This is a genomic window from Anthropogastromicrobium sp., from assembly GCF_037349415.1.
GTDB classification, from domain to species: Bacteria; Bacillota; Clostridia; order Lachnospirales; family Lachnospiraceae; genus Anthropogastromicrobium; species Anthropogastromicrobium aceti.
In genome coordinates, this window is record NZ_JAXWCK010000029.1 from 1 (window position 1) to 57,671 (window position 57,671).

A 57,671-nucleotide genomic window follows, 5' to 3' on the forward strand; every position below is an offset into this window, starting at 1 on the left:
CTTTTTCATCTATTTTCCAAATAAAGTATATACTAAAACCAATGGTAGGAAGTAAATCACGAATCAAACACAACCAGAAATTGAATAATACATTTCTTCCTGCTGCTGAACCATTCTCAATCCTTTGAACAAGTTTGCCCGTACCTATTTTCTGATATTCCGTATAATCGATTGTACTTATTTTTCTAAGTGACAAAAGCTTAAAATCCAAATAAATACCATGTTCCAACTTTTTTTCAGGGTAATTATCCAGATAATTCATACAATAATTTACCAGCAAAATAAAGCCATATGTTGCAACTCCTGCAAATGCAAGTGTTCTATCAGCCAATCCATCAATAACCTTTTGGAAATAGTCAACCTTGTAATTAGCCATAAATGAATTAAATATACCTAGTCCAATGTAGACCAATACCCATATGCTGTTTTTCTTTAATATTTCTTTTATATAACGCATAACTGTACTCCTTTACATATTGTATTTCAAGCATCAGAGCAGTACAGTCAACGACTACTGGCAAGTTTCTTTTAACCTCAGCACAATCTGCCAACAGTTTACATCAACTGTACTGAGCAGTTATCTCGGATAATTTTCATATCGTTCTCACCTCTTCCTAAAAATTTTCTATTATTATATCATGCTAAGTTCCAATATTCTATCGTAATTTCGTCAAAAGAATATAAAACAAAGGGCATATTATCTTACCCCTTTGTAGTCTTGCAAGTTTATCCGACATTTCTTCATCCTTATGCGTAGGCGTATCACACCGCATCCTTGTTCATTCCTCATTTCCATGCATTTACACATTTTTAGGACACTTGCAAAATTGGGGTCAGGCAGTGACCTGACCCCAAAACTGCTTAAAATTTATGAGTTATCGCACCTTTTTAAGCAACAATGATATTCTTACTTCTTAAAAATGCCTCTGGCGGTTTGCGGTCTGTGATCACCTGTGCCTTTGCAAATTCCTCGAATGTAACTGAACTGATATTTCCAAACTTCGAATAATCGGCCAGTATGTAGGCCTTTTTTGCCTGCCCGATAGCAGTCTTTTTGACCATTGCTTCCTCGTAATCCGGCGTACTAAATCCAGCCTTTAGGCTGACACCATTTGTTCCGAAAAACGCTTTTGAAAAATGAAGTGTCTCCAGACTAAGAATCGCCTGATTACCTACAACAGCCTCTGTAGTTGGCTTTAACTCACCGCCTATCAGATAAACACGAAAACCTGCTGCTGCCAGCTTTTGTGCATGACTGACCGCATTTGTTACATATGTTGCACTTTTTTCTGTTATAAAATCAATCATGCAACCTGTTGTTGTTCCTGCATCTAGATAGACGAAGTCATCCTGTGTAATCAGTGCTGCCGCATAGCGTGCAATAAGCTGTTTTTCTTCTTTGTTGACACCTTTTTTCTGTGCAACAGATGGCTCTGCTGTTGTAATTCCAGCTTCAATCGCCACTGCACCTCCAAATACCTTATTTAACTTTCCGGCTTTGTCAAGCGCATTTAAATCGCGGCGAATTGTGGATTCAGAAATCTTTAGTTTTTCCTTGATCTCCGCCACTGTAACGCTGTTTTGTTCATCAAGCAGTTTCAAAATTAGTTCATATCGTTTTTCCGTAAGCATTATTTATTTTATGTCCTTCCCGTACTGGCTTAAATCTGTTTCAAGAATAATCTTTCTAATCGGCAAAATGCTTCCTGCTGATACTGAAAGCTCATCTACACCCATTGCCAGAAACTCCTTTGTCAGACTGGTATCAGCACCAAGCTCACCACAGATGCCTGCCCAGATGCCTGCTTTATGCGCATTCTCTACTACCATACGGATCATTGCAAGAATTGCCGGATGATGCGGATCAAAGAAACGATCAAGTTTTGGATTCTGTCTGTCAACAGCTAGTGTATACTGCGTCAGATCATTTGTTCCAATACTGAAGAAATCAACTTCCTTTGCAAGATCTTCACTTACCATAACAGCTGCTGGTGTCTCAATCATAATACCCTGCTTAGGCTCTCCATAGGCAATACCCTGCTCATCAAGTTCTGCCTTTACTTCTTCTACGATTTCCTTAATCTTTCTTACTTCCCAAAGGCTTGTGATCATCGGATACATGATTGAAAGCTTTCCATATGCACTTGCACGAAACAGCGCACGAAGCTGTGTCTTAAATACATCTGTCTGTGTCAGGCAGATACGGATCGCACGATAGCCAAGTGCAGGATTTTCTTCATGCTCCATATTAAAATAAGCACACTGCTTATCAGCACCAATATCAAGAGTTCTGATAATTACATTCTTTCCTGCCATTGTCTCAACGGCTGTCTTGTAAACCTTAAACTGCTCCTCCTCAGTTGGATAATCTTCCTTCTCCAGATATAAGAACTCACTTCTGAAAAGACCGATTCCGCCTGCATCATTCTGAATAACTGCTGCAAGATCCTTGATGTTTCCAATATTAGCATAAAGCATAATCTTCTTGCCGTCAATTGTCTTATTTTCTTTTCCCTTTAACTGCTGCAAAAGCGCCTTCTTCTCCTCATCAGCGCGCTTCTTTTCCTGCATCAGCGCCATGGTTTCTTCGTCTGGATCAACATAAATTGTGCCATCACTTCCATCAACAACAGCCAACACACCATCTGTAGTTTCATCAAGCGGAATATCAGTTCCAATCAATGCTGGAATTGCCATGGTTCTTGCTAAAATTGCAGTGTGGGAATTTGTTGAACCGTGTACAGTAACAAATGAAAGCACCTTATCCTTGTCAAGCTGTACTGTCTCTGATGGTGCCAGATCATCTGCCAAAATGATAACAGGCTCATCTGTTATCACACCTGTCTTTCCTGCACCAGAAAGATTATTTAATACTCGCTCTGAAATATCCTTTACGTCTGCTGCACGGCCTCTCATGTAATCGTCATCCATAGCTGCAAACATCTGAGAGAAATTGTCACCAGTTGCTGCTACTGCATACTCAGCATTTACCTGCTGCGTACGAATAATATTTTCAACTGACTCATTATAATCGTCATCTTCAAGCATCATCTGATGAATCTCAAAAATAGCAGCATTCGTCTCTCCAACTTCTCTGCATGCCTTATCATAAAGCTCGCCAAGCTGCTCAATCGAAGCTTCTCTTGCTGCCTGATAACGTGCCCACTCACCGTCAGAATCTTCTGTTTTCACGCGCTTTACCTGCTGCTCACTCTTTTGATATACGGCTGTTTTTCCGATCGCAATACCGCCAAATACACTTTTTCCGTGATAAACTTTCATAAAATCCACCTTTCTGTGACCATATGCACAGCAGGCGGACTGCCGAATTTCGGTGTCCGCCCTTTTATTTTCTTATTTGATAACGTTACAGAGTTGTCTTAAAGAAATTCTCCATTGCCTGTGCTGCTGCTTCCTCATCGCTTCCCTCTACGGTAACGGTAACAGTCTGTCCCTGCTTTACAGCAAGTCCCATGATACCAAATACACGCTTGCAGTCTGCTGACTTTCCTTCCTTATTCAGCTTAATAGCACTCTCAAATGCCTTTGCTGCCTTTACCAGTTCTCCTGCCGGACGAGCATGGATTCCTTCTGGATCTGTAATAGTGTAAGTAAACTCTTTCATTTTGTTCTCCTTTATCCTCTTTGATTTTATTATAAGGGCAAGCTGCCCCTTTTTTCTTTTCAGGTTTTTAGTTATCAATTTTTTAATTGACGCATTTTATGCTTCTCTTGGCTTCTTTAACACGCCTAATAAAACAGTAGAAATAACCGTTCCAATCACAAGTGCCAGTAAATACATAATTGCATTTCCTACTACAGGAAATACGAAAATACCGCCGTGCGGTGCCATAAGTGTACATTTAAACAACATACTAAGTGCACCTGCAACTCCAGAACCAATCACACATGCCGGAATTACATGAAGCGGATCAGCTGCTGCAAATGGAATTGCACCTTCTGTGATGAATGCCAGACCCATGATAAAGTTTGTCGGACCTGCATCTCTTTCTTCCTTTGTGAAACGATTCTTAAACAAAATCGTTGACAGTGCAATTGCACATGGAGGAACCATACCGCCAATCATAACAGCTGCCATAACATCATAATTTCCAGAAGCGATTGCTGCAGTTCCAAATACATATGCTGCTTTATTGAACGGGCCGCCCATATCGATTGCCATCATACCTGCAAGAACAAATCCTAATAATAGCTTACTCGAACCCCCCATACTTGTCAAGCCATTATTTAACGCAGTATTTACTGCACCCATAACAGGCTCTACTACAAAGTTCATAAGAAGTCCCATTGCTAAAATTCCAACTACTGGATAGATCAAAACTGGTGTGATTTTTTCAAGTGCATCAGGCAGCTTATCACAAATCTTTTTGAGTCCAAGGATGATATAGCCAGCTGCAAAACCTGCGACAAGCGCACCTAAAAATCCTGATTTTCCACTATATGCAATCATTCCTCCAACAAAACCAAGTGCTAGTCCTGGACGGTCTGCAATTGCCATTGCGATAAAACCAGCCAATACTGGAAGCATAAAGGAAAATGCCGTGCTTCCGATACTTTTTAACATTGCTGCAACAGGTGTAATGCTTCCAAATGCAGAACGCTCCTCTGCTGACAGTGATGCCATATCAACGCCAAAACCATCAATCAAAAATGCAAGTGCGATCAAGATTCCTCCGCCTACAACGAAAGGAAGCATATGAGAAACACCGTTCATTAGCTGCATATAAATTTTATGGCCAACGCTTCCACCGCTCTTTGCTGATGTGCTTGAAGAAGACTCGCCTGCACCAGATGCATGATACACCGAAACATCACCAGACATAGCACGGTTTAACAATTCCTCTGCCTTGCTGATTCCATCAGATACCTGACACTCAATCACCTTTTTTCCATTGAAGCGCTCCATCGGAACCTTTGCATCTGCTGCCACGATAATGCAGTCAGCTTCATCAATCTCAGCCTGTGTCAGCACATTTTTTGCACCGCCTGAACCGCGTGTTTCAATTTTGATGCGGCATCCAAGCTTCTTTGCTGCCTTCTCTAAACCTTCTGCTGCCATATAGGTATGAGCAATTCCTGTTGGACATGAGGTAACTGCCAAAATCTTCTTAACTGGCTCAGCCTTATTTTCAGATGGCTCGTCTAAGATGCTTGTCTGCTCAAGACGCTCATTAATGCTTGCTTTTTCTTCATCAGCCTGATCAATAATTCTTAAAAATTCTTCAACACTTGATGCATTTCTAAGATTTTCTGTAAACTCCTCATCCATCAGCATAACAGACAGCTTGCTTAACACATCCAAATGCACATTGTCTTTTGTGTTTGGCGCTGCAATCAAAAACAGAAGTGTAACAGGCTCACCGTCAAGTGAATCAAAATCTACTCCATTTTTGATGACCATTGCTGCCAGACCTGGTCTGCTGACTGCATCACACTTTCCATGTGGAATAGCAATTCCTTCTCCAATTCCTGTGGTGCTTTCTTCTTCTCTCGCATAAACCTGACTGCGATATGCTTCTTCGTCATTGATTTTTCCACTCTTTGTCATCAGTGCTACTGCCTGATCAAGTGCTTCACTCTTTGTCTTTGGTGATGACGTAAGCGATACGCTTCGTGCATCGAGCAAATCTGTGATTCTCATATATCAAACCTTGCCTTTCCTTTTTTATTTGCACTCATTAACCTGAACCTGATTGTAAACCTTTTCAATCATTTCACTATCTGCCAGATATTCTGAAAATGCACTTGCACTTCCGCAGGCAACACCCATACGAAATGCTTCCTTATAATCATGTGATTTCATCCAACCTGCCAAAAAGCCTGCAACCATAGAATCACCTGCACCGACACCATTTATCAGTGTGCCTTTTGGTGCCTCTGCCATGAACACGCTTTTATCTTCACTCACAAGAACAGCACCCTCTCCAGCCATTGAAATCAGTACGTTTCTCGCACCTTTTTCCTGAAGCTTCTTTGCATAAGGAACTACAGATTCCTTCGTTGAAAGATTCACACCGAAAATCTCACCAAGCTCATGATTATTTGGCTTAATAACAAATGGATGATATTCCAGCACATTAACAAGCAAATCCTTTGTTGCATCTACTGCAAGCAAAATTTTCTTTCCTTCCATGCGTGCTGCAATATTTCTGTACATGTCATCTGGCATTGATGCAGGAATGCTTCCGGCAAGCACAAGTACGTCACCTTCCTTTAAGACATCAAGACGCTCAAGAAGCTCTTTTGTCTTCTCCTCGCTGATGGCAGGTCCCATACCGTTGATCTCAGTTCCTTCTACATTCTGAAGCTTCAAATTGATACGCGCACATCCATTTTCCATCTGAATAAAATCTGTATGAATGCCCTGTACCTGAAGCTGACGCTTAATCTCTTCTCCAGTAAAGCCTGCACAAAAACCAAGCGCTGTACTCTCAATACCAATATGATTTAATAAGATCGAGACATTAATTCCCTTTCCGCCAGGAAGCAGCTGTTCTGACTCGGTGCGATTTGTTTTACCAAGCTCAAATCCCGGTACAGAAACGATATAGTCCAATGACGGATTGAATGTTACTGTATAAATCATGACGTTTCCTCCTATTCCAAACGATTGCTTTACACTTCTTATAGTGTGATTATACAATCATTATCGTTCAAAATCAATCAATATAGTGCACGAATATGATTGATTATTTTGGTATATCCTGCACAAGTTTGATTGATTTGTGATTATTTGGTTATTTTTGGCTGATTTTAGTCATTTCCTCTTCATTTTCCTTCGTAACTTTTGTTTTAAAATGCTCAAAAAAATACTGATACAAAAAAGCAATACGCCTCACTGTATCAGTATCTTTTTCTTTTTTATTTTTATTCTTTGTTTTCTTCTAACATAGTCAGACATGCAGTCGTCTTGATAACTCTGACAAAAACGTCTTTCCCTGAAAAATGATTTTTGCAATAAGAAGCAGCACACCAATGCCTGTTGTCACTGTCACAAGCATTGTGTTATGCATAACTCCAACACAGACAAGTATTACAACAAAAACTGTTGCTATAATAGTCAGCAAAAAATAAATTCCATAATCTGTCTGGTGCTTTCTGTCCACAAATCCAAGAATAAAATATAATAAATTCATGCCAACTACTGTAAGTGGAAGAACAATCTGTACGCTCCAGCCCTTCCAGCCAGTATACCAGTCATACGCTATACATAAAATCATGCCTATGATCACTTCATACATGACCATTTTGCGAATATTTTTCCACTTTCGCTGTCCGACAATCAAAAGTGCATAGCCTCCTGCCACACCTATTACGACGAGAAAAAATATCGGCTGCCATGTGCGGTCTGATAATACCATCATTCTGTCGACCATACCTGCCACAATAACTGCTGCGAGTGCTGCAAACGTTACGATTTTCATAAAAATGAAATCTGCCTGTTTTTTTTGTGTCACAGGAAATACATCAAAATCTTCCTTTATAGAGGAATCTTCCGTACCTTCATCTATAATTCGCTTTTTACACAGCGGACAATATACACGCTCTCCAGAAAATGTAAGACCGCATTTCTGACATCGAATCGTTTTTCGCTTTTTATCAGTATCCATCATCAGTCTTCCTTTCCCGAATAATTCGTGTTGATAATCATATCTGAATCAAACTCGGCCAATCTGCGAAAGAATGCACGCTCCGTGTCCTTTGGACTTGAACTTCCTGCGCATGTTACCATCATATGATCTTCATATGAACACATGCAAATTTGTCTTCCGGCACATCCAATAAAAAAGTCAAACTGACAGACATATGGTGCCAATGCCTTTGGCATTGTAATTCGCCCGATATTTGAAAAATACATTGTCTGACGCGCTCCTGCAATCAGACCTGACAATTCCATTCCAATATCCTTAAAAATGAGTGGGATTGCTCTTGCTGCCATATGCTTTTCCAGACTAACCTGACCGGCAATCATTTTTTCAAGCTTTTCTTTTGTCAGTTCTCTTCTGAAATTTTCTGCAACTGCAGCTATAACGTCTTCTAATGTTTCTCCCTGCTTTTTTCGATCATAAGTAACTGCAATCAGTCCAAAGAAATTTCGCACCGTCGCTGATGGAAAATAACTTCTAAGATTAACAGGAACCATAATTCGCACTGCTTTCTTTCTGTCTCTTGGTTCCATTGCATCATAGATGGACAAAATCAAAAGAGACACCAAAAAGACTGTCACTGTCGTATGATACTGTTTTGCTGCCGCAATGATCTGTCTTGTTGAAACCTCTGCCTCTGTTACCTGTTGGAAAAAGTCAGGTGTCGACGGCTCATGGAAATGAAAAATCGGCACTGTCTTTTCACCTAAGAAGGACATACTTGAATTTTTCTCTTCCTTGTTATAATACTGACTGAAGCTGTCTGAATCCTTTTCTCGAAATGTACTGTCTATACCAAGTGACAAATCTTCATGCGCAAGCACTGGATGAACAATCTTCAAATAATTTACTACCAGCGTTTTCAAAAACATAAGCGCGCCTGTCGCATCTGCCATAGCATGGAATACCTCAAAATTGATCCTGCACTTATAATAAGAAATATCGATCAGCAAATGATGCTCGTTCTTATCATAAAGACGGCTGCATACATTTTGATCTTCCTCATGCACAATCGGCATCTCTCCTGATTCCTCAAGATAATACCAAAACATGCCATGACGGATGATGTTTGTAAAAATAGGAAACTCCTCCAACGCCTGCTCTGCTGCCTGCTGCAGCGCTTTCTTTTGAACAGGCTCTGTCAGCTGACAGGCAAAGCGAAATACACGGCTGTCTTTTTTATTCGCCAATGCCGGAAATACCTTTGCCGCATTGTCCAACCGGCTCCATCCCGGCCGTTTTGTATTCTTCACTTATCCCTCGCCTCACTTTTCTCTTTACTTATTTTTGTCAGAAAGCACTTCGTTTTCTGTCAAAGCATCTATTTTGACTGCTTCGTCTTCCGATTGTCCTCGTTTTCCAATGAAGCCTTCAATTGCCTCATAAATTTCCTTTGCACCTGCAAAAATCGGCGGAAGAAGCATCATTCCATGAATGCCGTCTAGCACACGAACGCTCTTTACGCTGCAGCCGGCCTCGCACATTTTTTCACCTAATGCTTCACCTTCGTCACGAAGCGGATCATACTCCATCGTAACCAAAAGCGTATCAGGCAGATTTGAAAAGTCATGATGCTGAAGCGGTGCAAAGTATGGATTTTTCTCATCTTCCTTGCTGCTTCGATAAAGCTCCATGTACTCGCACATCAATGCACGTGTAAGTAAATAGTCATATCCATTTTCTTCAACTGATGGATATGGATTATCGTCACCATATGAACCATAAGCTACAGGATAAATCAGTACCTGTCTTTTTGGCATCAGCCCTCCACGATCTCTTGCCATCATACCAAGTTCCGCACAGATCTCACCGCCAGCGCTGTCGCCCATGATAACAATATCTTCCTGCTTTGCTTGATACCAATCTTCGCAATGCGCAAGAACTGCCTGCATCGCCTCATAGCAATCCTCTAATCCCTGCGGAAAACGGTGCTCTGGCGCCAAACGATAATTAACAGAAACAATCTTATAGCCAGTGCGCTCAGATAGATTTGCGCAGACATTTCCGTAGCTTTCAAAATCACCTGTCACAAAGCCGCCACCATGAAAAAATAAAATAAGCGGTGCCACTTTTCCATCATAGCTGTAGGTACGAAGCAAGATATCACGCCCCTCAAGATGGAGAATGCGATCCATTGTATTGCAGCTTCTTCCCTTGTAATACGGATACATTTTTTCTTTTTTACGGCTCTTCTCGTAGTCTTTTGTCATATCACCCTGATGACGTGACATTGTTCGGATTGCGGCTCTTAAAACTTTATTCATAAATGGCTGTATTCCTTTCTGTGGTATGCAGTCACAAAAAACATTATAACTTGCACAGTGTAAAGTGTGCCTCGCCTTCGCGGTCAATTTCCATCAATATATATGTGTGGGCAAAACCATCCTGACGCGGCAGAGTTAAACTTCCTGGATTTAAGATAGTAACATCCCTTCCCTGATTGATAATCGGCACGTGAGTGTGACCATACATTGCGATATCTGCTCCACGAAGAAGTGCTGCCTCTTTTAGTGTCTGGATTCCGAAATTTACCTGATAACGATGTCCATGTGTCAAAAAGACGCGGTACTTTCCGATTTCTATTAGCTTATCCTGCGCAAGATCAGATGAATAATCACAGTTTCCGCGCACAATATCAACAGGGCAGCCTGCTAAGCGTGCAATCTCATCCTGCTGTCCCTCTGAGTCACCAAGATGAATCAATCTGTCTGGCTTTCCTGTTCTGGCTAACATTTCCTTAAAATAATTAAGTCTTCCATGTGTGTCACTGACAATCAGAATGCGCTCACTCATTATTGCTTTCCTCTTTTTGCAAAATTACCTTCATGGCACGAAGTGCTTTTCCTCTATGGCTGATCTTGTTTTTCTCTTCTGCTGAAATCTCTGCTGTTGTCTTGCCAAGCTCTGGCACATACACAATCGGATCATAGCCAAAGCCACCGCAGCCTGCCGGTGTCTTTGCGATTACACCCTCGATGGTTCCGCGTGTGACAGCGGTATGGCCATCTGGAAAGCTGGCTGCAATCACACACACAAAGCGTGCACTGCGGTCATTCCCTTCCACTCCATCAAGACGGTCAATGATAGACTGATTTTTGATATCATATGATGTGTCCTCACCCATATATCTGGCTGAATGTACACCTGGTTCTTTATTTAAATAATCAACCTCCAGACCAGAATCATCAGCCAGAATGATGCCATCAGTATATGGACGAAGCGCATTTGCCTTAATCAGAGCATTTTCCTCAAATGTGCTGCCATTCTCATCGATATCGACCTTGATGCCAGCATCCTTAAGAGACGTAATCTCATAGCCGCTTCCTTCCATAATCATGCGGATCTCACGCATCTTTCCCTCATTTGTGGTTGCGAATAATATTTTTTTCATGGTGTTTTTTTCCTTATTCTTTCTTACTGTTCTTTTGTGTATGCCTTTAAGCATATGTTGCACTTATATTTGTCCTGCGCAGACTGCCAGCTTGTACCTTTCATGCTGATGTAGCCCTCGTTTCCACTCAGGTTTGCAATGACAGCGCCATCCTTGCTGGTGTACTCGACTGCTACAGGTCGCTCACTGCCTGGCGTGCGCACGTAGACGATCACTGCATATCGATCACCATCTGATAAAAGCACTGGCTTGTCCAATTTGACTGTGTAATACCCGGCATTTGAAAAACTGCCAGATGCCGCCTTTTTCTGGAATGTCAGATCAGCCTCTCCTGTCACCTTATTTACTACATAAACTTCATAGCTAGTGTCTGGTGCTGTGGCATAAAAACCAACAGCTTCAAGCACCTCGTCACCATTTGCAGTATAAAGATTGGCAAAGTAAGCTTCCTCGTTTCCGTAACCAAGCTGTCCAACCCATCCGCACTTATCTGACTGGTAAATTCGATCATAATTATCTGTATTTTCAATTTTTGTGTAGGCTGCATTATAGATGCCGACATTGGAATCATAATAAGACACCCAGAAATATCCGCCGTCACCAAAGCCAGTTCCCCAGCTGTTCATGCAAAGCCATGCACCATTTCCCTCTGGCTGTGTACGAAAATTTGACGCGGCATAACCATCATCCCAACCAACAATCAGCGTATCATGATTTATTTTGTTCGTTCCTATATAACAGTATGCGTTCTGTGCATTGTTATAATATGAAGATTCGCTGTTTTCACCGCTGACCTCACAGTAGATAGATGTCTGGACACTTCCATATAAATAAACAGCCCGCTTAATTGCAGATTGATCTTTTGACGGAATGATTTGAATTTCCTGCACATGCTTGACTGCCCTTAATGATGTATCAGTTTTTCCATCACCATATGGGTCATCTTCTTCACGCACAGGTCCTTTCCATGAGAGCAGATACGCCATTGCCATAGTGTACTCACCGCCCGTATCCTGTCCCCAGGTATATCCATTATTCAGACTCATGTGATCAACTGAAAAATTCCAGCTTTCCTCTGGAAGAAGTGCTGCCTCTAGTGCACCGACTGATGCAAATGCCCAGCATGTACCAAGCTTTCCCTGATTCATAACTGGCGCATCAAGACCATACAGCCTTGGGTCAAATGCTGAAGGAAGCTTAGAGGCTTCTGGACGGATATCAGTAAATCGAATTGTATTGGCTGACGCATCCCACTCGACCTCATAGTCAAGTCCCTTCGCTACTACATCCGCACTTAAATAGTAAGATCCTCCCTGAAAAACAAGTGCATTCGTGATCTTTTCCTTTTCACCATTGATTACGATCTCTTCTTTATTTTCCTCTGCCTCTATGCTTCGGTCATTGCGGTATGCCTTCAGTGTTTTGTGATCATAGATTCCTACATTGCAAAGAAAGACATCGCGAAGCGTATCCACCGGAATCATCAGTTGTCTGTCATCTGCCATATATGGCTGTATATCATTCTTTGCCAAGCGCTTTCCATCCACGCTCAGACTGATTTCCTTTTGGTTTGTCTTTGCTGCAATCAGCTCATTCCACTCATCACAAACGCCTGCCTGCGTATAGCCGCTTCTAACTGTGCTTGTTGTCTGCCTTTGATACAGACAGACAACAGCTAACACTAACAGTGCAAGCGCTGCGGCAATATACCACTGTTTATATTTCACTCGTTCTTTGTTCCCTTCTCGGCGGCTTCGGGCCGATGTACTGATAATAGTAGGTCTTAATCATTCCGTTGTAAATTTTACGGTTCTTGTCCGCTTTCTTGCCAATTGCATTCTGTGCATCCTCATAAGATGTGATTAAATACATAGACCATGTGTCCAGCTTGGCAAAACGATCACCTATTGTACGGTACAGCTCCGGCAGATCTGCCTTCTCCTCAAGACGCTCGCCATATGGAGGATTCGTGATAATAAAGCCGTACTTTCCAGGATGGGACAATGCACTTACAGGACGCTGCTGCAAATGAATCATATGATCAACACCGGCACGCTGTGCATTCTCTCTTGCCATGCGCACAGCAGACGGATCAATATCATATCCCTGAATATCTGTCTTTACAGACAAATCTACAAGATCATTTGCCTCGTCCATAGCATCATACCAGGTTTTCTTTGGAATCAAATTTTTCCAGCTCTCAGACAAGAAGCTTCTATTCATGCCTGGCGCCATATTCGCTGCCATCATAGCTGCTTCGATTGCAAAGGTACCGCTTCCGCAGAATGGATCAACAAGAATACGATCCTTTTTCCATGGGGTCAGCATAATCAATGCACTTGCAAGTGTCTCACTGATTGGTGCCTTTGTTGTACTCTGACGATATCCTCTCTTATGAAGACTCTCTCCTGTTGAATCGATGCCGACAGTAAACTCGTCCTTCATGGCAAATACTCGTACTGGATAAGATGCACCTGTCTCCGGAATCACCTCGGTATGGTACGCACTCTTTAAGCGCTCTACGATTGCTTTTTTCATGATGGACTGGATGTCTGATGATGAATAAAGCTTGCTCTTTACGGTGGATGCCTTTGTTACCCATACCTTGCCGTCCTTTGGAATCCACTCTTCCCATGGCAGTGCCTTTGTGCACTCAAACAGCTCGTCAAATGTGCGCGCTGTAAAGCTGCCTGCCTTTAACAGGATACGCTCTGCGCTGCGAAGAAATACATTAGCGCGGCAGAGCGCTTCCATATCTCCTATAAAGGTTACTCTTCCATCTTCTGTTTTGCTGATATCATAACCAAGATCATCGATCTCTCTTTTTAACACCGCCTCTAATCCAAAGTGACACGGTGCAATTAATTCGTATGTTTTCATTTAGCCTCCAATTTTGTGTTTTTATATTTGTAAGCCAGACGTTTTTCCTGCAGCATTTATCATACAATAGCTACATATTGCTGAAACGACGGTATGCCTGCAGCCCTCCATTTACGGAGAGCACATCATAGCCGTACTGGCTTAACTTTCTGCCTGCGAGAATACTGGTTGTACCCCACTCACAGTATAACACTAGAAGGCGGTTTCGGGGAAGTCTTTTCTTGTAATCTTCTAAAAAATCATAAGGAATATTGACGGCACCCTCGATATGACCCTTCTCATACTCTTCTTTTGTGCGAAGATCGATCAGGTAGGCACCTGATCTTCTATAATCATCAAGTGTACTTGCTGCGATTAGTCTCATGAAAAGCACCTCCAAGGGAAACTTTTCTACTTTTATTTTATGCAGGGAAATGAGGCGGTGTCACTAGTATATAAAAGGAAAAGATTCTGTAAGTTTCAAACAGATACTTACAGAATCCAAAAATTCCAAAAATAAATCAAGCTTATTTCCGTCTTCTCCACGAAACCAGTTTGACATTCAAATATGTAAGCAATACAATTGCTAGCACAATACTTAATCCAATTGCAACATAATGCATACTTTCCCCTAATGGATAATTGATTGCAAGATTCGACAGCATTTGTCTTTTTTCAACTGCACTTAATCCACTCAAATCCACTTGAATTGGGATCATATTTAATTTCAAAATAAAGCTAACACCATACAATCCCACATTAATGAACATAGCGAAAACGTATACTATCTTTAATATTCTTTCTATCACTTAAATTTCCCTCCATGACTTGATTTCATTCTTTGTATAGACAATTCTTTCATCTATATTTTATATCAGCAGTATGAGAAAATCAAGTGAAGGATTCAATTCCGAGAAAGTAATTCGAAATGCCGCTTGCACAGATCTTTTTTGTCGGTGCAGGCGGCATTTCTTCTACATTTAATCAGAATTTTTTGACTCAACCAAAAATTCATACGCGATATAAAAATCGTTTTCATCTGGTTCATTAGTCATCCATTCATCTGGAGCTTCGTGAAAACACATATGAAGCAAAATTCGGTACTCTCCTTCATCTAACTCCGGATAATATTGCTGTAGCCAATCATCTTCCATCAGTTGAGTTCCATCCGGTTCAATCATTTCAGACGATAAAATCCACGGATTTCCACCAAATTCATACCATTCACTGTCATTGCAAATTTCGAGTTTTCGCCAATAAGAACACTCCAAGTACTGATCTGTGTGATTAACAATATAATAACTCATAAATTCGTTGCGGTTTGGCACTAACTCAATTCCCATCTCAGCTGCCTCCTGAACCACATACGGACTTCGATAGCTTTCTGAATGGTCCTTTGGGACAACTGAAATATCATATTTTGTCAGGAATATTTGTAGCAGACTGCATACGAAAACTAGCAAATATTTTGCGCCGATAACGATACACCTCCTATCATGTATTATTTCTCCTCGGCAAGTTACTTCATTATGGTGATTGAAACTGCTGTCTGCAACTACTATTTTGAATATACTGCATCATTTTTTGAGAGAAGATACACGCAATATTGATTCATGCTGATACCTTCCCTCTTGGAATGTTCTGCAAGAGAACGATGCAAGCTGCGAGGTATTCTAAGCTTAAATTGTCCTGAATATTCCTCCAAACTGTCCGGCTCGTGAATTTCGATACCATCTTCAATGGCAGCTTCTAACCATGCCTTCTTAGCATCCAAAGCATTTGCAACAGCGGATTCTACTGTTTCTCCACAGGTGATACATCCCGGAAGCTCTGGAAATGAAACCACGAAACCGCCCTCATCCTTATCCTCTACAATTTCCATACGATAGTTCATTATCAAATAATCATTCAGCGTTTTCATCATTTACCGCCTCACTTTCCACAATCTGTTTTACCATCTCTACATACACTTTTTTAATAGGTTCATGCCTCGGTTTTGAATACCTCCTATCTATATTATATATGGTGTCATATTTGGTGTCAATATTATTTCTGCACGTTTACGAATATGTAAAGGAAACGGGCGCAGGAATCCGAAAGGATTCTCGCTCCCGTTTTCTGAAACTACACTTCGCAATACTCTTACATATTACTGTCTCTTGCAGTTATCGGCTGCATTTCGTGCCTGATAGGATTTTGCGGCATTTCTGGAATTACTGGCATTCTTCCACTCGTCTTTTGAATTTTTCTCTGATGTGTCTTTATCTCTGTGACAGTTAGTTGCAGAATTTTCTTCCTTTGTACTATGGCAGTTTACCGCCTGATTTCGATATGAATCCTGTTCCTTCTTGTTGTAACTGTTTTCTGAATCGCTATAATTTCTCATAATAAAAACCTCCTGATGTGTAACTAGATTGAAAAAGGCTTTCGCCTTCACATCTAGTATGGCACCAGAAGGTTTGTTTATGCATGACATTTTCCTCATGTTTTTTGCATGTTTTCTATCATGCTTTTACGTCACATTTTTTCTGTCACGTTTTTTATTTATTTGATGAATTTTTCACCAAATAATACACGGCTGCCACTGCCAGTACGACAACTGCCGGTTTGAATAGGATTGCTACGAGCTTAAAGATAATGCTTAATACAAGAAAAACAACTGCTACAATTGCTAAAATCGCAATGGTCTTTGTCACCCAGTTTTGGGATGCAGTCTCTTTCATCCAGCTAAAGCTCCAGCCATCACCGCCAGTTGAACTGTCGTCTGAACCTGTGCTGTAGTTGTAGCTTCCGGCACGGCTGTTTTCCTGCGTGCTTGCCTCACCGGAGGTATCAATAATCGTCTTTGCAATAAGACGCGGACTTCCAAGTGAAGCAAAAATCTCTTCCTCAGACTTTCCTGCTGCTCTTTGCTCACTGATATAGTCATTATAGTATCTTACATTTTCCTGAATGATGCGCTCTTCTACATTTCCACGAAGCGCCTGCTCTAACTCTGTGACGAATTCAATTTGTGTCATAAAACACCTACGCCTTTCTGCTTATTGATAGACGATCATCTCAAGCTGATAGCTTTGCTTCTTTCCATCAGCCTCTGCGATCTCCTTTTTGTCACCTGTTACATTATCCTCTGAGCGATAGATGGATACGGCATAATCACCATTTGCCTGTGTCACTTCAAACACCGCTGTATAATATTCACCCGGTGTAGTCGGCACCCCATTTAAGTTCGCCGTAATGATGCGATCCTCAAGCCAGCCTGATGTTTCCCAATCTTGCTCATAAAGAATTTTATCATCACTGTCCTTTACTGTCAGCTTCACGTATCCTTTGTTGACACGATCATTGACACCAGCGACAAAGCGAATCTTATCAATTGAATTGCCTGTTGCACAGAACGTCTGGCTCACCTCATCACCAAGCTCACAAAGCTGTACCTGGCTGTACACATTTTCAACTTTATATCCCGCATATGGTGCTTTGAAATATGCCATCAGACACACAAATGCCGGAACGACAAAAATTGCAACACCGCCAATAAAGCGAGTGCGCATCCAACCCATGCAATTGACTTCCTGTGCAGGATTTTGTGCACAATACTTTGGATGCTTAAATACAGCATATACAAGCATCATCATTGTAAGAATTGACAGGCAAAGACTTTTATCAAGCTTTGCAATCAAATCCTCCATCATGAGCTCAGTACCGATGTTTCCATTTACAAAAGATCGTAAGATGCCGTTATTAAACATCGCCTGATCTACATTGTTAGGAATCATCTGTACATTAAATATGGTATAAACTAACATAAAAATCAAGTCCAAAATCATAAAAATTTTCGTATCTTTATGAAGGAATGAACTGATAACCCAAAATGGTACGGCAAACAGCAGCCACTGCGGATGCCACTTTGACAAACCAAACAGTACAAAGAAGGCAAGACAGCAGATATAAAATACCGTATTAACGAAATTTCTGTCATCTGTCGGCTTATTGAAATAACACCATGCGCACAATGTACCAAATGCCAAAACAGCAAAGCTGACCTCATAATGGAATGTTGATAATTCAAATCCTGTATAGTATCCTGCATTCATGATGTAGCCTGTCGGACTGCTGACTGCATTTCCGCCAAATCCAAACACATATGCCTGAAATACCGGGCTGTTTCTGTAAACAAAAAACTCCAATACAAATGGCACCATAAGCAGCACGCAGGATGCAATAATCTTCCATACATTTTTCTCACGATATAAAAGAAGCGGTGCAAAGATTAACAGCGCTGAATATTTAAATGTCATCGCAATGGCAAACCAGAAAATAAACCAAATGTCCTTCTTCTTTAAATAATAGTAAACGCCAAGAAGTACACAGAATGTCATGATGATGTCATACTGGCCAAAGATAAACTGCGCATAAAAAGCAACTGGCATAGTAAGGCATGCATATGCACAAAGCTTTGATTTCTTGCTGCCCATTCCAGCAAGGATGGCAATATGATAAATCAACACACCGCTTGCCACATAGATCAGACATGGTAAGAGCTTTGCCCATAAAATAGCAAGAACAGGCAGATTTTCCGTTGGAAATGTCACGACGCCAAACAGACGCATCGGAATATTCCAGATGGCAAAGATAAGATAAAAGCTTGGCATATATGCCGGATGAATATCAAATGTTCCGCAATAATCATAAAAATCACGGAAATGACCATTTAAATAACCGTAGCTGCAGCCTGCCGTATGCAAAAGATCGGACTGCTGAAAAACTAAAAAGCAAAAGACTGCTATTGCAGCAAATGCTACATAATCCCAGATAAGAAGCGGCTTTTCAGCAATTGCATTTACTGAAATACTACGTGCCTGACTCTTTTGATGTTTCTGACTCATTTTTTCACACCCTTTCTTTTCGCTCATTTTTTGACAATGCCAAAAAGCCAAGCATTGTAATTAATAAGAACTTAACGACATTGACTGCAAGAAGTCCCCATACAGCACCCCAGATTTTGTAAAGGTACATAGCAGGAACTACTGCTGCAAAGAACAATACTGCATAAATCACACCCATGATCAGCTGATAACGCTCTGGTGCAAATCTAAGCACGACTGTCATCATTGTATTACTCATAAAGAAAAATACCTGTCCGGCATTTGCCAGCAAAAACAGATTTTTTACTACGTTGTAATCCTCTCTGTAAAAGAGATATACGTAAATATGAGAACCAAGTGTTGTTCCGGCAATCAATATAACTGCAAGCGCTGACAATGCAGCAAATACACCAGTTAACATCTTCTTTGTGATTTTTCCCTGATAGCGTGCAAGATGACCTGTGATAACACCATTTAACGGTGTTGAGATCAGAGAACTCATCTTTCCGACAGTACTTGCAATAAAGAAATAATAGGAAGCTGCATCTCCGGCTGTCATAGGAAGCACAACACGGTCTGTGTATGTTACAAAATCTGACAGCAGATATGCCGATGACAGTGACACACATGTTTTTGCATCTTCTCTGAAAAATTGACTCTTTTTAAAAAATGGCTTTTTAAAGATGCTTCCTGTGATTGTGACAAACAGCAGTCCAAACACCTCTCCTAAAATAAAGATGCTTACCCAGGAATGACTAATTCCATACAGCGCCATGCCAATCGCATAACCTACTGCAATAAAAAGATAATAGAAGAAAAAGCCTCTGTAATTTAAGCTCAGTCTATATTCTACATCTGCATAATAGCGAACTGTTGTCACAAAAATAAGTACACCAATGGAAATAGGAAGAGCACCTGCTGTATCTTTTTTCACACAAATTGCCACTACAGTGACAATCGCACACAAAAGTGCTGTGAATACAAGAAAACGATTGTAATCACCATTTTTTGTCTCATGACGTGTAGAAGCTTTCATACGGCCATAATTGATTCCAGAACCAACTGCCGATGCCATAAGACCCATGATTGCTGTAAAGAACAACATTTTTCCGCTTCCTTCAGCACCCATACGGCTTCTTAAAAACGGATATACCCCAAAAGAAAGCGTCATATTCAAAATCATCAGCCCGGCAAGACTGTAAACCATATCCCCCGCAAATCGGCGTAAGCCTGATTTTGCTTTTGGCTGCTTTTCTGTCATGAATTTTTCTCTCCCTTTTCGCTGTATGATAATGTGACAAATTTAGGATCACAATGAACAAGCTCTCTGTCTCCCGGAGGCGGTGGTGTCATGTAATCGCCATAAAGCATTGTAAGCGCTTCATGATACCCACATGGACCAGGAAATTTCTCACCATCAACCTCTAAATCAACTGCATGGTCAAACCACTTCGCCTGATAAATCTTTCCCAGATCTGGAAACAGGCAGTTGCTGTAGTAGCAGCGCTTATGCTTTTTATTTTGACCGCGCTCCATCTTGCTGATTGCATCATACCAATGAACAAGTGTCTTTACAGGGAAGATGCGTCCGATTACAGAAAGAATAGCAACTACTGCCTTAGATGCACCCTTATACTCTGAAAGGTCAAGCTTATAACGGCGTCCCATGCACATGCCATACACAAGAATCAATAAAGCATGACAAAATTTGTGCTTTAACATGTTGTCTGAAACATCATCCACTATAAAAATATCTGTTCGCATATGATTATGAATGCCATTTCCATAATATTTTTGCTCTGCATTATTTTCGCGCATAGTTGAATCAAGCATCACAACACGCGGCACAAAATCATAAAATGCACCATTTAATTCATCTGGCTCCACATAGACAAAGCCATCCTTTAGTTCGGTACGTGCTACCTTGCGAAATACCTCAAAATCTTTTCTTGTCATAGCGATATCCGCGTCATCATCCCACGGAATATCAGATTTCTCACGCACAGCACCTATAAGATTTCCGCTGTCTAAAAAATAATTCAAATGATATTTCTCACAGACGCGCCCTACCTCACGGAAAATTATATGATTTCCCTCATGAATCAGTTTAAGCGCATCTTGTGTTGTCTTGTCAAATTCCAATTTTTATTCCTCTCATTCGGCTTTCTGATTTTTGCAGCCATCTTCTGCTTCCTTGTCATCTGCCTCATTTTCTTTTTCTTTCTCGTCTGAAAAATTCAGACGCTCATCTTCCACAACAAGCGGACGCTTCTTTACACGATCATTGATGCTCATAATATATTCACCAATTAATCCGATAAAGAACAGCTGTATAGAACCAAGCAGACAAGTGACAATTAAAAGCGGTGCCATACCTGCTGGGAAATTGTCCCAAAATAAAAGCTTTAAAATCAGATAAATAATTGCAACTACCAGACTGATACAGCCAACTGTCATACCTATAAAGGTCGCCAGTCTAAGTCCTACTTTTGTATAAGAAGTAATGCTAAGCATTGCAGCATCATATAAACGGTAGAAATTGTTGCTTGTTTTTCCTGCACGCCTCTTTGGCTGCTCGTAAGGGATTTCCTTTCGTTTAAAGCCAAGCTCTGCTACGATTCCTCTTAAAAATGGTGTTGGGTCGTTAAGCTCTCTCATGACATTGATAAACTTCTTATCATAAAGACCAAAACCTGTAAACTGCTCAATCTGCTCAACATCAGAAAGCTTCTTGATTAATTTATAGTAACAGCCGCGAAGCCAGTACATCAATTTATTTTCCTGGCTGGACTTTTTAATTCCAATTACAATTTTATATCCGTTTTCCCATTCTTTTACATACCTTGGGATCATCTCAACCGGATCCTGAAAATCGGCAGCCATCAGTACTGTGGCATCTCCTGTTGTCTGGAGCATAGCATAGTACGGTGAATTGAACTGTCCGAAATTTTTTGCATTAAAAATTCCCTTAATCCCCTTATCCTCTGCACAAAGCTTTCGGATAATTTCTCTTGTCCTGTCTTTTGAATCGTTATCTATAAAAAGGATCTCATAGCGATAGGCTGGAAGATCCTTTTTAAATGTCTCGCGAAGCGCATCAGCCATCGCCTGAACATTTTCCTCTTCATTATAGCAGGGCACTACAATACTAATTGTTTTCATGAAATGTGCCTTCTAACTTTCTTTTATTATTCCATAGTAACCATCACTTTAATTAGGTCGGCAGGCTTGTCTCGCATTAAATACAGTGCATCTTCTATCTGATCAAGTCCATTAAGATGATGGGTGACTAGCTTTTCTGGATGGATTCTTCCATACTTTACCATGGATAACATGCGCTCGATACGTGCACGTCCTCCTTCTGCTAACTCAGTACGGATTGTTTTTCCTGCCATGCCGCGTCCTCCGGAAAATTTTGGAAATGGAAGATTTCCTGTTCCGCCAAAATAATTGACATTGGAAACGGTTCCGATACCATAGCGCACCATATCAATTGCCTGCGCAAATACTTCATCGTTTCCTCCGCAGATTATGACACTATCTGCTCCTATTCCATCTGTGCGCGCCATTACCTGCTTGACTATATCGCCATCTTTATAGCTTAAGACTTCTGTTGCACCAAACTCATAAGCAGTCTTTACACAAAGCGGACGGCTTCCTACAGCAAGGATCCTTGCCGCACCTAAATGAGCTGCACCTGCTACTGCCATAAGTCCAATAGGACCAATTCCCATAACTACAACAGTATCACCAAATTTAATATCGGCATTTTGTGCTCCTGTAAATCCAGTTGTCACAACATCTACACACATAAGTGCCTGCTCTAAGCTAACACCCTCTGGAATTTTCGCCAGTGTCGTATCAGCATCTGGAATAAGAAAACGCTCTGAAAATACACCTGGCTGTGTGCGTCCAAGCTGATGACCTGAAAATGGTGCTGATGCATGCTTAAAATTGTGCTCCTGAATGCTTTTTGCTCGCCAGTCTGGTGTGATTGCTGGTACTGCTACTAGCTCTCCCGGCACAAAATCAGTCACATACTCACCAACTTCAAGCACTCGCGCCACACATTCATGACCAAGCACTAGATTTGGTGCCTTTCTTGAACCGCCTCCAAAAACAGTATGGACATCAGATGAGCACGGTGCGACAGCGACTGGCTTTAAGATGGCTCCATACGGAGTCAATACAGGCTCAGGAACCTGTTCATAGCCTACAACACCCGGCTCTTTTAATACAAATGCCTTCATAGATCAATAACCATGCCTTTCTCTTAAAAAGCTTTTCAAAATTACAAAATTTCTTCTATTTTATTGCTGCGGATTGCGAATATACGCACCGTCTTAGGGAAGCGAACACGAATCACATTTGCAATCTCATCTGTGTAACCCGGTGCTGCGATTAAAATCGCATCTGGTACATTCTTAAGCGCCTCATCTGGCGACACAATTACAAGATGTGAAGCTGGTGCATATTTTCCATGCTTAAATGGCGCTGAGTCAATAATATACTCTGCTTTTTCACCAAGACATGTTGTTGCTGCTAGTGTAAAGCCCTGATGACTTGCACCCCAAATGGCAAGATTCTTTCCTGTAAGACTTTCAGAAAGTGCCTTCATCTGTTCCCTGATACTTGCTAAACTATCGCCAAGCGCAGTGATTTCTTTTGTAAAATCCTTCCATGAGGATACCTGAGAAATTGGTGTCTTTGTCTTTTTTACCATCACAGAAAGCGTATCGCGGTTGATCATTTCTTTGCTTTCGACAATGAAACCATTCTGATTCAAAAGATATGTCAGAGAATCAAATGTATAATATGCCAAATGATCGTGAATAAGCTCATAATAGGTATTGTGATCTGTAATATACTCAAAGCTTGGAACTGTGATAAGTCCCACACCATCATCTGTCAAATTGTTGTAAAGACAAGTCAGCATAACATCAGGTGATGGCTGATGCTCTAAAAAATTAAAGGATAAAAACGCATCAAACGGTCCATTTGGAAGCTTTTGATCTATAGTTTCTGTAAAATCACATGAAACTAAAAGACCACTCTCCTTTGCAATCTCCGCCAAAGAAGGATCGTGCTCAATACCATATCCTTTAACTGGAAATTCCTTTAATACGCGAAGAAACTCACCTCTTCCACATCCTGCCTCGATGATTTTCTTTCCCTCAAGCTGATAACGTTTAATAAATTCCTTATATTGACGGCGGCGCAGCTCTACCATCGTTGTGGAATAGCCGCCTGCACGAATAACATCGCGGTAATATTCGACTGGCTCGCAGTCAAATTGAATCAGACCACATTTTTTACACTGGCACAGCGGCAGATGAATTCCTCTGTCATTTTTTACTTGTTCTTTATCCGGCATGTGCTGTGCCACTGCCGGCATATTGTCAAATGCAATGATCTCGGTTCCTGCCAGAGATGCCTTGCATGAAATGCAATTTCCCATAATTAACATGCCTTTCCTGTTTCAACCCACAGTCGGTATTTTCACGGAGTCTGACTTGTCGAAAATAGTTCGACTGTGACTTGCCTCATGTCAGTGAGGGATACCGATTTTTCTCCGCCCGCCACTGCCGAAGCAACTTCTTGTAACGTCTACTCACATAAGCATCTTTTTAATTCCCTCTTCAAAGGAAATCATCTGATGAAATCCTGTTATTTCTTTTAGTTTTGTGATATCAGGATCTAGCGATGTCACGCCTTCTGCGTTTGGCGGCCGCTTGCCATACTGGCAGGTGCCTTGTCCGCCGCACAGTGCTCGCATCGTCTCAATATATTCGCGAAGCGGCCTTGTATCTTCACCAGCCACGTTATAGACACCTGCCGGTGCATCACCAGTCAAAAGCTTCACAATTGCATTAACTGCATCGTCAATATAAAGATAATTCCAAAGCTGTGTACATGCACCAAGCTCCATTATACCGCCTTCTTTGAAGGTGCGCATGCAGCTTTCCACAAGTGACCATGGATGATCGCCAGGACCATAAACAGAAAAGACGCGTGTGTGAATATATGTTATGCCAAGCACTTCTGCACGCATAACAGCCTCTCTTCCCACCTTAGCCTTAGCCTTTCCATACTCAGAAAGCGGATGTAGCTCGTCTGTCTCTCGCATTGTCGTATTTCGCACGCCATACTCTGCCTGTGAACCACAAAAAAGAAAGCGCTTACAGTGGGCGGCAGCTGCCGTCTCAAGCGCATCAAGCGCATAGACGGCATTCATTGACTGAATATCAGCTAGCTTTCTGTTATCACTTCCAGAGCCATCCCAGCCTAAATGCAGCCAATAATCAGCTCTCCCCAGATTATGAGACCATTTTTGTCCGATTTTGCTAAGTTTTTCAGCATTCACTGCCAGTTCTTTCAGCCCACTAAGCTCACACTCTATAATCTCAAGCAGTTCTTTTTTTATTATCATATGCTCTAAATTTTTTTTGCCTGCTGAATTTGGACGAATCAGCGCGCAAACTTCAAAGCCTTGATTAATAAGTGTTTGTACGGCGTGACTGCCGATAAAGCTTGTCGCTCCTGTCACTATTACACGCATATTACTCCTCCGACCAGCGCATAATACTCTTTAACTCTTCTTCTGGAAGAAATGGCGCTAAATCTTCAAGCGGTGCAGAAACCATGCTTCCATCTGGCATTGGCTTTGATGCTGCCTTTGGCTCAAACTTCTGATCCATATCAACCATTACCTCGCAGATAACAGGTCCATTTATGGACAATGCCTTCTCGATTCCCTCACCAAGAGCATCGTTGCTATCAATGCGAATAAATGGGAAACCATATGCCGGCGCTAATTTTGCCATATCTGGGAAACTAAGATCACCGCTGTCTTTTCCTATACCAATAAGCGGCTTTCCAAAATAGTTGTTCTGTGTCTGGCGAATGGAATGGTATCCGCCATTATTGATCAGAAAAATCTTGATCGGATACTGGTGATGGATGATTGTCTGCAGCTCTTGAAGATTCATCTGAATACTTCCGTCTCCTGTTACGCAGATGATATCCTGCTCCTTCTCACCTGTCTCCTTGCAATAGCGCTTATTTGCGACACAAGCTCCAATTGCTGCTGGCAGATCGTAACCCATCGATGCAATAGCTGAATTTGAAATAAAACGCTGACCTTTCTTTATAACATAGCCATGACCGCCTACAACACAGGCAGAGCCATTTCCTACTACTGTAATCTGACCCTCATTTAAGCGGCGGCTTTCTTCCTTAATAAATGCATACACATTTGCCGGACTCTTCTGCTCATAGTGCTTTGGCTGAACAACAGGATAATCCTTCTTCCATTTTTCACAAACCTGTCTCCACTCATCACCCTTAAATAATACTTCACCATCTGCAAGCTTTTCATTTAAGCGGCTCTCGAGCTTTTCAAGAAGATCCTTTGCATCAGCCCACACCGGCATTTCTACATGAAGAGACGGCTTTTTCAATTCCTCTGCATCAATATCATTCATAATGACAAATGCATGCTTTGCCCAAGCCGGCCAATCATAATTAACCTGACGAATGCTTAATCGGCTTCCAACTGAAAATAGCAAATCACTGTTTTGTACGGCAAAATTTCCAGCGCGGTCACCCATATTTCCAGCACGTCCTGTGTACAGCGGATGCTCATCCTCCATCAAATCAATGCTGTTCCAGCCAGTCACAACTGGAATGCCAAGCTTATCTGCGACACGGCGAAATACATCAAATGCTCCTGCAATACGTATTCCATTTCCGGCATTTAATACCGGACGCTTTGCCTGACGGATTTTCTCGATAATAGCGTCTGCCTGCTCGTTAGTAACAGACGGAATCGCTGTCAGATTTTCTTTTGTCGGATCAAAACCTTCAAGCTCATCTATCTCAACTGTTGCACCCTGCACATTTAACGGAATATCAAGCCAGCACGGACCTGGTCTTCCAGTCTGTGCAAGATAAAGTGCTTTCTCAACAGCATAGCGAATACGCTTTGGATCAATCACCATCTCACAATATTTTGTCATAGGCTCTACGCTCTTGCAGATGTCATACTCCTGATCGCCAAATGCACGAATGCCAAGGCCTGTGCTTCTTGCCGTTACATCATAGCGTACCTGACCTGAAATAACAAGCATCGGAATAGAGTCAAGCCATCCTCCGACTACGCCTGTGATTGCGTTTGTTCCGCCAGGTCCTGTTGTGACACAGACAGCTGCAATGCGGTTATGGATTCTGGCATAGCTTTCTGCTGCAATGGCACATGCCTGCTCATGATGATTATATACACAGTGAAGTCCCGGCTCATGACCAAGTCCATCATCAAGATGCATTGCACCGCCTCCGGTGATCATAAATACATCTGTAATTCCATTTTGAACAAGCAGTTTTGCAATATAGTTGGATACCTTCATTCTCATAACTTAGCCCTCCAATGCTTCATGAATTACCTTTGCCATATATTCAATCTTCTCATCTGTCATACCAGGATAAACACCAACCCAGAATGTAGATGTCATAATACGGTCAGTCTGCTCTAAACCACCGACAACACGATATGCCTCTGTTCCACGAATAGCATCAAAACAAGGATGCTTTATCAGATTGCCTGAGAACAGCATACGTGTCTGAACGCCGTGTGATTCAATATAGTTCACTACTTTTGTACGATCCACGCCTTCCTTACATGTCATTAAAAAGCCAAACCAGCTCGGATTAGAATGCGCTGCTGCCTCAGGAAGAATCAGCTTATCTGCGCAGTCAGACAAAAGCTCTTTTAAATAAGCAAAGTTATGACGTCTCTTCTCCACAAAAGATGGGAACTTCTTTAACTGTGCACAGCCTACTGCTGCCTGCATATCAGTTGCCTTTAAATTATAGCCAAAATGGGAGTACACATATTTGTGGTCATATCCTAATGGAAGCTGACCATACTGTTTATCAAAGCGATGACCACAGAAATTATCACATCCCGGAGGACAAATGCAGTCACGTCCCCAGTCTCTAAATGAACGCACAATTCGGTGAAGCAGTGGATTGTTTGTATATACAGCACCGCCCTCACCCATCGTCATATGGTGCGGCGGATAGAAGCTTGATGTTCCTATATCACCAATTGTTCCTGTCAGCTTTTCCTTGCCGTCAATCTCATAGACAGAGCCAAGTGCATCACAATTATCTTCAACAAGCCATAAATTATGACGGTCACAAAATGCCTTTACTGCCTCCAAATCAAATGGATTGCCAAGTGTATGCGCGATCATCACGGCCTTTGTCTTATCAGACAATGCTTCTTCAAGCCTTGTGACATCAATATTGTACTGCGGAATTGTCACATCTACAAACACTGGAACTGCACCATACTGGATTACTGGTGTTACTGTTGTCGGAAAACCTGCAGCAACTGTGATTACCTCATCGCCTCTTTTTACCTGTCGTTCTCCTAATAGCGGAGAAGTCAGCGCCATAAATGCGATCAAATTCGCTGATGAACCAGAATTGACAAGAGAGCAAAAGCGAACACCTAAATATTTTGAAAACTCGCGCTCGAACTCATCTGTATAGCGTCCTGCTGTCAGCCAAAATTCCAGTGAGCTGTCCACAAGATTTACCATCTCCTCGCTGTCATAAACACGTGACGCGTATGGAATACGGTCTCCCTCCTTAAATTCCTTCTTTGTATTATGATATTTATCGCAATAGGCAGCTACTTGTTTTAGAATTTCTTCTCTCGCCTGTTGTTCATTCATATTTTCAAACATTTATTACTGCTCCTCTCCATCTGTTAAAAAGCTTCTTATCTGCTCTCTCATGCAGGCATTCATTTTATCTGCAAGCTCCTTTGGCTCTGCCATATGAGTAATCAGCATATTATAAAGCTGATACCACTCTACACTCTTTGCCACAGCCTTTTCAATATGCCATGTCGGTTTCCAGCCAAAGACACGCTTTACTCTTGAGCAGTCCAGCTTCAAAAAGCCAGCCTCATGAGGACCGCCGTCACTCTTATTTTCCCACTGCATGCCTCTGCCCCAGCTCTTACAAAACAGCGTAGTTAATGTGCCAGTGTCCACACAATCGCAGTCATCTGGTCCTACATTGTAATAGCCGCGAATGGATGGATCCTCCCACTGTTTCTTTACAATTGTCAGATATAAAAACAAAGGCTCCAACACATGTTGATATGGACGAATTGAATATGGATTTCTTACTGTCACAGGCTGCTTAATCACTGCACTTCTGTAGCAGTCCGGTATAATACGGTCTGATGCAAAATCACCGCCTCCTATAACATTGCCTGCTCTTGCAGTAGAGACTGCCGTATCACTGTCCGCAAAAAAAGAGCGGATGTAGCTGTGTGTAACCAGCTCCGAACAGGATTTGCTGTTTGAATATGGATCAAATCCGTCCAGCACATCCTCCTCACGGTAGCCCCACTCCCACTCTTTGTTCTCATATACTTTATCAGTTGTAACATTTAAAAATGAACGGACACATGAAAATTGATGTGCACACTCTAATATATTGACTGTACCCATCACATTTATCTCATATGTCTCACGCGGATTTTTATAAGATTCGCGCACAATTGGCTGTGCTGCCAGATGAATCACAATTTGTGGCTGCACACGCTCAAATACTTCCTTTAATAATTCAAAATTTCTAACATCGCCAATAACACTGTCCATCTGATTTTCCAGACGGCAAATTGAAAAAATACTTGGACTTGTCGGTGGCTCTAATGAAACACCTGTTACCTTTGCGCCTGCATCAATTAAAATTCTCGAAAGCCATGAACCTTTAAAACCGGTATGACCTGTGATCAGTATTCTCTTATCACGAAAAAATGACATTTCTGTTTTCTGCATTATTTAGTCCTTCCATGTTTTCCACGGCGCCTTGCCGCTCTCCCACAGTGCCTCCAGACGATTCTTATCACGAAGTGTATCCATACAGGACCAGAAGCCCTCGTGAATATAGCCCATCATCTGACCATCTGCTGCGAGACGCTCAAATGGTTCTCTCTCCAATGGCTGATCATCTCCGTCAATATAATCAAACACACCCGGCTCCATAACCATATAGCCAATGTTTATCATACTGCCATCCTTATCTGATTTCTCACGGAATGCTGCAATCTGTCCCTTATCATCATAATCGATTACACCAAAACGCTGTCCTACATTTGTCATGGAAATTGTAGCAAGCTTTCCATGGGAGCGGTGGAACTCACACAGCTCTTTTATGTTTATATCCGAAACTCCGTCTCCATACGTCAGTAAGAATGGCTCATCTCCGACATACTTGCGGATACGCTTTACGCGGCCACCTGTCATTGTATTTAATCCTGTATCAACAAGTGTTACCTTCCATGGCTCTGAATAATTATCGTGAAGCTCCATAGAATTATGTGCTAGATCAATCGTAATATCAGATGTATGAAGAAAATAATTTGCAAAATATTCCTTGATCACATATTGTTTATAACCAAGGCAGATAATAAAATCGTTGAATCCGTACTGCGAATACTCCTTCATAATATGCCACAAAATTGGCTGATCACCAATCTCGACCATCGGCTTTGGGCGGTTTACGCTCTCTTCGCTGATTCTGGTACCGAATCCTCCTGCCAGTATTACAACCTTCATGCTATTACCGTGCCTTTCTTTTTGTTTGGATATCCTGATTCGGTCAAAATTGCCATTTGACCCACTCTCAGTTGTACTAATAATGGACTCATTTTACCATAGTTAAAGCAAAAAAGCAACCGGATGATTCCGGTCGCTTTTCGCCTTAAGAAAACGTTAAGTTTTTGGAAAATACAAATTAATTATCTGCAAAAGCTGCTGCAGTCCCAGATCTGTGCCCCGAGTGCCTCATAGAACTCACGCTCATGGCAGACCATAAGAATACTTCCTTTGTATTCTTTAAGTGCTGTAAGCAAAGAATCCTTTGCGTCAGCATCGAGGTGGTTTGTCGGCTCATCGAGGATTAACACATTACTCTGGCGGTTCATAAGCTTGCACAGACGTACCTTTGCCTGCTCACCACCAGAAAGGACACGCACCTGGCTCTCGATGTGTTTTGTAGTCAGGCCGCACTTTGCAAGTGCACTGCGCACTTCATACTGATTCCATGACGGAAACTCCTGCCAAATTTCCTCGAGGCAGGTACGGCCGTTGTCACCGCTTGTTTCCTGCTCAAAATAACCAATTTCCAGATAATCACCCTGATGGACAGTTCCGCTGTATGGCTTGATCAGTCCTAGAAGACTCTTTAAAAGAGTAGTCTTTCCGATACCATTTGCACCTACCATGACTATGCGGTTTCCGCGCTCCATAACAAGGTCAAGCGGCTTTGTGAGCGGTCTGTCATATCCAATCTCAAGCTGCTCTGTAGTAAATAAGAAGCGGCCCGGTGCACGTCCATACAAAAAGCGAAACTCTGGCTTTGGCTTTTCGGCTGCTAATTCGATCACATCCATGCGGTCAAGCTTTTTCTGACGGGACATTGCCATGTTTCTTGTTGCAACTCTTGCCTTATTTCTGGCAACGAAGTCCTTTAACTGAGCAATTTCCTGCTGCTGACGGTTGTATGCTGCCTCTATCTGTGCCTTCTGTACAGCATGAACCTCCTTGAAGTGGTCGTAATCTCCTACATAACGGTCAAGCTTTTGGTTTTCCATGTTGTAGATTAAATTTACAACACTATTTAAGAACGGAATATCATGAGAAATTAGAACAAAAGCATTCTCATACTCCTGCAGATAACGGCGCAGCCATTCAATATGCTTTTCATCCAGATAGTTAGTCGGCTCGTCAAGAAGAAGGATATCCGGCTTTTCAAGAAGAAGCTTTGCAAGAAGGACTCTTGTTCTCTGGCCTCCGGAAAGCTCGGTGACATCGCGCTCTAAGCCAAGTGCATCAAGCTCAAAGGCTCTTGCAACCTCCTCTACCTTGGCATCAATCATATAGAAATCGTGCATTGTCAGAAGATCCTGAATCGTACCCATCTCTTCCATCATGACAATTAGATCATCCTCAGAAGCATCTGCCATCTCTTCACAGATCTGATTCATGCGCGCTTCCATGTCAAATAAAAAGCTGAATGCATTCTTAAGCACATCACGTATTGTCTGACCTGGTTCTAATACAGTGTGCTGATCAAGATAGCCAACACGCACATTTTTTGCCCACTCAATTTTTCCCTCATCTGGCATCAATTTGTTTGTAATGATGCTCATGAATGTTGATTTTCCCTCTCCATTTGCACCAACAAGGCCAATATGCTCTCCTTTTAATAAACGAAATGACACATCTGTAAAAATTGCTCTGTCTCCGAATCCGTGAGATAAGTGTTCTACATTTAAAATACTCATATTATCTTTCTCTATATCCTTCTCTATATTTTCATTTTGGCGTCGTTATTTTTATTTTGCGCCGCCATTATTTAGCAAACTCTCTGCGTAATATACTGTCTGCATCGCATCCTTGCCATAGTAGTCTGCACCGATCATATCTGCGTACTCCTTTGTCAATACGGCACCGCCGACAACAATCTTGCACCATGGTGCTGCTTTTCTTACCTGGCGAATAGTCTCTTCCATATTTACAACCGTGGTAGTCATAAGCGCACTTAAGCCAAGAAGTGGTGCATGTGTCTCTACTACCTTTTCTGCTACTGTCTCAGGCGGTACATCTTTTCCAAGATCGATCACATCATATCCATAGTTTTCCAGAAGAACCTTAACAATATTCTTTCCGATATCGTGGATATCTCCCTTAACTGTTGCAATTACAACAGTGCCCTTCTTTTGCTGATCGCTGCCCTTTGCCTCCATAAATTCCTTTACGGCAGCAAAACCAGCCTTTGCAGCCTCGGCACTCATCAAAAGCTGCGGCAAAAACATGGTTCCTTTCTCGAAGCCCTTTCCTACAATATCAAGTGCCGGCACAAGCTCTGTATTGATGATTTCAAGCGGCTCCTTTTCTTCAAGCATCTTCTTTGTCACCTTATAGGCTGGTTCCTTAAGACCCTTGATGATACATGTCTTTAAATCCATACCGCCAGATGTGCTTCCTGGGGCTTGCTTTTCAGATTTATCTGTTTCTGCACCTGCCTTGACTGTGGTGGATACAACCTTCATAGCAGAATACTTTTCAACATATGACATACACTGCGCATCATAGCCGCCGAGTACACGGAAGGTATCATATGCCTGCATCATAGCCTGTGAATTTGGATTTACTATTCCTGCTGAAAGACCTGCCTGCATCGCCATTGTAAAGAATGCTGATGTGATGATCTCACGCTGCGGCAGTCCAAAAGAAATGTTTGACACTCCAAGCACAGTACGTCCACCCTGTGCCTTTATGCGACGCACAGTTTCAAGTGTAACATTTGCGGAATTACTGTCAGTACTCATAGTCATCGTGAGCGCATCAATTACGATATCCTTTCTTGCAATACCATAGCTCTCACCAGTCTTATAAATCTTCTCTGCAATAGCCAGACGTCCCTCAACAGTATCAGGGATACCGTCTTCGTCGAGTGCTAATCCTACTACGACACCACCATATTTTTTTGCTAGTGGGAACACCTGCTTCATGATCTCCTGCTTTCCATTTACAGAGTTGATCATCGGTTTTCCGTTGTATATACGAAGTGCCTGCTCCATTGCATCCATATTGGTGGTATCAATCTGAAGCGGTGCATCAAGAATACTTTGCAATTGACAAACAGTTTCCTTCATCAATTCCGGCTCATTGATCTCCGGCAGTCCAACATTAACATCAAGAATCTGTGCACCTGCGTCTGACTGCTTTACACCCATCTCCAGAATATATTCCATGTTGCGGTCACGAAGTGCCTGCTTAAACTTTGATTTTCCGGTAGGATTTATACGCTCACCGATTAACATTGGCATCTTTCCAAGCTCAACTGCATGAGAATATGATGAAACAAGTGTCAGGTTCTTATCGGTAAGCGGCTTTGGCATAGCATCTTTGCAGGCTTCCACAAGTGCCTTAATATGCGCCGGCGTTGTTCCGCAGCAGCCGCCCATAAGCCATGCGCCTTCCTCTGCAAATATTTTCATATCCTCGGCAAATTCAGACGGATCCACGTCAAATACGGTCTTTCCATTTTCACTTCGTGGAAGACCGGCATTAGGATTTATAATTAATGGGATTGATGCGCTTTTTGCCAAGCGCTCAAAAATTGGCTTCATTTGCTTTGGTCCAAGGCCGCAGTTCATACCAAAGGCGTCTGCACCAAGACCCTCAAGCAATGCTGTGACTGCCTCTGGTGTCGCTCCTGTCAGCATCTTGCCATTTTCACCAAAAATAACAGTTGCCATAACAGGAAGATCACTGTTTTCCTTTGCTGCAAGCATAGCTGCCTTTAATTCATATGTATCGCTCATCGTCTCGATAAGAATAAGATCAGCTCCTGCAGCTGCTCCTGCCTTTATAGTTCTTGCAAATATCGATACTGCATCTTCAAAATCAAGTGTGCCAAGTGGCTTTAAAAGCTTTCCTGTCGGCCCCACATCAAGTGCGACATAGCCATCCTTACCTGTTTCCTCGACTGCCTTTTTCGCATTCTGCACGCCTTTTGTTACGATTTCTTCAAGATTATCCGGAAACTTTAACTCATTCGCACCAAATGTGTTTGCCAAAATGATGTCTGCTCCAGCGTTTAGATAATCGCGGTGCAATTCTCTTATAATATCAGGATGCTTAAGATTCCAGTTTTCAGGCAGTTCACCAGCTTCAAGCCCGCGTTCCTGCAAAAGCGTACCCATACCGCCATCAAAAAAAACAATTCGCTTTCCCAGTTCATTTAATATATTTTTCTTCATAAATTCCTGTCCTTTCAAAAGCACAAGGTTTTTCTAACTATCCCTGTTGTTTCTGTTTGCTGCTTATGCATCACGGCGAAAGCTGCAGTCTTTTTTGCTGCAGGCCTCGCATCCTTCTGTGACGCATCCTGTTCTGATATGGCTTAAGCCCATCAAAGCTGTAACAGATTTTTCAGGCTGCATTACGCCGCCTTCCGAAAGAAATAGACCTATTGTTTTCTGTGCATTAAGTGCCTTCAAAAATGATGACTGCACATCCAAAGACAGATCTCCGTAACCAGGACTATACCTTGGACGCACAAAAAGGCCGTCTTTCGCAGCCTCTTTTTCAATATTCTTTTGACACAAGTTGCAATAGCACTCTATGGCCTCTGCTGCCGTGGACTGAAGTACTGCTGCCTTTGTGATATTTAATCTCAAATAACGTTCCATCAAACGATCTATTTCGTGACCAAGCGTTGCCGCAAAGAAAATGACCTCGCTGCAGTCTTTTAAGTTTCGTTCCAGACTGTTGCTTAAAAGCTCCACACCACCTGCCTGCATATGACCTGCAGACAGATGTGTAAGTGCAAAACGCCGATATATATGGCGCGGCTGAGCCGTCCGCGCAACATCTTCCATGCACTGATAAATTAACATCATAACCTGTTCGTCCGGCTGTATCTTTTTGTAGCCGAGATAGCGAATAATCTCGCGTTCTCTCATCTGATTTATATCAATCATTTTAAAATCTCCGAAAGATTCTTCTGAATAGCCTCTGCAATCTGCGGCTTATTCATAGAATATACGTGAATGTGGTTGATTCCGTTTGCAATCAGATCAATGATCTGATCAGTTGCATAGGCTATACCTGCCTGCTCCATTGCCTTCGGGTTGGAACCAAAACGATCAACCAGATTTAAAAAGCGCTGCGGCATACTGCATCCAGAAAGATCACGTGCAGTCTCCACCTGCTTTGCTCGTGTGATTGGCATGATACCTGGAATCACAGGAACACTTATGCCCTGTTCTCTGACACGATACAAGAAGTTAAAGAAAATATTGTTGTCAAAAAACATCTGCGTTGTCAAAAACTCACATCCGGCATCAACCTTCTTCTTAAGGTTTATAATGTCCTCACTTTTATTTGCTGCCTCGACATGTCCCTCCGGATAGCAGGCTCCTCCTACACAGAAATCGCCATAGGCTTTGATTTCAGATACAAGTTCTGACGCATAATGAAAATCAACAAATGGATCTCCCTCAAAATCTCTCGGACGATCACCGCGCAGAGCCAGCACATTTTCAATTCCTGCTGCCTTCATCTCATCTAATGTATTATGAATATTTTCCTTTGTTGCGCCTACACATGTTAAATGGGCAATCGTTGTTACGCCAGTTGTATCCTGAATCCCTTTTGCAATTGCAACAGTATTCTTTCTTGTGTTTCCACCTGCTCCATATGTAACGCTCATATAGCTTGGCTTTAATGCAGCAACGTCAATCGTTGCCTGACGAACTGACTCAAACTGTGCATCTGTCTTTGGTGGAAATACCTCAAAAGACAGTGTGATTTTTCCATTTGACAATATTTCATTTACTTTCATTATTTTTTGATTCCTCTTTCCTCTATATGGTGTGTTCTGTCGCATCGCTGTTATACTGCAGATGTCTGTTTCTTAATGATGCTCTGTTCACTCCCCACTACAGCTTGTTTGTCGAGCTCATTTAACGTAAGTATAGCATGGATTTTACTTCATGAAAAGAAGATTTTCTCAATGGTTTGATATTGATATAAACTATACCAAAAGTACTTGCTATCCTCTTTATTTTCCACTATGATAAACAAAAAAAGAAAGGATCTGGATTATAACAATGAAAAAACAGGCTACTAAAATCAAGATTTGCGGACTTACAAAAGAAAAAGAGGCTGATTATCTCAATCAAATTCATGCAGATTTTGCAGGCATGGTCGTTTTTTTCCCTAAAAGCAAACGGAATATCTCACTTGATCAGGCAAAAAAAATAAAGTCAGCACTTCTGCCTGAAATAAAAACAGTCGCCGTGACAGTCTCACCAACACTTGCACAAATACGCCAAATTGCAGAGGCCGACTTTGACCTTATTCAAATTCATGGTGATCCTGCCGATCTTGATATAAAAACTGCTAAGTCCATCTGCGAATATACAAGTAAGTTTTCTCTTCCTATATTAAAAGCATTTAATGTCTCTGATATTGACAGCTATAACTACTGGCAGTCATGTCCGTCTGTCGCTGGCTTTGTATTTGATGCAGCTAAACCTGGAAGCGGCAAAACATTTGATTGGACTCTGCTAAAAAATCTTCCCAGATCAAAAAAGCTTTTCATGCTGGCCGGCGGGCTGGCACCTGAAAATGTTTCAAATGCGATCTTTTTTTTGCATCCTGATGGTGTGGACGTATCATCTGGTGTGGAATTTTTAGAAAAAGACCGCCCCGGCAAAGATCCTTATCGCATACAGGCCTTTGCCGAAGCGGTACAATTTGCAGATAAACTTACCTCAAAAACACTTATCGATTTGAAGTAATCTTTTCTGCCATTTCAATTGCTGCATCAATATTCGGGCTAAAATTTTCTTTTCCAATTAATGTGTCAAAGCCAGCCTTTCTAATAACACGCATTGGCTGATCGTTTACATGTGAAAGAATGAGCGTTATCTTCTTTTTCCTGCATTTCTCATAAAGAGACGTTAATGAGTTCATTGCAGTACTGTCAAGTGCCGGAACACCTCTCATTCTAAGAATCAGGCATTTTGTCTTTTCTGTTACTGCAATCAGACCAATCTGATCTGCAGCACCAAAAAACAATGGACCTGTAATCTCGCATACACTGATTGATGATGGAATATCGCGCATACGCGCACGCTCTGCATCGCGAACCTCATCAGAAATCTCATCTGTATGACTCCAGTTACGCACACCTGTCTCATCACTCATGCGCTTCATAAATAAAAGACAAGCCAGTACCATGCCAACTTCAATCGCAACAACAAGATCAAATACAACTGTCAACATAAATGTAATGACAAGCACTGCAATATCACTTTTTGGTGCCGTCTTTACAAGACGCACAAATGGACGCCACTGACACATGTTATAAGCAACAATAAATAAAATTGCAGCAATCGTCGGCATAGGAATCCAGCCGGCATATGGCATCAGCACAAGAAGCACTAAAAATAATACAACAGCGTGTACCATTCCAGCTACAGGTGTGCGGCCTCCATTTTTAATGTTTGCTGCAGTACGTGCAATCGCACCTGTTGCCGGGATTCCTCCAAAAAGCGCAGATGCAACATTTCCTGCTCCCTGTGCAGCAAGTTCCATGTTGGAACGGTGATTTCCATTAATCATGCCGTCTGCCACCACACATGAAAGAAGTGATTCGATTGCTGCCAAAATTGCAATTGTGAATGCATTTGGAAGTGCCTTCTGAATTACTTCAAGGCTAAGCTTTGGCAAATGGAATGATGGAAGGCTGCTGTTTATTGTATACAGATCGCCAATTGTATTTACCTGAATCGGCATCAGCTTCACCATTAAAATACCAACTGCAACAGCTGCTAATGACGGTGGAATCTTCGCAAGCATCTTTACCTTTGGCATAAAAATAAGAATTGCCAGACATACTGCTCCCACAAAAACAGCATGCCAGTTTAGTGTGCCTATTCCCGCTAAAAAGCCTTCCAGCTTTTCCATTGTCTCAATTGTAGGCATTCCTGCCGGAATTGTAACACCACAAAAATCCTTAAGCTGTCCAATCGCAATTGTCACAGCAATACCTGCCGTGAAACCAGTCGTAATAGTATAAGGAATAAACTTAATCAGTGAACCAAGGCGGCAAAATCCCATTAAAATTAAAATGATTCCTGCCAGAATGGTTGCCACAGCTAAGCCATCCATTCCCTGATCTGCTACGATTCCTGCAACAATAGTTGCAAACGCAGCTGTCGGTCCTGCAATTTGTACCTGACTTCCTCCCAAAAAGGAAATCACAAATCCAGCTATAACTGCCGTATAAATTCCGCGCTCTGGGCCTACGCCAGATGCAAGCGCTAACGCAATTGACAGCGGCAGCGCAATGATTGCCACAATGATTCCGGCAATCAGATCCTTAATGAACTGTTCCTTCGAATATTTCTTCAGACAGGTAAACAGCATCGGTTTCAGATCTTCCATGAAACTATCCCCCTCATTTTGTGCGTTTTTTTCGCCTTTACAGCGCACACGATGGCTATTGTATCATGTATAATTATAAACTGTCTACCCGTTTTTGCTCACAATTACGCGATTATTCGCTATGTACGCGATTTTGTACAAAAATAATTACTGTACTGCCATACATGTTCCAATTAGTCTGCAGCTGTCCATTCTTCTAAACCTAAGCGCAGTCCCTCTTCCATTAATAGTATTTAATGCATATCCTTTTTCTGAAATATGGAATTGGCGAAAGTACAGACGATGATTATATAAAAACAATGCATTTTCTCCCTCATTTGGAAATTTATCTGATAACAATAAAACATCATTTTTACAATATCTCGGTGAAAAATGATCGTTTGGAAGACGCATCGCCATATATACGTTTTCACAGGCTGTCTTTACATGTTCTACATCAAAGCTTGAAAAAGCTGCTCCATCTGATGTTTCCACTGCCGGAATCAGACATGGAATCTCACGTTCCTCGTTTACATATACTCCTGCCTGCCACTGCGCTTCAATTTCTGCGATTGCACGTATAAATTTCTTTCCATGCTCTCCGCTTTCACGATAAGCAAATAAAAGCTGTTCTTCCTCCTCTCGCGGACTTTCCCCCATCAGGCTTTCCATTGATACATCCAATGTACGGCTAAGTGCCAAAAGTGTGTCTACTCTTGGATTTCTCGCTCTCCTGTAAATGATATTACGAATCGTTTCGATTGGGACATTCGACAGCATAGACAGTTTCTCTAGTGTCAATCCCTTTTTGTCCATCATTGCCTTTAGCTGTTTGTCAATCATTTTACAATTCCTCCCATTTCACTCTTGTTATTTTTTCCCATTTGAAGTATTCTATTACCATGAAGACTAAAAAATACAACGTCTTGGAATGAAACTATCGTATCACATGTAATTTGTAGTATGGTAGCTAAAATTACACTTTTAGTCGTTTCTACACATGTACAAAGTACCGAAAACTATACGAAAGAGACTATACAATTTTATGACACAGCAAAAAATTCTATTAAATTTTATTGATAACATTGAAAAGGAACGTGTCAGGCTCAATCTGACACAGGCGCAGATGGCTCAGAAACTTGATATGTCTGTGTCCAATTATAAAAAACTAATTGCCGGTCAGTATAGACGTCCGAACCTTTTTCTGGCTCAGCGCCTGTATGAACTAACCGGCAAGCTGCTATTTGAATTTTTCGATTTTGATTCGCCTAAGCTAAATGCAATTTCAAAGTTTATGAAGCTGTCTGATACTCAATGCTCATTCATAGAGGGCATAATAGATTTTGAGCTTGCATTTTCAGCAAGTAAAGAAGAAAATACTGACGATTACCTGACTGTTTTGATTCCAACAGGCAATTGCGAGGATGGCATGATATGGGATTCTGCAAACGTCCGTAAAGTAAACATTGCACCTTATCGAAAACGCTATGGTTCACAAATCAATGCCGGAGTTGAAGTCACTTCTAATCATTTAACTCCCGTTTACCATATGGGAGATATTCTGCTCATCTCACGCCGTCCTCCGCGCGATGGCGATACTACCATTTTTTTAAACACTGAAAATGGCCGTGCCTACCTGCGCCGTTTTATTCAGCAGGTTCCCCGTATTCTTCAGCCAATTAACGGATATGGCGAATCATTCTATATTGATCCCTATAATGAAGATGAAGTAAAAAAATGGGTCAAGTATGGCGTTGTTCTAACAAAAATGCGTGAATAAATCAATCTTCAGGAAAACAAATTGCTGTTGCATAGGCATCAAGATATTGTGTGCCGGCTGCTGTTACAAGATTTAGCTGTGTAATCTGACATTGGTAGACCTCTTTTGTGCTGACACCATCCTCGGCCATACATGTTGTAAAGTTATGAAGAATCAAATCTTCTCCATTTTCCTGTCCGATATACATAACCACATGATTTTTCATTACAAGCAGCGTTCCTGGCTTCATAGACTGAATTTTTTCCAGCTTTTCTTCCTGTGTCATGCCTTCAAGTGATACAATTTGTGTTCCTGTCTGTGCCATGCTGCCTGTATTTCTTGGCAAAATGATTCCAAAACATCTATAAATGGCATTCATTGTTGAAGAGCAATCCATATCTCCATTAGAATCTCCCCAGCCATAAGCCATTCCAACTAACTTTTTAGCCTGATCAAGAATATTTTCCTGAGTCATATCAAGATAGCCAAAATGAATGCCATCCTGAGCAGTCTCAACATTTGTTATCACAAGTTGGCCTTTGTCATCTTTCTGTGGGATGGATACCATAAGTATGCCTTCAGATTCCTCCTTTGCCGGAAGTGCTGTTCCCATGCGAAGTGTTACATTGGTACCTGCGAGTGTCAGTCTGGCATCTGTCACAACAGCTCGTTTAGTCTCCTGCCATTTTTTTAATTCGTCAAGTGTGCAGCATGCGATTTTATCTGTTTCTACCCAGCCTCTATAATTTTGTGCCTGTACAAAACTCCAGATTCCGTCTGCAGTCTGATGAACGATCACTGCTGCTTCTCCTGTCATAAGCATACTTTCTTGAAAATAATCAAATGAATGTGCATCTAATGAAGTGGATGCTTTTTTCCATGTTGGAAAAGCTCGAACTGCCGCATTTTGTGTGATAACACCATACTTAAGTGTAATAGGATCCAAGATTCCCTCTAAATTTCTTCTTGCAAGAATCTCATCCTGTACTTCTTTAGTCACCGGCTCTCCCTCTAGGTACGGCCAGTTTCCATACGTATATGCTTCAATCCAAAGACGCACATCATCTGCTGCGACATCTGTAAGCTGTGTCACATCTGCGACACCTGATTTTGAGTTTGCCATAGTAGCCTCGTTAATCTGCTGATAAGCTAAAGCGTCTGTTGATTCCTCTTCAAGCGTCTGTTCAGCCTTTTGATCTTCTGCTTCCTTATCCTTAATTTCTTCAGCATCCGTTTCATTTGCTGTAAGTGTCTGACTTTCCGATGATGCTGCCGATGGCTTTGCTGCTAGTTCCTGTGTCTTTTTTTGAAGTCCCATCGTATTAACAGCATCCACAATACCTAATCCATGTCCACTCTCTGGCTCTAGTCGAACACTTCCTAACACTGCCCATAACAGCACGCCTCCAAGCAGTACCACACAGGCAGACATTCCTATAATAAGTGGCTTTAGGCTAAGACCTCTTCTTTTATTTTTATGCGGTTCTTTTTTTCTTCTCAATATTCTCCGCCTCCTGTCTAAAACAAAAACAATATATCAGTTATCCTGTTCTTTAACTTATCATACCATTTTTCTCTTTTATTATGTTTTAAAGATTTCTTACAATTCATGTAAAAAATAATTAATGTATCTTATCACACGCCAATGGAATTTTAAAATTTATAGTATCTATTTTACGATAATTGATACTATCGGTTTCTTTACCGTGTTCTTTGCAATTTATAGTATATAAATTAACAATCTTGCTATCTTAAATCTGTAAACTCATATTTTTACAGATTTATTTTTGTAGTATTTACATGAATGAAGAAAAAGGAAGAGAAAACTGATATGTCTGAATTTACGTTAATTGTTGGAAAAAGGATCCGAAAAGCAAGAAAAGCAAAAAATTTGACACTTGAAGAGCTTGCTGAATGCTGTGGACTTCATCCTGCATATATTGGTCAGCTTGAGCGCGGTGTAAAAAATGCATCGTTATATACACTTGAAAAGATTGCATGTGCACTTGAGCTTTCTTTAACTGACTTGGTTGGCAACAGTGATATTGTCACAGAAACGGCAAAAACCAACATTCCTGCTGACTGCAGAAGTATCATCTGTACACTCCCGCCACAATCACATGAGCTTGTTTATGAACTGCTAAAGCAGATTATCAACCTTGAGCGCTGATGGTGCTTAAACTCAAATGGTTCGTAGAATTCATAAAAGCAAAATTAAAAACAAGGAGATTGACTATGTCTGATATTGCCGAAGCTGTTGGAAAACGAATTTATGCCATTCGAACATCAAAGCACATGAGCCGTAAAGATCTTGCCAAGCGCTCTGGGCTTCATCTTACCTATATCGGTCAGCTTGAGCGCGGTGAACGAAATGCGACGATAGCAACACTTGAAAGTGTTTCTTACGCACTTAATGTACCGATTGAGCGTTTTGTTGAATATATTACACCTGGAATGGCTTCACAGGAGACTGCTGCAAATGAATGCTATAACTTGATTTTAGAGCAGACACCGCGCACACAAAAGCGGCTTCTTGCAATTCTCCAAAATATGGCACAGCTGCACCAAATACAATAAATTCTAATTTTCAAAAAAAGAGTCACGCGAAAGTTTAGCGTGACTCTTAATATTACTTGTTTTATTTTTTTTCGCGGTTTAAATATAAAAGCGGAAGTCCAATACAACAAATTCCACCAACTATATTTCCAAGTGTAACCGGAATAAGATTTTTTATCAGAAAGCTTCCCCAGCTTAACTGTGATAACTGTGCTTCTGTGTAGCCATACAGTTCCATTGCTTTATTTACGTAGTCTGGATTCATCTTGCAAAACAGACCTGCTGTTATGTAATACATATTAGCAACGCAGTGCTCAAAGCCTGCTGTTACAAACAGCATGATTACAAAGAAAGATACAAGCAGCTTTCCGCTGATATCTTTTGCGCAAATTGCCATCAAAACAGCTGCGCAAACTAAAATATTGCAAAGAATGCCAGATGTAAATGCCTTGCCAAATGGCAGTGTTGCCTTTCCATATGCCACCTTAATTGTGTAAGCACCAAGTCCGCCTGCTGAATAATCAAGCTGACCGCTGCAGTAAACTAGTGCTGTAAAAATCAGTGCTCCTGCAAAATTTCCAAGAAATACAAGTACCAAAACACGAATGCAATCTGCCACAGAAATATGTTTTTCAGCAACACCAAGTGCCATTAAACAGTCACCAGTAAACAGCTCTGCCCCAAGCAGAATTACCATCATCAAACCTACTGGGAATACAACTGCCGCAGTAAGTCTTGCAAGTCCTACATTTGCAACAGAATGTGCTGCCACGCTGCTCGCTGCTGCACCCATTCCAATCATCATTCCAGCTAACATTGCTTTTCCAAACAGCTTGCCAATCGATGTAGCTGCCTTCGCTTTGCACCCCTGTGCATAGCTTTTCGTTGCTTCTTTTACAGATAAAAAGCCTTCCATAGTAAAATATCCACCTGTCTTTTTTATTCCAGTCGGGATTTCCCGCCATCTTTTCCATTATATCACAATTTTTTTTGATTGAACAGCAAATTTTTAATGACATATCCTTTTCAACTGTGCTATACTAAAGTAAAATGTAGCTATGATTTTCTAAATAGTAACAGTAAATTTAACTTCAAAAGCAGAAAGGTATGGTTTTCACTATGCGTATTGTCATAAAAATTGGTACTTCCACTCTTGCTCATAACACCGGACGACTTAATATACGACGTACAGAGGTGCTCTGCAAGGTAATCAGTGATTTAAAAAATGCCGGACATGAAATTGTCATGGTCTCATCTGGTGCCATCGGTATGGGTGCCGGCAAGCTTTCATTAAAGGAGCGACCGTCTGATATGCCGACAAAGCAGGCAGCAGCAGCTGTAGGTCAGTGTGAGCTTATGTATACATATGATAAGCTTTTTGGTGAATATAATCACACAGTTGCCCAAATCCTTTTAACTAGTGAAGATATTGAGCACGATGACAGACGGCAAAATGTGGAAAATACAATGGAGCGTCTGCTTTCTCTTGGCGCAATTCCAATTATCAATGAAAATGATACAATCTCTACTTCTGAAATTGTAATTGGCGACAACGATACACTTAGCGCAATTGTAGCAAGCACTGTTCACGCTGATTTACTCGTGCTTCTTTCTGATATTGACGGCCTGTTTACGGCTGATCCAAGAAAAGATCCTTCCGCCACACTTATTCCTACTGTTTGTGAAATCACACCTGAAATTAAAGCTATGACCTCTGGTGCAGGCACAAATCTTGGAACTGGCGGCATGACTACAAAAATTCAGGCTGCACAGATTGCAACAGAAAATGGCATTGATATGGTTATTGCAAATGGAGCTGACCCTGTTATCTTATATGATATCGCAGATGGAAAACAAGCTGGAACACGTTTTCTTGCGCAGAAAAAAATGCTTTAAAAGAAAGGACTAAACGCATTATGAAAGAAACAAAATGTATTTTACAGGAAGCCAAGGCAGCTGTTTCTTCTCTGGCGGTTTTGAAAAGTGAAGAAAAAAATAAAGCGCTTCTTGCTATGGCAGATGCACTAATTGCTGACACTTCTTCTATTCTTTGTGAAAATAAAAAAGATATGGACGCAGCAAAGGACACTATATCTTCTGTCATGCTTGACCGACTAAAGCTTGATGAATCACGCATACGCGCTATGGCAGACGGCATCCGTGCTGTCGCTGCACTTCCTGATCCTGTTGGCCGCATTCTTTCTGATGAAACTCGCCCAAACGGACTTCATATTCAAAAAGTCTCTGTGCCAATGGGTGTTATCGCTATTATTTACGAAAGCCGCCCAAATGTTACATCGGATGCTGCTGCTCTAGCTTTAAAATCTGGAAATGTCTGCGTACTTCGCACAGGAAAGGAAGCCTTTCACAGTGCTTTTTCAATTGTCACTGCACTTAAAAAAGGGCTTCATAGCTGTGGCATAAATGAACAGGTCATAAACCTGATTGAGGATACAAGCCGAAAAAGTGCACTTGACTTAATGCGTGCCGTTGGTTTTATTGATCTTTTGATTCCACGCGGCGGTGCAGGACTTATAAAGGCATGCGTAGAGCAGGCGCTTGTTCCTTGTATTCAGACAGGCACTGGAATCTGCCATATCTATGTGGACAAGGATGCCAACCTTTCCATGGCACTGCGAATAGTTGAAAATGCAAAAATGAGCCGTCCTTCTGTGTGCAATGCTGCCGAGGTTTGTCTTGTGCACCGTGATGTGGCAAAGAAATTTCTTCCTATGCTGCAAAAAAGCTTGTGTGACCCATCTCGCGAGCATCCTGCTAAGCTTCTCCTTGATAAAGAAGCTCTTTCAATTATTGATGGTACTCCTGCAGATGAGAATGATTTTGATACGGAATTTCTCGACTATATTCTCGCTTTGCATGTCGTAAGTGATGTGAACGAAGCAATTGCACATATTGCTTCCCACTCTACCCATCACAGTGAATCAATCATCACACAGAATGAACAGACTGCTGCTCTATTTACAACACTTGTGGACAGTGCTGCCGTCTATGTCAATGCATCAACTCGCTTTACTGACGGAGGTGAGTTTGGTCTTGGCTGTGAAATGGGAATTTCAACACAGAAGCTTCACGCGCGCGGTCCAATGGGACTTCGTGAGCTGACAGCTTACAAATATGTTATCACTGGAAATGGACAGACCCGTTGACAAAAGCATCACACTATCTTAACATACTTCTAGACGGCTGCAGCTATTATCTGATGTCCGTTTAAATAAATCTACTTGGAGGAATTATGGAACACTTAATTATCCCAGAGGGCTATGAACCAGCTTTAAATCTGCATGATACACAGATTGCCATCAAAACAGTCAAAGATTTCTTTCAGGATCTGCTCGCAAAACAGCTAAATTTGCTTCGCGTATCAGCACCGCTGTTTGTTGATCCGGCTTCCGGCTTAAATGACAACTTAAATGGTGTTGAACGCCCTGTATCATTTGACATTAAGGAGCAAAGTGGTTTTAATGCTGAGGTTGTACACTCTCTCGCAAAGTGGAAGCGCTATGCTTTAAAGGAATATGGCTTCTCAAATGGTGAAGGTCTTTACACCGATATGAACGCAATTCGCCGTGATGAGACTACAGATAATATCCACTCCATCTTTGTTGACCAGTGGGACTGGGAAAAAATCATCTCAAAAGACGATCGAACACTCGACACTTTAAAGTCCGTTGTCCGTGATGTATACAAGACACTTAGAAAGACAGAAATGTACATGGCAATCCAGTATGATTACATAGAAGAAATTCTTCCTAAGGAAATTTTCTTTATTACTTCTCAGGAGCTACTTGACATGTACCCGGACAAGACTCCAAAGGAGCGTGAATATCTGATCACGAAAGAAAAAAAGGCTGTCTGCCTGATGCAGATTGGTGATAAGCTTGGAAATGGCGAGCCGCATGACGGACGTGCACCAGATTATGATGACTGGGCACTCAACGCCGATATTCTTGTCTACTATCCAGTTCTTGATATTGCTCTTGAGCTTTCCTCCATGGGTATCCGTGTTGATGAGAACTCTCTTCGCACTCAGCTTGAGAAGGCTGGCTGCCCAGAGCGCGCCAACCTTGCTTTCCAAAAGGCAATACTAAATAAAGAACTTCCTTACACTATTGGCGGCGGTATTGGTCAGTCTCGTATCTGTATGTTCTTCCTTCGCCGTGCCCACATCGGTGAGGTTCAGTCCTCTATCTGGCCGGCTGATATCAGAAAGGAAGCAAAAAAGCACAATATTACATTGCTTTAATGCATATCAAAAAAGTGCCATGGACATCCACGGCACTTTTTTATATTTCTCGTCACTAATATTTATCAGCGTCTCCACGTATCGCGTGACAAAAGAATCAAAATTGGGAAAATTTCCAATCGTCCAGCCAGCATATCAAAAATTAGTACAATTTTTGCCAGCGGACCATAAATTGAGAAGTTACATGTCGGGCCTACTAATTCAAGACCTGGTCCGATATTATTAAAGCAGGCAAGTACGGCTGAAAAATTAGTTTCAACAGAAAAACCATCTATTGAAATAACTAGCAGACTAAACATAATAATAAGTACATATGCAGCAAGATAGGCGTTTGTATTTTCAAGCACCTTCTCTGATACGACCTGCTTGTTGCTGCGCACTGCCTGGATTCGCTGCGGACGAAGCATTTTCTGGATGTTTCTTCTAAGACTCTTAAAGACAAGCAAAAGTCTTCCGCACTTAAAGCCTCCGCCTGTACTTCCTGCACAGGCACCCACTACCATCAGACATAATAGGATTGACTTTGAAAAACCTGGCCACAAATCAAAGTCTGTGGTAGCAAAACCTGTAGTCGTCACAATACTGGCCACCTGGAAAAATGCGTGGCGTATTGTCTCTTCAAGTGTTCCATAAAAGCCTCTCAGGTTAATCACAATCAAAAGCACACTGCCCAGTACCATTCCAACATAAAGACGAAGTTCCTCATCTTTATATACACTCTTTACCTGCTTCATTATCAAAAGATAATAGCAGCTAAAATTCACACCGAACAGCAGCATGAACACTGTACATACATTTTGAATATATGGACTGTAGCTTGCCATACTATCATTTTTTACACCAAATCCACCAGTTCCGGCTGTTCCAAATGCTGTACACACAGCCTCTAATACAGGCATTTTTCCAACAATCAAAAGCAGGAAATCTATTACTGTCAATACAATGTACAAAATATATAAAATTCCGGCTGTGCTTCTGATTCTTGGAACAAGCTTTGCAACATTAGGTCCCGGGCTCTCTGCTCGAAGCAGATGCATTGTAAAACCATCATTTCGGCCGCTGACAGGAACAACTGCAAGTAAAAATACAAGAACACCCATACCGCCAACCCAGTGGCTAAAGCTTCTCCAGTAAAGCATTCCATTTGAAAGACCTTCTACATTCGATAAAATAGATGCACCTGTTGTCGTAAAACCAGATACGATCTCAAATAATCCATCAAGATAAGACGAAATTTCACGTGAAATCCAAAATGGAAGACAGCCCAAAAGACTCATTACAATCCACGCGAGTCCGACACAAACCATACCTTCTCTTGCATAAAAGCCTTTTTTGGCTTTTCTTGCAAAAAACATAAGCATGCCTGCCACTGCTAAAATCACAAGGATACTTAAAGCAAATCCTAAAATTGCCTGACTATCCTGACCAACCAGACTTATAATCAGTGCCGGCACCATAAATGCCGCCTCCGCCAACAGAATCTGCGCAATCAGCCGCCCCATCATTTTATAGTTCATAATTAAAAAACTCCTTTTTTGCAGAAACTGTATTTGTTATGCTTCAAAAATATCGTCAAGCTTATAGATAATATCATTTCTTGTTGTGACAACAACAACTGTATCACCCTCTCGAATAACAGAATCTCCTCCTGGAAGCTCTGTAACGCCGCCGTGTGTAATACAGGCTACAAGAATATTTTGCTTCACTTTCATGTTCTTTAACGGTTTATCACAATACGGCTTTTTCTCTTCAACATGAAACTCAATTGCCTCTGCCTTTCCATCTGCTATGGAATGAACTGATACGGCTGCTCCTGTCTGATTGTGCATTGCACGTATATAACGCACAATACCGTTACAGCAAAGATCCTTCGGCCAGATCGTACTTCCAATCGGAAGCTGATCAATCATGCTGCCATTTTCCATATGACCAAGCTTTGTGATAACCTGAGATACACCATGCTTAGTTCCATACAGAGAAATAATCATATTTAACTCGTCCATACCAGTTGCCGTGACAAGTGCATCACAGCTTTCAAGATTTTCACGCTTCAGCACAAATGTATTGCTCGCATCATCATTGATAATCTCTGTTTTAGGAAGAAGCGCTGCAAGTTCCTCACAATGCTTTGGATCCTTCTCGATCAAACGTACCGTCATGCCATCTTTTTCAAGCTGCTGAGCAAGATAATAGCTTACACGTCCGCCGCCGCAGATCATAACATGATTGACCTTTTTTGTTATAATTCCAAGATTATCAAGAAGTGTCGCCAAGCTTTCTGTTGATGCCGTAACAAAGATTCTGTCGCCCTCTCTAAGCACAAAGCTTCCATCCGGTGCTACAACATCACCTCTTCTAAGCACGGCACATACAAGAACACGGCACTTTATTACACGATTCAATTCGCTAAGAGCAACATTGCTCAAACGGCTTCTTTCATCAACACGCAGCTCTACGATCTCTACTCTTCCCTTTGCAAAGCTGTCTCTCTTTAAGAAGCCTGGAAATTTAAGCAGTCGTTCAATCTCGATTGCAGCCTGCTTTTCCGGATTTACTGTCAATGACAGCGCAAATGTTTTCTGCATTTTGTAAACCTGATCTGTATAATCAGGATTACAGATTCTTGCAATTGTATGGATGTTTGGATTGATTCCATGAGCAGTCATGCTGCACAGAAGATTTAACTCATCTGCACCAGTCATTGCAATTAAAAGATCCGCATTGTTTACACCTGCCTGAAGCAATGTCTCCATAGTGGCACAATTTCCTAAAACAGCCATTACATCATATTTTTCTACGTTTGCTTCCAATACCTGCTGCTTTACATCAATAAGCGTAATATCATAACCTGAGGCGCTCAGCTGCCTAGTCAGCGTTGATCCAACCTTTCCGACGCCCGCAATTATTATTTTCATACCCTTCACCTTTCATGTTCGAATAATGACATACAATTAATCATTATATTATGATAACACAAATATAAAAAAGTGCAAGGATATTCTCTCTATAAATAAAAACGACACCCTTTCGGGTGTCGCCTTACTTTAGTATTCTTTACGGCAAATATGTACGATATCCTATCGGTGTCTTAAAGAATACAGATGTTATATTAATTCCAGTCTCTGGTGAACCTGCATGAACAATTGCACCGTTACCGATGTAAATTGCCACATGGTTCGGATTATTGTAAAATACAAGATCACCTGGTCTAAGCTGATCGTAAGTGATAGCAGAACCACAATTCATCTGTGACATTGAGTGATGCGGAAGGCTTACGCCTGCCACTCTGCTGTATACCTGCATAGTAAATCCAGAGCAGTCTACGGAACCGCCAATAGAAAGATCGGTGCCGCCGTATACATAATTGCACTGACCTACCCAGCCTAATGCATAATTAACAATTGAATCACGAAGCGGTGTTGAATTGTTTGATGGAGTTGTAATTTCCTGTGTGGTAGTAGTCTCTGCCGCTGTTGTTGTTGTCGCTTCAACTGTTGTGGTAGTAGTTTCTGCCGCTGTTGTGGTGGTTGTCTCTGTCTCTGATGATGGAACTGTTTCCTCAACTGTGGTGGTTGTCTCTGCCTCTGATGATGGAGCAGTTTCTTCAACTGTAGTGGTTGTCTCATCAGGTACTGTCTCTGATGATGGAACATCTGACGGCTGTGTTTCTGAAGAAGCCTCAACTGTTGCCACATTTAAATCAAATGAAGAAGAGAATCCCTGATAGCTTACAGTAACAGTGTTCCAGCCTGCACTTAACATCATGCCAACCTGCTCACAGCTTAAGCCTTCTGTTACTGTCTGTGTTGTTCCATCTGTGTAAGTAACAACAATATACAGCTCACTTGCACTGAGTACCTGTCCTTCTGTCTTACTGCTTCCAGTATAAAATGCCTCAATACCCTGAATTGCTTTTACAGTCTCTGAAGGAGTAGTATTATCAGCTGTTGTAGTTGTGGTATCCTCTACTGTAGTCGGCGTTGTCTGCTCAGCTGTCGTAGTCGTGGTATCCTCTACTGTAGTTGGTGTTGTCTGCTCAGCTGTCGTAGTCGTGGTATCTTCTACTGTAGTTGGTGCTGTCGACTCTGTCTGATCTGGCTGCGTTTCTTCTGCTTCGCTTGATGAAGTCTGTGCCTGTGAGCTTGTTGTCGTTTCCTCAGCAGACGTAGCTGCCACTGTCGTAGTAGTAGTAGGTACCTCCGTTGACGTCTCTGCAACTGTCTCACCATTTAACGCTGCTGTCGCACGCGCTACCATGTCGGCTGTCTTTTTCTGCTCGCTCTTTGCTGTTGTTACTAAGTCTGCATAACCTGCGTTAGAAGCATCATTTATGTAATATTCCCAAAGCTGATATGCATATGTACTTGCGTTGTAAGCTGCCTGATAATCTGCTGCTGCCATACGCTTTTCAAAAATTGCCTCTGCATCGCGAATATCTACAAGATAGCTGTCCAACTGATTTTTTACCATCTGATCAGTGATTGCTACTGCCTCTGCATGACGTGTATATAAAGAAACATCCTTTGCTTTAACAAATCCGGCAAATTCTTCGTTAACTGCAATCTTTACAAATCCGTTCTGAATTGCAAGAACCTTATAATCACCATCCTTGTAAACATTGCCAACACTATCGGCACCGCTTGATGCTGAACTGTAAACAACCGCTGTATTGGCTTTTACCTTTGCATAACGGTTTGTAAGATCCTCATCGCTCGCCTTTGCAGCTGCACCTGTTAATACATAATCAGATGACACATAACCCTCTACATCTCCACTTTTGATCAGATACCAGCTGCCTTCACTGTTATCAACAGTATCATAAATAGAAACAACACAATTGCTGTATAAATATCCGATCACATTGCTTGATACAGATGGCTTATTTCTAACATTTAAGCTTGCCATTACACTGACAAGTCCTTCTTCCTTTTCGCTGGCATCCTTTGATACCAAGCTAGTTCCAAATACAACGGAACCATCTTCTTTCGTCGTCGCATTTACAGTAAAAACTGGGATGATCTTTTTCTCCTGTGCTGAAGCAACTATATAACGAATATAATCCATAATATCTGCTTCAGGCGTCTGGCTGCTTGCATAGTAGTTATCGAGAGAAACCGCCATGCCTGCCACAGCTGTATCCTGTTCAAGCGACGCGCCTGATGCTGCCGGTACTGCAATGCCTCCTCCAACTGCAAATGTCGCAGCCAGACAGGATGCCAGCGCATTCCTGCATAATTTATTCATATCTCAAAAACCTGTACCTTCCCGTAGCCTGCCATCTTGCCTGCAGGTACAAAAACATAATATCAGTTAAATTGTTACAATATTATTACAACTCCATTTTGATTATATCACATAGAAAATGCTTGTCAAGGGGCGTTTTTATTGTGTCCTTTTTATGATATACTAATTGGGGCACAGTTAGAAAACCCAGCAGGCTACGAGAGTGTAAAGCAGTTCACCTCAGCCTCTTACCAAGATATTACAAGCTGTTTTTATGACAGCAGAATGGAGATTTTATGTTACGAACAATTTTAATTACAGGGGCTTCCTCTGGTATCGGTGCAGCAACTGCCATTGCTTTTGCTAACCCAAATAATCGTTTAATTTTGGTTTCTCGGAAAAATAGGGAAGGATTAAAAAAGATCGAAGATGAGGGAAGAGAAAGGGGAGCTGAGGTTTTATCTATCTTAGCGGATGTATCAGACTATGAATCATGCAAATCACTTTTAACAGAGGCAAATGAACATTTTGGTCCTATTGATCTTTTAATAAACAATGCCGGAATCTCCCATATCGGTCTTTTCCAAGATATGACACCTGATGAGTGGCAGCGTGTAATGAATGTCAATATCGGTTCTGTCATGAATTTATGTCATCTTGTCATCCCATCCATGGTACATCGTCACCACGGACGCATCATAAATATTTCCTCTGTATGGGGCAATGTCGGTGCCTCTTGTGAGGCTGTCTACTCTGCAAGCAAGGGTGCAATTAACAGTTTTACAAAAGCACTCGCTAAAGAACTGGCTCCTAGTAATATTCAGGTAAATGCCATCGCTTTTGGTGCGATTGAAACACCGATGAATGCCTGGCTGTCAAAGGAGGAGGCTGATGCACTCGCAGATGAAATACCTTCCGGACGTGAGGGCACAAAAGAAGAGGCAGCCCAGATGATCTGCATGGTTGCAGATGCACCAGACTACCTCACTGGTCAAATTCTTACAATGGATGGCGGATGGATTTAAATTACTTGTAACTATTCAGAACCCCATTCGCAAAATCGCATCTTCGATGCTTCTATTTTGCTCATGTGGTTACCTCGCCATATAAAATTGCTATTCTGTCTGAATGCAAGCATTCACAGAAAGCAATTTTGCATGGCTCTGAATAGTTACAATTACTTTACCAACTCTTCCATCATCTCTTCCTTAAACTGCTGTGTGTACAGATCATGGTAATAGCCCTTCATTGCCATCAGCTCGTCGTGTGTTCCCTGCTCGATGATCTTTCCGGCCTTAACAACAAGAATTACATCTGCCTGGCGGATTGTCGAGAGGCGATGGGCAATGATAAATGAAGTACGATCCTTTAAAAGATAAGAAATCGCATTCTGAATCAGCTGCTCTGTCTCTGTATCAATAGAAGAGGTTGCTTCATCCAGAACAAAAATCGCCGGATCTGCCAGCACAGCTCTTGCAAATGAAATAAGCTGCTTTTCTCCGGTGGACATGGAATCTCCACCCTCTCCAACATCTGTCTGCCATCCCTTTTCAAGACGTTTTGCTACCTGATCTGCTGATACGATCTTTGCTGCCTCAATAACCTCTTCATCTGTAGCTTCCAGCTTTCCATAACGGATATTTTCCATGATTGTTCCTGTAAATAAATGAGGACTTTGAAGCACGTAACCAAGCGCACTGTGAAGCCATGACTGACTGCGCTCTCTATAATCCACACCATCGATCAAAATACGACCCTGTGTCGGTTCAAAGAAACGACAAGCTAAATTTACCAGTGTACTCTTTCCAGCACCTGTCTCTCCGACAATGGCAACTGTCGTTCCTGCCGGAACATGAAGGTTAAAATGCTCTAAAATATTTTCATTTCCATCTGGGTAATGGAACGTCACATCTTCAAATGTAATATCACCCTTAATTGGCTCCCAATTTTCACGCTTTTGCTCAAATGCTGTGCCATACTTTTCAATTACATCAGGGCGATCCTTAATCTGCGGTTCTTCCTCAAGAAGTCCTGTGACACGCTCGATATTAGCCTGTGCTGCCACAATCTCTGACAAGTTAGACGCGATGTTTCGAATTGGCTCAAACATGTTGACAGCGTATGTTGTAAAGGCTGATAACGTACCAAGCTGAAGAGCCTGTGCCAACACAAGCTCACCGCCCTGTTTTAATGCAAGTGCCACACCAATATAGCCACAAAATACAACAAGCGCTACATAAAGACCATTCATACGTGCCGCCTTCACACCTGCTGTTTTCATGTCATCAGTAAGTCCCCTGAAATGACGGCTGTTTTTTTCCTCAATGACAAGCGCTTTTGATGTCTGCGCACCTGTAATTCCTTCATTATATGCACCTGTAATCATTGAATTTTTCTTTCTGACCTGCCTGTTCCATTTTAAGATACGCTTCTGGAAAAAGCTTGTAAGAAGCACCAGACCTGGCACAATTAACATAATCCAAAGTGCCAGCTTCCAGTTTAGTGCAAGCATAATGCCAAAGATTCCCACTACATAAAACAGCGCCCACAACATATCAAGAAGATTCCATGCTACAAGACCACTGATTCGTCCTGTATCATTCATTACTCTTGCCAAAATATAGCCGACTGGTGTTGTATTATAATAGGAAAAGGAAAGCTGCTGAAGATGATCAAAGCATGCCTTCTTCATATTTTTTGCCATATTCATCTCAATCACCATAGCACAGCGGCAAAAGATCACAACACTGACAGTCTGAAATATAATGGTAACTAAATAAGTTCCTGCAAAGCTTCCAATTCCTTCTGTCGTATTTCCGCTGATAAAATGATTGATTGCATACTGCTGAAACAATGGAAGCGCAATATCGACAAGTGCACACAGCGTATTAAAAACAAGTGCAATAATCATATATTTTCGAAACGGCTTCATAAATGGAAACAGTTTCTTCCAAATACGCCAGTCAAACGACTGGTCATATTCTTTTTCTTCAATCTGCATACTATTTTTATCCTGCCTTTCTGTGCCTGCATCACACGTGCAAACACTTTTTTAACTTTCTTACACAGAATCAGCATCTAATTGAGTATTCATCTGAATATCATAAATTCTGCGGTAAATACCGTGATGCTCCATAAGCTGTTCATGGCTTCCCATCTCTGCCACAGCGCCATCTTCGAGCACCATAATGCAATCTGCCTGCATAAGAGTCGTGATTCTATGTGCAATCAAAATAACTGTTGTTCCTGCCATTCTCTTTTTGAGTGCCTCACGTATCATGGCATCTGTCTGCGCATCTACTGCTGAAAGAGAATCATCAAAAATCATAACAGGTGTATGTTCTACAAGCATACGTGCAATCGCAACACGCTGTTTTTGTCCGCCCGAAAGCGTTACACCGCGCTCTCCAACAATGGTTTCATAACCGTCCGTAAAACTGTCAATCGCACTGTCTACACAGGCAATCTCACATGCCTCACGAATATCATCAAATGCTGAACTTTCCTTTGTTATTCCAACATTTTCCTTTATGCTTCCTGAATATAAGAATGGCTCTTGAAGCACCATACCAATCTGGCTTCTCAAATACTGACGATCAATATCACGAATATCAACACCGCCAATAGTAATCTTTCCACAGCCATCAGGCAGATCGTAAAGACGATTTAATAGATGTACAAGTGTACTCTTTCCGCTTCCTGTATTTCCAAGAATAGCAAATGTCTTTCCTGCCGGAACAGTAAAGCTGACATCCTTTAAGACAGCAGCTCCCTCTTCATATTTAAAGTTCACCTTGTCAAATACAATATCCTTATTGATTGCAGGCTTTGTCACGCCCGGACGATCATCTTCTTCCTTCTCATCAAGGATATAGGCAATACGGTCAATTGACACACCTGCCTTACTCATCTCGGATATGATTCGTCCAAGACTTCTGACTGGCCATGCCATACTGGAATTGTAGGATACGAAGGCAATAAATTCACCGACAGTCAGATTGCCATCTACTGTAAATAACACCCCCATGCAGATGACTGTAAGAATCTGAATACCTGTAATCAGATCACCAATCGACCAATAAAGACTCAAAAACTTACCTAAATAAATCCACAGTCCCGCAAAACGCTCATTTTTCTCATCGAAACGTTTGCGCTCAAATGATTCTCTTCCAAATGCGCGCACCACTCGTACACCAGTTAAGTTTTCCTGAACAACGCTTGATAAAATTCCCTCTGCCTCATCTGCTTCCTGAAAATGCTGTGCAATCTTTGAGAAGAAGTATCCAGAGTACAAAATTACAATCGGAAAAAAGGACACAGCGATCAATGAAATTTTAACATTCATTGAAAACATGATCACCATGTAGAATACAATCAGGAAGATAATACGAAATACTTCCATCAACTGATTAGTCACAAAATTTCGCACAACATCTACGTCTGATGTACAGCGCTGAATGATATCACCTGTCTGGTTCTTTACATGCCAGCTATACGGTAACTTCTGAATATGATCATACAACTGATCTCTCATGCCCTTTACAAAGCTTTCTGAACCCTTTGCTGCAAATACCTTTGAGTAGTAGTTTGCAGCGATGTTTATAGCTGCAAGCAAAATGACGGCAAGCGCTGCAATCGTAAGCATCTTTCCAGGATTTTCACGAATCGTTTCTTCTGATAAAAAGGCTTTCACCCATTCTGGAATCTTAGACAAGTCACTTCCTAAGACGCCATCTACACTAATTCGAATAACCTGTGGGATAAATGCCTGACAGACAGTAATCATTGCTGAAAAGAAAAGACCTGTCAGCATAAGCGGCAGGCATGGTTTTAAAAACCTGAAAATCAGCGCTGCCTTGCCGGCTTTTTTCTTATTTTGTTCCATAAGTATCTCTCCCCTTTCTTTTTTCGTAAATTAATAAAAGTACTGATGCACGGCCATCAGTACTCTCATTATATCGAATGAATATATGGATTTCAATGGGAAATCATTTTTCTAATTAAGTTTGTTCCTCTTGTACAATACGTTTTCGCACCGTAGTCTCTTCTACTCT

Annotated in this window: 51 protein-coding genes and 2 pseudogenes (1 of these 53 running past the window's edge); 8 read left to right on the forward strand and 45 right to left on the reverse strand. The window is 41.6% G+C overall.

Features of this window, described 5'->3' with window-relative positions:
* From WJP93_RS06120 to metF, 35 genes and pseudogenes are all read right to left on the reverse strand, one after another.
* Positions 1 to 457 (reverse strand): annotated as a pseudogene (locus WJP93_RS06120) (ABC transporter ATP-binding protein); the annotation flags it as partial.
* Between the two features lie 431 nt (positions 458 to 888).
* A complete protein-coding gene (locus tag WJP93_RS06125; protein WP_227101919.1) occupies positions 889 to 1,632 on the reverse strand; it encodes a DeoR/GlpR family DNA-binding transcription regulator in 744 nt (247 codons plus the stop codon).
* 3 nt (positions 1,633 to 1,635) lie between these two features.
* Entirely contained in the window at positions 1,636 to 3,282 is a 1,647-nt protein-coding gene (gene ptsP / locus WJP93_RS06130; RefSeq protein ID WP_337547330.1) for a phosphoenolpyruvate--protein phosphotransferase, read from the reverse strand.
* Between the two features lie 85 nt (positions 3,283 to 3,367).
* Complete coding sequence (locus tag WJP93_RS06135; RefSeq protein ID WP_227101917.1) at positions 3,368 to 3,625, reverse strand: HPr family phosphocarrier protein; 258 nt, start codon at positions 3,623 to 3,625, stop codon at positions 3,368 to 3,370.
* A 96-nt stretch (positions 3,626 to 3,721) separates the two neighbouring features.
* A complete protein-coding gene (locus WJP93_RS06140) occupies positions 3,722 to 5,662 on the reverse strand; it encodes a fructose-specific PTS transporter subunit EIIC (RefSeq protein WP_337547331.1) in 1,941 nt (646 codons plus the stop codon).
* 24 nt (positions 5,663 to 5,686) lie between these two features.
* Positions 5,687 to 6,607 (reverse strand): 1-phosphofructokinase, encoded by a 921-nt coding sequence (pfkB, locus tag WJP93_RS06145; RefSeq protein WP_227101915.1) that lies wholly within the window; start codon positions 6,605 to 6,607, stop codon positions 5,687 to 5,689.
* Between the two features lie 307 nt (positions 6,608 to 6,914).
* Positions 6,915 to 7,634, reverse strand: coding sequence for a DUF6320 domain-containing protein (locus WJP93_RS06150; protein ID WP_262539118.1), 720 nt, complete (start codon positions 7,632 to 7,634; stop codon positions 6,915 to 6,917).
* A complete protein-coding gene (locus tag WJP93_RS06155) occupies positions 7,634 to 8,920 on the reverse strand; it encodes a hypothetical protein (RefSeq protein ID WP_337547332.1) in 1,287 nt (428 codons plus the stop codon). The genes WJP93_RS06150 and WJP93_RS06155 overlap by 1 nt, the downstream gene beginning before the upstream one ends.
* A 24-nt stretch (positions 8,921 to 8,944) precedes the next feature.
* Positions 8,945 to 9,931 (reverse strand): alpha/beta hydrolase, encoded by a 987-nt coding sequence (locus WJP93_RS06160; RefSeq protein ID WP_337547333.1) that lies wholly within the window; start codon positions 9,929 to 9,931, stop codon positions 8,945 to 8,947.
* Positions 9,932 to 9,974: 43 nt separating this feature from the next.
* Positions 9,975 to 10,460: a metallophosphoesterase gene (locus WJP93_RS06165; protein WP_066560418.1), complete on the reverse strand. Its 486-nt coding sequence runs from the start codon at positions 10,458 to 10,460 to the stop codon at positions 9,975 to 9,977.
* Entirely contained in the window at positions 10,453 to 11,058 is a 606-nt protein-coding gene (locus WJP93_RS06170; protein ID WP_337547334.1) for an XTP/dITP diphosphatase, read from the reverse strand. The genes WJP93_RS06165 and WJP93_RS06170 overlap by 8 nt, the downstream gene beginning before the upstream one ends.
* A 23-nt stretch (positions 11,059 to 11,081) precedes the next feature.
* Complete coding sequence (locus tag WJP93_RS06175) at positions 11,082 to 12,785, reverse strand: lectin like domain-containing protein (protein ID WP_337547335.1); 1,704 nt, start codon at positions 12,783 to 12,785, stop codon at positions 11,082 to 11,084.
* Positions 12,775 to 13,938: a class I SAM-dependent RNA methyltransferase gene (locus tag WJP93_RS06180; RefSeq protein ID WP_066560413.1), complete on the reverse strand. Its 1,164-nt coding sequence runs from the start codon at positions 13,936 to 13,938 to the stop codon at positions 12,775 to 12,777. Before WJP93_RS06180 ends, WJP93_RS06175 begins: the two co-directional genes overlap by 11 nt.
* A gap of 70 nt (positions 13,939 to 14,008) precedes the next feature.
* Positions 14,009 to 14,302, reverse strand: a complete 294-nt coding sequence (locus tag WJP93_RS06185; RefSeq protein WP_118614922.1) for a rhodanese-like domain-containing protein — start codon at positions 14,300 to 14,302, stop codon at positions 14,009 to 14,011.
* Positions 14,303 to 14,444: 142 nt separating this feature from the next.
* Positions 14,445 to 14,726: a hypothetical protein gene (locus WJP93_RS06190; protein ID WP_337547336.1), complete on the reverse strand. Its 282-nt coding sequence runs from the start codon at positions 14,724 to 14,726 to the stop codon at positions 14,445 to 14,447.
* A gap of 171 nt (positions 14,727 to 14,897) precedes the next feature.
* A complete protein-coding gene (locus tag WJP93_RS06195) occupies positions 14,898 to 15,260 on the reverse strand; it encodes an immunoglobulin-like domain-containing protein (RefSeq protein WP_337547337.1) in 363 nt (120 codons plus the stop codon).
* Between the two features lie 215 nt (positions 15,261 to 15,475).
* Entirely contained in the window at positions 15,476 to 15,838 is a 363-nt protein-coding gene (locus tag WJP93_RS06200; protein ID WP_262536933.1) for a type II toxin-antitoxin system HicB family antitoxin, read from the reverse strand.
* Positions 15,822 to 15,911, reverse strand: a pseudogene (locus WJP93_RS06205) (toxin HicA); the annotation flags it as partial. The gene WJP93_RS06200 and the pseudogene WJP93_RS06205, both read right to left, overlap by 17 nt.
* 155 nt (positions 15,912 to 16,066) lie before the next feature.
* Positions 16,067 to 16,303, reverse strand: a complete 237-nt coding sequence (locus WJP93_RS06210; RefSeq protein WP_118614958.1) for a hypothetical protein — start codon at positions 16,301 to 16,303, stop codon at positions 16,067 to 16,069.
* Positions 16,304 to 16,457: 154 nt separating this feature from the next.
* Positions 16,458 to 16,937, reverse strand: a complete 480-nt coding sequence (locus WJP93_RS06215) for a DUF1700 domain-containing protein (protein WP_227101902.1) — start codon at positions 16,935 to 16,937, stop codon at positions 16,458 to 16,460.
* A gap of 21 nt (positions 16,938 to 16,958) precedes the next feature.
* The gene (locus WJP93_RS06220; protein ID WP_337547338.1) at positions 16,959 to 18,806 is read right to left on the reverse strand and encodes a hypothetical protein; all 1,848 of its coding nucleotides are present in this window, start codon (positions 18,804 to 18,806) and stop codon (positions 16,959 to 16,961) included.
* A 4-nt stretch (positions 18,807 to 18,810) separates the two neighbouring features.
* Positions 18,811 to 20,046 (reverse strand): hypothetical protein, encoded by a 1,236-nt coding sequence (locus tag WJP93_RS06225; protein ID WP_337547339.1) that lies wholly within the window; start codon positions 20,044 to 20,046, stop codon positions 18,811 to 18,813.
* Positions 20,043 to 20,927 carry a LicD family protein gene (locus WJP93_RS06230; RefSeq protein WP_066560336.1) on the reverse strand — a complete coding sequence of 295 codons (885 nt, stop codon included), beginning with the start codon at positions 20,925 to 20,927 and terminating at the stop codon, positions 20,043 to 20,045. The genes WJP93_RS06225 and WJP93_RS06230 overlap by 4 nt, the downstream gene beginning before the upstream one ends.
* 12 nt (positions 20,928 to 20,939) lie before the next feature.
* Complete coding sequence (locus tag WJP93_RS06235; protein WP_227101899.1) at positions 20,940 to 21,947, reverse strand: glycosyltransferase family 2 protein; 1,008 nt, start codon at positions 21,945 to 21,947, stop codon at positions 20,940 to 20,942.
* A gap of 26 nt (positions 21,948 to 21,973) precedes the next feature.
* Entirely contained in the window at positions 21,974 to 23,035 is a 1,062-nt protein-coding gene (locus tag WJP93_RS06240; protein ID WP_308732233.1) for a zinc-binding dehydrogenase, read from the reverse strand.
* Between the two features lie 41 nt (positions 23,036 to 23,076).
* Complete coding sequence (locus WJP93_RS06245; protein ID WP_337547340.1) at positions 23,077 to 24,243, reverse strand: class I SAM-dependent methyltransferase; 1,167 nt, start codon at positions 24,241 to 24,243, stop codon at positions 23,077 to 23,079.
* Between the two features lie 153 nt (positions 24,244 to 24,396).
* Positions 24,397 to 25,344 (reverse strand): NAD(P)-dependent oxidoreductase, encoded by a 948-nt coding sequence (locus WJP93_RS06250; RefSeq protein ID WP_337547341.1) that lies wholly within the window; start codon positions 25,342 to 25,344, stop codon positions 24,397 to 24,399.
* A 1-nt stretch (position 25,345) separates the two neighbouring features.
* Positions 25,346 to 27,196 (reverse strand): thiamine pyrophosphate-binding protein, encoded by a 1,851-nt coding sequence (locus WJP93_RS06255; RefSeq protein ID WP_337547342.1) that lies wholly within the window; start codon positions 27,194 to 27,196, stop codon positions 25,346 to 25,348.
* Positions 27,197 to 27,199: 3 nt separating this feature from the next.
* Complete coding sequence (gene rfbH / locus WJP93_RS06260) at positions 27,200 to 28,537, reverse strand: lipopolysaccharide biosynthesis protein RfbH (RefSeq protein WP_337547343.1); 1,338 nt, start codon at positions 28,535 to 28,537, stop codon at positions 27,200 to 27,202.
* A 3-nt stretch (positions 28,538 to 28,540) separates the two neighbouring features.
* The gene (rfbG, locus tag WJP93_RS06265) at positions 28,541 to 29,644 is read right to left on the reverse strand and encodes a CDP-glucose 4,6-dehydratase (protein ID WP_337547344.1); all 1,104 of its coding nucleotides are present in this window, start codon (positions 29,642 to 29,644) and stop codon (positions 28,541 to 28,543) included.
* Between the two features lie 3 nt (positions 29,645 to 29,647).
* A complete protein-coding gene (gene rfbF, locus WJP93_RS06270) occupies positions 29,648 to 30,424 on the reverse strand; it encodes a glucose-1-phosphate cytidylyltransferase (protein ID WP_066560304.1) in 777 nt (258 codons plus the stop codon).
* A 182-nt stretch (positions 30,425 to 30,606) separates the two neighbouring features.
* The gene (locus tag WJP93_RS06275) at positions 30,607 to 32,154 is read right to left on the reverse strand and encodes an ABC-F family ATP-binding cassette domain-containing protein (RefSeq protein WP_337547345.1); all 1,548 of its coding nucleotides are present in this window, start codon (positions 32,152 to 32,154) and stop codon (positions 30,607 to 30,609) included.
* Positions 32,155 to 32,205: 51 nt separating this feature from the next.
* Entirely contained in the window at positions 32,206 to 34,638 is a 2,433-nt protein-coding gene (locus WJP93_RS06280) for a homocysteine S-methyltransferase family protein (RefSeq protein WP_337547346.1), read from the reverse strand.
* A 63-nt stretch (positions 34,639 to 34,701) separates the two neighbouring features.
* A complete protein-coding gene (locus tag WJP93_RS06285; protein WP_337547347.1) occupies positions 34,702 to 35,361 on the reverse strand; it encodes a Vitamin B12 dependent methionine synthase activation subunit in 660 nt (219 codons plus the stop codon).
* Positions 35,358 to 36,224, reverse strand: a complete 867-nt coding sequence (metF, locus tag WJP93_RS06290) for a methylenetetrahydrofolate reductase [NAD(P)H] (RefSeq protein WP_118615000.1) — start codon at positions 36,222 to 36,224, stop codon at positions 35,358 to 35,360. The genes WJP93_RS06285 and metF overlap by 4 nt, the downstream gene beginning before the upstream one ends.
* Positions 36,225 to 36,492: 268 nt before the next feature.
* Between metF and WJP93_RS06295 the strand changes: the two genes are divergently transcribed.
* On the forward strand, positions 36,493 to 37,185 hold the full coding sequence (locus tag WJP93_RS06295; protein WP_337547348.1) for a phosphoribosylanthranilate isomerase: 693 nt from the start codon (positions 36,493 to 36,495) through the stop codon (positions 37,183 to 37,185).
* Here the strand turns inward: WJP93_RS06295 and WJP93_RS06300 are convergent.
* Complete coding sequence (locus tag WJP93_RS06300; RefSeq protein WP_337547349.1) at positions 37,169 to 38,836, reverse strand: SulP family inorganic anion transporter; 1,668 nt, start codon at positions 38,834 to 38,836, stop codon at positions 37,169 to 37,171. The two genes, WJP93_RS06295 and WJP93_RS06300, sit on opposite strands and share 17 nt — an antisense overlap.
* Before the next feature lie 147 nt (positions 38,837 to 38,983).
* Positions 38,984 to 39,658, reverse strand: a complete 675-nt coding sequence (locus WJP93_RS06305; protein ID WP_337547350.1) for a helix-turn-helix transcriptional regulator — start codon at positions 39,656 to 39,658, stop codon at positions 38,984 to 38,986.
* A gap of 202 nt (positions 39,659 to 39,860) precedes the next feature.
* On the opposite strand from WJP93_RS06305, the gene WJP93_RS06310 reads away from it, so the two are divergent.
* Positions 39,861 to 40,595, forward strand: a complete 735-nt coding sequence (locus WJP93_RS06310) for a helix-turn-helix transcriptional regulator (protein WP_262536834.1) — start codon at positions 39,861 to 39,863, stop codon at positions 40,593 to 40,595.
* 1 nt (position 40,596) lies between these two features.
* Here WJP93_RS06310 and WJP93_RS06315 read toward each other — a convergent pair whose 3' ends face one another.
* Positions 40,597 to 42,075, reverse strand: coding sequence for an SH3 domain-containing protein (locus tag WJP93_RS06315; RefSeq protein ID WP_337547351.1), 1,479 nt, complete (start codon positions 42,073 to 42,075; stop codon positions 40,597 to 40,599).
* 330 nt (positions 42,076 to 42,405) lie between these two features.
* Here WJP93_RS06315 and WJP93_RS06320 point away from each other — a divergent pair, with 330 nt between their 5' ends.
* Together WJP93_RS06320 and WJP93_RS06325 are read left to right on the forward strand one after the other, a co-directional pair.
* Positions 42,406 to 42,744, forward strand: a complete 339-nt coding sequence (locus WJP93_RS06320) for a helix-turn-helix transcriptional regulator (protein ID WP_337547352.1) — start codon at positions 42,406 to 42,408, stop codon at positions 42,742 to 42,744.
* A 65-nt stretch (positions 42,745 to 42,809) separates the two neighbouring features.
* A complete protein-coding gene (locus WJP93_RS06325; RefSeq protein WP_118616482.1) occupies positions 42,810 to 43,151 on the forward strand; it encodes a helix-turn-helix transcriptional regulator in 342 nt (113 codons plus the stop codon).
* A gap of 61 nt (positions 43,152 to 43,212) precedes the next feature.
* Here WJP93_RS06325 and WJP93_RS06330 read toward each other — a convergent pair whose 3' ends face one another.
* The gene (locus tag WJP93_RS06330) at positions 43,213 to 44,046 is read right to left on the reverse strand and encodes a formate/nitrite transporter family protein (RefSeq protein WP_262536841.1); all 834 of its coding nucleotides are present in this window, start codon (positions 44,044 to 44,046) and stop codon (positions 43,213 to 43,215) included.
* A gap of 203 nt (positions 44,047 to 44,249) precedes the next feature.
* Here WJP93_RS06330 and proB point away from each other — a divergent pair, with 203 nt between their 5' ends.
* From proB to asnA, 3 genes are all read left to right on the forward strand, one after another.
* The gene (gene proB, locus WJP93_RS06335) at positions 44,250 to 45,026 is read left to right on the forward strand and encodes a glutamate 5-kinase (protein WP_337547353.1); all 777 of its coding nucleotides are present in this window, start codon (positions 44,250 to 44,252) and stop codon (positions 45,024 to 45,026) included.
* A 20-nt stretch (positions 45,027 to 45,046) separates the two neighbouring features.
* A complete protein-coding gene (locus tag WJP93_RS06340; protein WP_337547354.1) occupies positions 45,047 to 46,297 on the forward strand; it encodes a glutamate-5-semialdehyde dehydrogenase in 1,251 nt (416 codons plus the stop codon).
* Between the two features lie 86 nt (positions 46,298 to 46,383).
* Entirely contained in the window at positions 46,384 to 47,394 is a 1,011-nt protein-coding gene (gene asnA / locus WJP93_RS06345) for an aspartate--ammonia ligase (protein ID WP_308730756.1), read from the forward strand.
* Positions 47,395 to 47,459: 65 nt separating this feature from the next.
* Here the strand turns inward: asnA and WJP93_RS06350 are convergent, their stop codons facing one another.
* The 3 genes from WJP93_RS06350 to WJP93_RS06360 all read right to left on the reverse strand — a co-directional run bounded on the left by WJP93_RS06350 (position 47,460) and on the right by WJP93_RS06360 (position 52,638).
* The gene (locus tag WJP93_RS06350; RefSeq protein WP_308730757.1) at positions 47,460 to 48,911 is read right to left on the reverse strand and encodes a TrkH family potassium uptake protein; all 1,452 of its coding nucleotides are present in this window, start codon (positions 48,909 to 48,911) and stop codon (positions 47,460 to 47,462) included.
* Positions 48,912 to 48,947: 36 nt separating this feature from the next.
* Complete coding sequence (gene trkA / locus WJP93_RS06355; RefSeq protein ID WP_337547355.1) at positions 48,948 to 50,309, reverse strand: Trk system potassium transporter TrkA; 1,362 nt, start codon at positions 50,307 to 50,309, stop codon at positions 48,948 to 48,950.
* A gap of 139 nt (positions 50,310 to 50,448) precedes the next feature.
* On the reverse strand, positions 50,449 to 52,638 hold the full coding sequence (locus WJP93_RS06360; protein ID WP_308730759.1) for a C40 family peptidase: 2,190 nt from the start codon (positions 52,636 to 52,638) through the stop codon (positions 50,449 to 50,451).
* Between the two features lie 275 nt (positions 52,639 to 52,913).
* Here WJP93_RS06360 and WJP93_RS06365 point away from each other — a divergent pair, with 275 nt between their 5' ends.
* Positions 52,914 to 53,642, forward strand: a complete 729-nt coding sequence (locus WJP93_RS06365; protein ID WP_337547356.1) for an SDR family NAD(P)-dependent oxidoreductase — start codon at positions 52,914 to 52,916, stop codon at positions 53,640 to 53,642.
* Positions 53,643 to 53,794: 152 nt separating this feature from the next.
* Here WJP93_RS06365 and WJP93_RS06370 read toward each other — a convergent pair whose 3' ends face one another.
* The 3 genes from WJP93_RS06370 to WJP93_RS06380 form a co-directional block, all read right to left on the reverse strand.
* Positions 53,795 to 55,618 (reverse strand): ABC transporter ATP-binding protein, encoded by a 1,824-nt coding sequence (locus WJP93_RS06370; RefSeq protein ID WP_227100860.1) that lies wholly within the window; start codon positions 55,616 to 55,618, stop codon positions 53,795 to 53,797.
* 60 nt (positions 55,619 to 55,678) lie between these two features.
* Positions 55,679 to 57,502: an ABC transporter ATP-binding protein gene (locus WJP93_RS06375; RefSeq protein WP_337547357.1), complete on the reverse strand. Its 1,824-nt coding sequence runs from the start codon at positions 57,500 to 57,502 to the stop codon at positions 55,679 to 55,681.
* 115 nt (positions 57,503 to 57,617) lie between these two features.
* Positions 57,618 to 57,671: the final stretch of a hemolysin family protein gene (locus WJP93_RS06380; RefSeq protein WP_337547358.1), read on the reverse strand. 1,257 nt of this gene lie beyond the right edge of the window; 54 of the gene's 1,311 nt are visible here — the last part of the coding sequence; its start codon lies beyond the right edge, outside the window; the stop codon is at positions 57,618 to 57,620.

Bases quoted from the DNA above. Each gene is read 5' to 3' on its own strand.
- WJP93_RS06125 (WP_227101919.1), bottom strand. From the start codon at position 1,632: ATGCTTACGGAAAAACGATATGAACTAATTTTGAAACTGCTTGATGAA.
- ptsP (WP_337547330.1), bottom strand. From the start codon at position 3,282: ATGAAAGTTTATCACGGAAAAAGTGTATTTGGCGGTATTGCGATCGGA.
- WJP93_RS06135 (WP_227101917.1), bottom strand. From the start codon at position 3,625: ATGAAAGAGTTTACTTACACTATTACAGATCCAGAAGGAATCCATGCT.
- WJP93_RS06140 (WP_337547331.1), bottom strand. From the start codon at position 5,662: ATGAGAATCACAGATTTGCTCGATGCACGAAGCGTATCGCTTACGTCA.
- pfkB (WP_227101915.1), bottom strand. From the start codon at position 6,607: ATGATTTATACAGTAACATTCAATCCGTCATTGGACTATATCGTTTCT.
- WJP93_RS06150 (WP_262539118.1), bottom strand. From the start codon at position 7,634: ATGATGGATACTGATAAAAAGCGAAAAACGATTCGATGTCAGAAATGC.
- WJP93_RS06160 (WP_337547333.1), bottom strand. From the start codon at position 9,931: ATGAATAAAGTTTTAAGAGCCGCAATCCGAACAATGTCACGTCATCAG.
- WJP93_RS06165 (WP_066560418.1), bottom strand. From the start codon at position 10,460: ATGAGTGAGCGCATTCTGATTGTCAGTGACACACATGGAAGACTTAAT.
- WJP93_RS06170 (WP_337547334.1), bottom strand. From the start codon at position 11,058: ATGAAAAAAATATTATTCGCAACCACAAATGAGGGAAAGATGCGTGAG.
- WJP93_RS06180 (WP_066560413.1), bottom strand. From the start codon at position 13,938: ATGAAAACATACGAATTAATTGCACCGTGTCACTTTGGATTAGAGGCG.
- WJP93_RS06185 (WP_118614922.1), bottom strand. From the start codon at position 14,302: ATGAGACTAATCGCAGCAAGTACACTTGATGATTATAGAAGATCAGGT.
- WJP93_RS06195 (WP_337547337.1), bottom strand. From the start codon at position 15,260: ATGGGAATTGAGTTAGTGCCAAACCGCAACGAATTTATGAGTTATTAT.
- WJP93_RS06200 (WP_262536933.1), bottom strand. From the start codon at position 15,838: ATGAAAACGCTGAATGATTATTTGATAATGAACTATCGTATGGAAATT.
- WJP93_RS06210 (WP_118614958.1), bottom strand. From the start codon at position 16,303: ATGAGAAATTATAGCGATTCAGAAAACAGTTACAACAAGAAGGAACAG.
- WJP93_RS06215 (WP_227101902.1), bottom strand. From the start codon at position 16,937: ATGACACAAATTGAATTCGTCACAGAGTTAGAGCAGGCGCTTCGTGGA.
- WJP93_RS06220 (WP_337547338.1), bottom strand. From the start codon at position 18,806: ATGAGTCAGAAACATCAAAAGAGTCAGGCACGTAGTATTTCAGTAAAT.
- WJP93_RS06225 (WP_337547339.1), bottom strand. From the start codon at position 20,046: ATGACAGAAAAGCAGCCAAAAGCAAAATCAGGCTTACGCCGATTTGCG.
- WJP93_RS06235 (WP_227101899.1), bottom strand. From the start codon at position 21,947: ATGAAAACAATTAGTATTGTAGTGCCCTGCTATAATGAAGAGGAAAAT.
- WJP93_RS06240 (WP_308732233.1), bottom strand. From the start codon at position 23,035: ATGAAGGCATTTGTATTAAAAGAGCCGGGTGTTGTAGGCTATGAACAG.
- WJP93_RS06245 (WP_337547340.1), bottom strand. From the start codon at position 24,243: ATGGGAAATTGCATTTCATGCAAGGCATCTCTGGCAGGAACCGAGATC.
- WJP93_RS06250 (WP_337547341.1), bottom strand. From the start codon at position 25,344: ATGCGTGTAATAGTGACAGGAGCGACAAGCTTTATCGGCAGTCACGCC.
- WJP93_RS06255 (WP_337547342.1), bottom strand. From the start codon at position 27,196: ATGAGAATGAAGGTATCCAACTATATTGCAAAACTGCTTGTTCAAAAT.
- rfbH (WP_337547343.1), bottom strand. From the start codon at position 28,537: ATGTTTGAAAATATGAATGAACAACAGGCGAGAGAAGAAATTCTAAAA.
- rfbG (WP_337547344.1), bottom strand. From the start codon at position 29,644: ATGCAGAAAACAGAAATGTCATTTTTTCGTGATAAGAGAATACTGATC.
- rfbF (WP_066560304.1), bottom strand. From the start codon at position 30,424: ATGAAGGTTGTAATACTGGCAGGAGGATTCGGTACCAGAATCAGCGAA.
- WJP93_RS06275 (WP_337547345.1), bottom strand. From the start codon at position 32,154: ATGAGTATTTTAAATGTAGAACACTTATCTCACGGATTCGGAGACAGA.
- WJP93_RS06280 (WP_337547346.1), bottom strand. From the start codon at position 34,638: ATGAAGAAAAATATATTAAATGAACTGGGAAAGCGAATTGTTTTTTTT.
- WJP93_RS06285 (WP_337547347.1), bottom strand. From the start codon at position 35,361: ATGATTGATATAAATCAGATGAGAGAACGCGAGATTATTCGCTATCTC.
- metF (WP_118615000.1), bottom strand. From the start codon at position 36,224: ATGAAAGTAAATGAAATATTGTCAAATGGAAAAATCACACTGTCTTTT.
- WJP93_RS06295 (WP_337547348.1), top strand. From the start codon at position 36,493: ATGAAAAAACAGGCTACTAAAATCAAGATTTGCGGACTTACAAAAGAA.
- WJP93_RS06300 (WP_337547349.1), bottom strand. From the start codon at position 38,836: ATGGAAGATCTGAAACCGATGCTGTTTACCTGTCTGAAGAAATATTCG.
- WJP93_RS06305 (WP_337547350.1), bottom strand. From the start codon at position 39,658: ATGATTGACAAACAGCTAAAGGCAATGATGGACAAAAAGGGATTGACA.
- WJP93_RS06310 (WP_262536834.1), top strand. From the start codon at position 39,861: ATGACACAGCAAAAAATTCTATTAAATTTTATTGATAACATTGAAAAG.
- WJP93_RS06320 (WP_337547352.1), top strand. From the start codon at position 42,406: ATGTCTGAATTTACGTTAATTGTTGGAAAAAGGATCCGAAAAGCAAGA.
- WJP93_RS06325 (WP_118616482.1), top strand. From the start codon at position 42,810: ATGTCTGATATTGCCGAAGCTGTTGGAAAACGAATTTATGCCATTCGA.
- WJP93_RS06330 (WP_262536841.1), bottom strand. From the start codon at position 44,046: ATGGAAGGCTTTTTATCTGTAAAAGAAGCAACGAAAAGCTATGCACAG.
- proB (WP_337547353.1), top strand. From the start codon at position 44,250: ATGCGTATTGTCATAAAAATTGGTACTTCCACTCTTGCTCATAACACC.
- WJP93_RS06340 (WP_337547354.1), top strand. From the start codon at position 45,047: ATGAAAGAAACAAAATGTATTTTACAGGAAGCCAAGGCAGCTGTTTCT.
- asnA (WP_308730756.1), top strand. From the start codon at position 46,384: ATGGAACACTTAATTATCCCAGAGGGCTATGAACCAGCTTTAAATCTG.
- WJP93_RS06350 (WP_308730757.1), bottom strand. From the start codon at position 48,911: ATGAACTATAAAATGATGGGGCGGCTGATTGCGCAGATTCTGTTGGCG.
- trkA (WP_337547355.1), bottom strand. From the start codon at position 50,309: ATGAAAATAATAATTGCGGGCGTCGGAAAGGTTGGATCAACGCTGACT.
- WJP93_RS06360 (WP_308730759.1), bottom strand. From the start codon at position 52,638: ATGAATAAATTATGCAGGAATGCGCTGGCATCCTGTCTGGCTGCGACA.
- WJP93_RS06365 (WP_337547356.1), top strand. From the start codon at position 52,914: ATGTTACGAACAATTTTAATTACAGGGGCTTCCTCTGGTATCGGTGCA.
- WJP93_RS06370 (WP_227100860.1), bottom strand. From the start codon at position 55,618: ATGCAGATTGAAGAAAAAGAATATGACCAGTCGTTTGACTGGCGTATT.
- WJP93_RS06375 (WP_337547357.1), bottom strand. From the start codon at position 57,502: ATGGAACAAAATAAGAAAAAAGCCGGCAAGGCAGCGCTGATTTTCAGG.